The 57,076-nt window shown below is 65.2% G+C and carries 53 protein-coding genes, 1 tRNA gene and 1 riboswitch (1 of these 55 cut by a window edge); of the genes, 23 read left to right on the plus strand and 31 right to left on the minus strand.

Annotation, left to right across the window (positions count from 1 at the left end; translation table 11 throughout):
- The 4 genes from sucD to IWX64_RS04830 form a co-directional block, all read right to left on the minus strand.
- Positions 1-22: the 5' end (the start) of a succinate--CoA ligase subunit alpha gene (gene sucD, locus IWX64_RS04815; RefSeq protein WP_171620499.1), read on the minus strand. The gene continues 881 nt to the left of window position 1, outside the view; the window shows 22 of its 903 coding nt (coding positions 1-22); the start codon lies at positions 20-22; its stop codon lies beyond the left edge, outside the window.
- A 58-nt stretch (positions 23-80) separates the two neighbouring features.
- Positions 81-1,250: an ADP-forming succinate--CoA ligase subunit beta gene (gene sucC / locus IWX64_RS04820; protein WP_196866021.1), complete on the minus strand. Its 1,170-nt coding sequence runs from the start codon at positions 1,248-1,250 to the stop codon at positions 81-83.
- Between the two features lie 143 nt (positions 1,251-1,393).
- A complete protein-coding gene (gene pcrA / locus IWX64_RS04825; RefSeq protein ID WP_196866082.1) occupies positions 1,394-3,877 on the minus strand; it encodes a DNA helicase PcrA in 2,484 nt (827 codons plus the stop codon).
- 136 nt (positions 3,878-4,013) lie between these two features.
- The gene (locus tag IWX64_RS04830) at positions 4,014-5,558 is read right to left on the minus strand and encodes an alanine/glycine:cation symporter family protein (protein ID WP_245345748.1); all 1,545 of its coding nucleotides are present in this window, start codon (positions 5,556-5,558) and stop codon (positions 4,014-4,016) included.
- A 175-nt stretch (positions 5,559-5,733) separates the two neighbouring features.
- Here IWX64_RS04830 and IWX64_RS04835 point away from each other — a divergent pair, with 175 nt between their 5' ends.
- The 3 genes from IWX64_RS04835 (at position 5,734) to IWX64_RS04845 (ending at position 6,944) form a co-directional block, all read left to right on the plus strand.
- Complete coding sequence (locus IWX64_RS04835; RefSeq protein WP_196866023.1) at positions 5,734-6,372, plus strand: hypothetical protein; 639 nt, start codon at positions 5,734-5,736, stop codon at positions 6,370-6,372.
- Between the two features lie 18 nt (positions 6,373-6,390).
- Positions 6,391-6,467: transfer RNA gene (locus IWX64_RS04840), tRNA-Arg, on the plus strand.
- Positions 6,468-6,485: 18 nt separating this feature from the next.
- Positions 6,486-6,944 carry a DUF6314 family protein gene (locus IWX64_RS04845; protein ID WP_196866024.1) on the plus strand — a complete coding sequence of 153 codons (459 nt, stop codon included), beginning with the start codon at positions 6,486-6,488 and terminating at the stop codon, positions 6,942-6,944.
- Between the two features lie 21 nt (positions 6,945-6,965).
- Here the strand turns inward: IWX64_RS04845 and yczR are convergent, their stop codons facing one another.
- Complete coding sequence (gene yczR / locus IWX64_RS04850) at positions 6,966-8,381, minus strand: MocR-like transcription factor YczR (RefSeq protein WP_334683160.1); 1,416 nt, start codon at positions 8,379-8,381, stop codon at positions 6,966-6,968.
- A gap of 61 nt (positions 8,382-8,442) precedes the next feature.
- On the opposite strand from yczR, the gene yczE reads away from it, so the two are divergent.
- Positions 8,443-9,057, plus strand: a complete 615-nt coding sequence (gene yczE, locus IWX64_RS04855) for a membrane protein YczE (RefSeq protein ID WP_196866025.1) — start codon at positions 8,443-8,445, stop codon at positions 9,055-9,057.
- 50 nt (positions 9,058-9,107) lie between these two features.
- On the opposite strand, the gene IWX64_RS04860 is transcribed toward yczE, so the two are convergent.
- The gene (locus IWX64_RS04860) at positions 9,108-10,991 is read right to left on the minus strand and encodes an ABC transporter ATP-binding protein (protein ID WP_196866026.1); all 1,884 of its coding nucleotides are present in this window, start codon (positions 10,989-10,991) and stop codon (positions 9,108-9,110) included.
- A gap of 205 nt (positions 10,992-11,196) precedes the next feature.
- On the opposite strand from IWX64_RS04860, the gene IWX64_RS04865 reads away from it, so the two are divergent.
- The 4 genes from IWX64_RS04865 to IWX64_RS04880 all read left to right on the plus strand — a co-directional run bounded on the left by IWX64_RS04865 (position 11,197) and on the right by IWX64_RS04880 (position 14,376).
- Positions 11,197-12,021, plus strand: coding sequence for an amino acid ABC transporter substrate-binding protein (locus tag IWX64_RS04865; protein ID WP_196866027.1), 825 nt, complete (start codon positions 11,197-11,199; stop codon positions 12,019-12,021).
- 27 nt (positions 12,022-12,048) lie between these two features.
- Complete coding sequence (locus IWX64_RS04870) at positions 12,049-12,708, plus strand: amino acid ABC transporter permease (RefSeq protein ID WP_196866084.1); 660 nt, start codon at positions 12,049-12,051, stop codon at positions 12,706-12,708.
- A complete protein-coding gene (locus IWX64_RS04875; RefSeq protein ID WP_334683161.1) occupies positions 12,695-13,489 on the plus strand; it encodes an amino acid ABC transporter ATP-binding protein in 795 nt (264 codons plus the stop codon). Before IWX64_RS04870 ends, IWX64_RS04875 begins: the two co-directional genes overlap by 14 nt.
- Positions 13,490-13,560: 71 nt before the next feature.
- Positions 13,561-14,376 carry a DUF1684 domain-containing protein gene (locus tag IWX64_RS04880; protein WP_196866028.1) on the plus strand — a complete coding sequence of 272 codons (816 nt, stop codon included), beginning with the start codon at positions 13,561-13,563 and terminating at the stop codon, positions 14,374-14,376.
- A 154-nt stretch (positions 14,377-14,530) separates the two neighbouring features.
- Here IWX64_RS04880 and IWX64_RS04885 read toward each other — a convergent pair whose 3' ends face one another.
- Positions 14,531-15,574, minus strand: a complete 1,044-nt coding sequence (locus IWX64_RS04885; protein ID WP_196866029.1) for an LLM class flavin-dependent oxidoreductase — start codon at positions 15,572-15,574, stop codon at positions 14,531-14,533.
- A 33-nt stretch (positions 15,575-15,607) separates the two neighbouring features.
- Positions 15,608-16,447, minus strand: a complete 840-nt coding sequence (gene fdhD, locus IWX64_RS04890; protein ID WP_196866030.1) for a formate dehydrogenase accessory sulfurtransferase FdhD — start codon at positions 16,445-16,447, stop codon at positions 15,608-15,610.
- A gap of 64 nt (positions 16,448-16,511) precedes the next feature.
- Here fdhD and IWX64_RS04895 point away from each other — a divergent pair, with 64 nt between their 5' ends.
- Positions 16,512-18,833: an FdhF/YdeP family oxidoreductase gene (locus IWX64_RS04895; RefSeq protein WP_196866031.1), complete on the plus strand. Its 2,322-nt coding sequence runs from the start codon at positions 16,512-16,514 to the stop codon at positions 18,831-18,833.
- 108 nt (positions 18,834-18,941) lie between these two features.
- Here the strand turns inward: IWX64_RS04895 and IWX64_RS04900 are convergent, their stop codons facing one another.
- The 6 genes from IWX64_RS04900 to IWX64_RS04925 all read right to left on the minus strand — a co-directional run bounded on the left by IWX64_RS04900 (position 18,942) and on the right by IWX64_RS04925 (position 24,060).
- Positions 18,942-20,252, minus strand: a complete 1,311-nt coding sequence (locus IWX64_RS04900) for a molybdopterin molybdotransferase MoeA (protein WP_196866032.1) — start codon at positions 20,250-20,252, stop codon at positions 18,942-18,944.
- Positions 20,249-20,542, minus strand: a complete 294-nt coding sequence (locus tag IWX64_RS04905; RefSeq protein ID WP_196866033.1) for a DUF6457 domain-containing protein — start codon at positions 20,540-20,542, stop codon at positions 20,249-20,251. Before IWX64_RS04905 ends, IWX64_RS04900 begins: the two co-directional genes overlap by 4 nt.
- Before the next feature lie 15 nt (positions 20,543-20,557).
- The gene (mobA, locus tag IWX64_RS04910; protein WP_196866034.1) at positions 20,558-21,211 is read right to left on the minus strand and encodes a molybdenum cofactor guanylyltransferase; all 654 of its coding nucleotides are present in this window, start codon (positions 21,209-21,211) and stop codon (positions 20,558-20,560) included.
- Entirely contained in the window at positions 21,208-21,708 is a 501-nt protein-coding gene (locus tag IWX64_RS04915) for an HNH endonuclease (protein ID WP_196866035.1), read from the minus strand. Before IWX64_RS04915 ends, mobA begins: the two co-directional genes overlap by 4 nt.
- A gap of 228 nt (positions 21,709-21,936) precedes the next feature.
- A complete protein-coding gene (locus IWX64_RS04920; protein ID WP_196866036.1) occupies positions 21,937-22,917 on the minus strand; it encodes an NlpC/P60 family protein in 981 nt (326 codons plus the stop codon).
- 5 nt (positions 22,918-22,922) lie between these two features.
- Positions 22,923-23,087: riboswitch (cyclic di-AMP (ydaO/yuaA leader) on the minus strand.
- A 265-nt stretch (positions 23,088-23,352) separates the two neighbouring features.
- On the minus strand, positions 23,353-24,060 hold the full coding sequence (locus IWX64_RS04925; RefSeq protein WP_196866037.1) for a metal-dependent transcriptional regulator: 708 nt from the start codon (positions 24,058-24,060) through the stop codon (positions 23,353-23,355).
- 248 nt (positions 24,061-24,308) lie between these two features.
- On the opposite strand from IWX64_RS04925, the gene serC reads away from it, so the two are divergent.
- Positions 24,309-25,439, plus strand: a complete 1,131-nt coding sequence (gene serC / locus IWX64_RS04930; RefSeq protein ID WP_196866038.1) for a phosphoserine transaminase — start codon at positions 24,309-24,311, stop codon at positions 25,437-25,439.
- An 18-nt stretch (positions 25,440-25,457) separates the two neighbouring features.
- On the opposite strand, the gene IWX64_RS04935 is transcribed toward serC, so the two are convergent.
- The 3 genes from IWX64_RS04935 to IWX64_RS04945 are packed head-to-tail and all read right to left on the minus strand — an operon-like array spanning position 25,458 to position 27,791.
- Positions 25,458-26,735 carry an MFS transporter gene (locus tag IWX64_RS04935; RefSeq protein WP_196866039.1) on the minus strand — a complete coding sequence of 426 codons (1,278 nt, stop codon included), beginning with the start codon at positions 26,733-26,735 and terminating at the stop codon, positions 25,458-25,460.
- A 48-nt stretch (positions 26,736-26,783) separates the two neighbouring features.
- Positions 26,784-27,401: a DUF3027 domain-containing protein gene (locus IWX64_RS04940; RefSeq protein WP_196866040.1), complete on the minus strand. Its 618-nt coding sequence runs from the start codon at positions 27,399-27,401 to the stop codon at positions 26,784-26,786.
- Positions 27,402-27,407: 6 nt separating this feature from the next.
- Positions 27,408-27,791: a cold-shock protein gene (locus IWX64_RS04945; RefSeq protein ID WP_196866041.1), complete on the minus strand. Its 384-nt coding sequence runs from the start codon at positions 27,789-27,791 to the stop codon at positions 27,408-27,410.
- A 186-nt stretch (positions 27,792-27,977) separates the two neighbouring features.
- Between IWX64_RS04945 and IWX64_RS04950 the strand changes: the two genes are divergently transcribed.
- The 6 genes from IWX64_RS04950 (at position 27,978) to IWX64_RS04975 (ending at position 35,009) form a co-directional block, all read left to right on the plus strand.
- Positions 27,978-28,241: a hypothetical protein gene (locus IWX64_RS04950; protein WP_196866042.1), complete on the plus strand. Its 264-nt coding sequence runs from the start codon at positions 27,978-27,980 to the stop codon at positions 28,239-28,241.
- Positions 28,242-28,317: 76 nt separating this feature from the next.
- Positions 28,318-30,762, plus strand: a complete 2,445-nt coding sequence (locus IWX64_RS04955; protein WP_196866043.1) for a helicase-associated domain-containing protein — start codon at positions 28,318-28,320, stop codon at positions 30,760-30,762.
- Entirely contained in the window at positions 30,755-32,398 is a 1,644-nt protein-coding gene (locus IWX64_RS04960) for a DNA repair helicase XPB (protein ID WP_196866044.1), read from the plus strand. The genes IWX64_RS04955 and IWX64_RS04960 overlap by 8 nt, the downstream gene beginning before the upstream one ends.
- A 63-nt stretch (positions 32,399-32,461) precedes the next feature.
- Positions 32,462-33,172, plus strand: coding sequence for a response regulator transcription factor (locus IWX64_RS04965; protein ID WP_196866045.1), 711 nt, complete (start codon positions 32,462-32,464; stop codon positions 33,170-33,172).
- Positions 33,173-33,231: 59 nt separating this feature from the next.
- The gene (locus IWX64_RS04970) at positions 33,232-34,632 is read left to right on the plus strand and encodes a sensor histidine kinase (protein ID WP_334683162.1); all 1,401 of its coding nucleotides are present in this window, start codon (positions 33,232-33,234) and stop codon (positions 34,630-34,632) included.
- Between the two features lie 86 nt (positions 34,633-34,718).
- Entirely contained in the window at positions 34,719-35,009 is a 291-nt protein-coding gene (locus tag IWX64_RS04975; RefSeq protein ID WP_196866047.1) for a WXG100 family type VII secretion target, read from the plus strand.
- A gap of 90 nt (positions 35,010-35,099) precedes the next feature.
- On the opposite strand, the gene groL is transcribed toward IWX64_RS04975, so the two are convergent.
- The 4 genes from groL to IWX64_RS04995 all read right to left on the minus strand — a co-directional run bounded on the left by groL (position 35,100) and on the right by IWX64_RS04995 (position 38,505).
- Positions 35,100-36,737, minus strand: a complete 1,638-nt coding sequence (groL, locus tag IWX64_RS04980) for a chaperonin GroEL (RefSeq protein ID WP_196866048.1) — start codon at positions 36,735-36,737, stop codon at positions 35,100-35,102.
- 187 nt (positions 36,738-36,924) lie between these two features.
- A complete protein-coding gene (locus tag IWX64_RS04985) occupies positions 36,925-37,518 on the minus strand; it encodes a GNAT family N-acetyltransferase (protein ID WP_196866049.1) in 594 nt (197 codons plus the stop codon).
- Between the two features lie 17 nt (positions 37,519-37,535).
- Positions 37,536-38,171: a LytR C-terminal domain-containing protein gene (locus IWX64_RS04990; protein WP_196866050.1), complete on the minus strand. Its 636-nt coding sequence runs from the start codon at positions 38,169-38,171 to the stop codon at positions 37,536-37,538.
- Between the two features lie 49 nt (positions 38,172-38,220).
- The gene (locus IWX64_RS04995) at positions 38,221-38,505 is read right to left on the minus strand and encodes a DUF3263 domain-containing protein (protein ID WP_334683166.1); all 285 of its coding nucleotides are present in this window, start codon (positions 38,503-38,505) and stop codon (positions 38,221-38,223) included.
- Positions 38,506-38,649: 144 nt separating this feature from the next.
- Here IWX64_RS04995 and IWX64_RS05000 point away from each other — a divergent pair, with 144 nt between their 5' ends.
- Positions 38,650-39,432, plus strand: a complete 783-nt coding sequence (locus tag IWX64_RS05000; RefSeq protein WP_196866052.1) for a uracil-DNA glycosylase — start codon at positions 38,650-38,652, stop codon at positions 39,430-39,432.
- A gap of 3 nt (positions 39,433-39,435) precedes the next feature.
- Here IWX64_RS05000 and IWX64_RS05005 read toward each other — a convergent pair whose 3' ends face one another.
- Positions 39,436-41,148 carry a threonine/serine ThrE exporter family protein gene (locus tag IWX64_RS05005; RefSeq protein WP_196866053.1) on the minus strand — a complete coding sequence of 571 codons (1,713 nt, stop codon included), beginning with the start codon at positions 41,146-41,148 and terminating at the stop codon, positions 39,436-39,438.
- 46 nt (positions 41,149-41,194) lie between these two features.
- Positions 41,195-42,268, minus strand: a complete 1,074-nt coding sequence (locus IWX64_RS05010; protein ID WP_196866054.1) for a lipid II:glycine glycyltransferase FemX — start codon at positions 42,266-42,268, stop codon at positions 41,195-41,197.
- A 197-nt stretch (positions 42,269-42,465) separates the two neighbouring features.
- Between IWX64_RS05010 and IWX64_RS05015 the strand changes: the two genes are divergently transcribed.
- Together IWX64_RS05015 and IWX64_RS05020 are read left to right on the plus strand one after the other, a co-directional pair.
- Positions 42,466-43,470, plus strand: a complete 1,005-nt coding sequence (locus tag IWX64_RS05015; protein ID WP_196866055.1) for an aldo/keto reductase family protein — start codon at positions 42,466-42,468, stop codon at positions 43,468-43,470.
- Positions 43,467-44,312, plus strand: a complete 846-nt coding sequence (locus IWX64_RS05020; RefSeq protein ID WP_196866056.1) for an NAD-dependent epimerase/dehydratase family protein — start codon at positions 43,467-43,469, stop codon at positions 44,310-44,312. Before IWX64_RS05015 ends, IWX64_RS05020 begins: the two co-directional genes overlap by 4 nt.
- A gap of 66 nt (positions 44,313-44,378) precedes the next feature.
- Here the strand turns inward: IWX64_RS05020 and IWX64_RS05025 are convergent, their stop codons facing one another.
- Complete coding sequence (locus IWX64_RS05025; RefSeq protein ID WP_196866057.1) at positions 44,379-45,209, minus strand: tryptophan-rich sensory protein; 831 nt, start codon at positions 45,207-45,209, stop codon at positions 44,379-44,381.
- Positions 45,210-45,306: 97 nt separating this feature from the next.
- On the opposite strand from IWX64_RS05025, the gene IWX64_RS05030 reads away from it, so the two are divergent.
- The gene (locus IWX64_RS05030; RefSeq protein ID WP_196866058.1) at positions 45,307-45,699 is read left to right on the plus strand and encodes a hypothetical protein; all 393 of its coding nucleotides are present in this window, start codon (positions 45,307-45,309) and stop codon (positions 45,697-45,699) included.
- A 109-nt stretch (positions 45,700-45,808) separates the two neighbouring features.
- Here IWX64_RS05030 and IWX64_RS05035 read toward each other — a convergent pair whose 3' ends face one another.
- The gene (locus IWX64_RS05035) at positions 45,809-46,111 is read right to left on the minus strand and encodes a DUF4193 domain-containing protein (RefSeq protein WP_026553250.1); all 303 of its coding nucleotides are present in this window, start codon (positions 46,109-46,111) and stop codon (positions 45,809-45,811) included.
- 295 nt (positions 46,112-46,406) lie between these two features.
- Between IWX64_RS05035 and IWX64_RS05040 the strand changes: the two genes are divergently transcribed.
- The 3 genes from IWX64_RS05040 (at position 46,407) to IWX64_RS05050 (ending at position 49,750) form a co-directional block, all read left to right on the plus strand.
- Positions 46,407-47,504 (plus strand): alkene reductase, encoded by a 1,098-nt coding sequence (locus tag IWX64_RS05040; protein WP_334683163.1) that lies wholly within the window; start codon positions 46,407-46,409, stop codon positions 47,502-47,504.
- A 98-nt stretch (positions 47,505-47,602) separates the two neighbouring features.
- A complete protein-coding gene (locus tag IWX64_RS05045; RefSeq protein ID WP_196866060.1) occupies positions 47,603-47,941 on the plus strand; it encodes a hypothetical protein in 339 nt (112 codons plus the stop codon).
- Positions 47,942-48,112: 171 nt separating this feature from the next.
- On the plus strand, positions 48,113-49,750 hold the full coding sequence (locus IWX64_RS05050; RefSeq protein WP_312884065.1) for a M23 family metallopeptidase: 1,638 nt from the start codon (positions 48,113-48,115) through the stop codon (positions 49,748-49,750).
- Between the two features lie 318 nt (positions 49,751-50,068).
- Here IWX64_RS05050 and purU read toward each other — a convergent pair whose 3' ends face one another.
- The 6 genes from purU to IWX64_RS05080 all read right to left on the minus strand — a co-directional run bounded on the left by purU (position 50,069) and on the right by IWX64_RS05080 (position 56,271).
- Positions 50,069-50,935 (minus strand): formyltetrahydrofolate deformylase, encoded by an 867-nt coding sequence (gene purU / locus IWX64_RS05055; protein ID WP_196866061.1) that lies wholly within the window; start codon positions 50,933-50,935, stop codon positions 50,069-50,071.
- Between the two features lie 42 nt (positions 50,936-50,977).
- Positions 50,978-53,284 (minus strand): beta-galactosidase, encoded by a 2,307-nt coding sequence (locus tag IWX64_RS05060; protein ID WP_196866062.1) that lies wholly within the window; start codon positions 53,282-53,284, stop codon positions 50,978-50,980.
- 129 nt (positions 53,285-53,413) lie between these two features.
- Entirely contained in the window at positions 53,414-54,619 is a 1,206-nt protein-coding gene (locus IWX64_RS05065) for an FAD-binding oxidoreductase (RefSeq protein WP_196866063.1), read from the minus strand.
- Between the two features lie 86 nt (positions 54,620-54,705).
- Positions 54,706-55,038 carry a cupin domain-containing protein gene (locus IWX64_RS05070; RefSeq protein ID WP_196866064.1) on the minus strand — a complete coding sequence of 111 codons (333 nt, stop codon included), beginning with the start codon at positions 55,036-55,038 and terminating at the stop codon, positions 54,706-54,708.
- Positions 55,035-55,538, minus strand: coding sequence for a universal stress protein (locus tag IWX64_RS05075; RefSeq protein WP_334683164.1), 504 nt, complete (start codon positions 55,536-55,538; stop codon positions 55,035-55,037). Before IWX64_RS05075 ends, IWX64_RS05070 begins: the two co-directional genes overlap by 4 nt.
- Positions 55,539-55,572: 34 nt before the next feature.
- Entirely contained in the window at positions 55,573-56,271 is a 699-nt protein-coding gene (locus IWX64_RS05080) for a hypothetical protein (protein ID WP_196866087.1), read from the minus strand.
- Between the last annotated feature and the right edge of the window lie 805 nt (positions 56,272-57,076).

Genomic DNA, 57,076 nt, shown 5'->3' on the forward strand with positions numbered 1-57,076 from the left:
CTTTGTTGAGAAAAATTGACATACGTTATTCCTTAATCCTTTGGACCCGGCGAAACACTGGCCGGGGAGTGCAGGCTCGATCAGCGGGCGGCGTAAGCCAATTCGGCGGCCTTGTCGGCGCCTTCATCCATGGTGTCGGCGAGGGTGACCATCGGGTGGTTCGCCTCGGCGAGGATGCGGCGGCCTTCTTCGACGTTGTTGCCGTCGAGGCGGACTACCAGGGGCTTGTTTTCCTTGTCGCCCAGGATCTCCAGGGCTTCAACGATGCCGTTGGCGACCGCGTCACACGCGGTGATGCCGCCGAACACGTTGACGAACACGCTCTTGACCTGAGGGTCGTTGAGGATGACGTCGAGACCGGCAGCCATCACAGCGGCCGATGCTCCACCGCCGATGTCCAGGAAGTTCGCGGGGCGCACGTTGCCGTGGGCTTCTCCCGCATAGGCGACGACGTCGAGCGTGGACATCACCAGGCCCGCACCGTTGCCGATGATTCCCACTTCGCCGTCGAGCTTGACGTAGTTGAGGTCGTTTTCCTTGGCCTTGGCTTCGAGGGGATCGGTTGAGTCCTGATCCTCGAGCTCGGCGTGGCCCGCCTGGCGGAACGCAGCGTTCTCGTCAATAGTGACCTTGCCGTCGAGGGCGATGATGTCGCCGCTTCCGGTTTTCACCAGTGGGTTGACCTCAACGAGAGTGGCGTCTTCCTTGACGAAGACGTCCCACAGCTTGATGATCGCGTTGACGACGCCGTCGTGCAGCTCAGGGGCGAACCCTGCCGTCTCGACAATTTCCTTGGCCTTCGCCTGGTCGATCCCCACGGCGGGGTCGACGGCGATGCGTGCGAGCGCTTCGGGGCGCTCAACGGCCAGCTGCTCGATTTCCACGCCGCCTTCAACCGAGCACATGGCCAGGTAGTTGCGGTTGGACCGGTCCAGCAGTACCGAGAAGTAGTACTCCTCGGCGATGTCAGCGCCCTGCGCGATCATCACCTTGTGGACGGTGTGGCCCTTGATGTCCATGCCCAGGATGTCCGAGGCGTACTTGAACGCCTCGTCAGGGGTCTTGGCGACTTTGACGCCGCCCGCTTTGCCGCGGCCTCCAACTTTGACTTGGGCCTTGACGACGACAACGCCGCCGATCTTCTCGGCTGCCGCCTTTGCTTCCTCGGGGGTGTGCGCCACGATGCCGGCGAGCACGGGTACTCCGTGTGCCTCAAAAAGATCGCGCGCCTGATATTCGAACAGATCCACAGGCCAGTGTCCTTCTACGTCGAAGTAGGTTTACACAGGGAACTTTAGTCCCTTGGCGTTCGGCGCCTTTCACAGACTACCGGTTTAGTGACCAAGGGCACACTTTTATGGTTTGTAGAAAAGTAACGCGATGAGCTAAGGAGCTACCCGGTCTTCGTTAGCGGCGCGTACCGCAGCAGGAGGCGTTTCTCGCCGATGTCGAACGACACCTTCGCGACCGTCTTGTCCCCCGCGCCCTCGACGGCCAGGATGGTCCCGTTGCCGAAGCTGGTGTGGTTGACCCTGTCCCCCACCGCGACGGCGAGGACCTCCTTCTGTGGCTGGACGCGCCCGACGACGGTCGCCGAGCGGGTGGGCAGCCCCCGCCCGCTGTCGTCACCGCCGGCTCCGGCCCCCCAGTGCGATCCGCTGAACTTGTTGCCTCCACCGATGGCGCCACCGCCACCCCACAGTGGGCCCGAGGCGCCTTCACGCTTCCATTTGATGAGCTCACCGGGTACCTCACCGACGAACTGCGACGCCGGGTTGTACTGGCTCTGACCCCACATGCTGCGCACCTCGGAACGGGTGATGTACAGGCGCTTCCGGGCCCGGGTCAACCCGACGTAGGCGAGCCGGCGTTCCTCGGCGAGCTCCTTCGGGTCGGTGGCCGAGCGCTGGTGCGGGAAGATGCCCTGCTCCATGCCGGTCAGGAACACCACGGGGAATTCGAGGCCCTTGGCGGTGTGCAGGGTCATCAGGGTGACCACGCCCAGGCGCTTGGCCTCGGCCACGGCCTGCTCCACCTCGGCCGCCGAGCCCTCCGGGGAATCGGGGATCTGGTCGGCGTCCGCCACCAGCGAGACCTGCTCAAGGAAGTCACCGAGCGTCCCCTCGGGGTTCTCCTGCTCATACTCACGCACCACGGCGACAAGTTCGGCGAGGTTCTCCACCCGCGACTCGTCCTGCGGGTCGTTGCTCAACCTCAACTGCGCCAGGTAGCCGGTCTGCTCAAGCACCGCTTCGAGCGCCGCCGACGCGCCCGACCCGTCAGCGACGTCGGCGAGGTCGTCGATCAGTTTCACGAAACCGTTGACAGCGTTCAGCGACCGGGTGGCCAACCCGGGTGCGTCGTCTGCCCGGCGGAGTGCTGCCATGAAGGACATCCGCTCCCGTTCGGCGAGCGCCGCGACGGCGTACTCGGCGCGGTCGCCGATCCCCCGCTTCGGTTCGTTGAGGATCCGGCGAAGGTTGACGACGTCGTCTTGGTTCACCAGCACCCGCAGGTAGGCGAGGGCGTCCTTGATTTCCTTGCGCTCGTAGAACCGGGTGCCGCCCACCACCTTGTAGGGCAGGCCGACACGCATCAGGATTTCCTCGATGGAGCGGGACTGCGCGTTGGTCCGGTAGAAGATCGCGACGTCGCCGGGCCGTAGGTCCTCCTCATCCTGGAGGCGGTCGATCTCCTCGGCGATGAAGCGGGCTTCCTCGTGCTCGTTCTCCCCGACGTACCCGACGATCGGTTCGCCGTCGCCCTCGGCGGTCCACAGTTTCTTCTCGGGGCGGTCCGGATTGCGGGAGATGACCGCGTTGGCGGCGCTGAGGATGGTCTGCGTGGACCGATAGTTCTGCTCCAGCAGGATGGTGCGCGCGTTGGGATAGTCGTTTTCGAACTCGACGATGTTCCGGACGTCGGCGCCGCGGAACGCGTAAATGGACTGGTCGGAGTCGCCGACCACCGTCAGCTCGGCGTTCGGGATCAGCTCGGCGCCGTCGCTGGGGTCCTGGGTGATCCCGACAATCTCGCGCACCAGTGCGTACTGGGCGTGGTTGGTGTCCTGGTATTCGTCCACCAGGACGTGCCGGAACCGGCGGCGGTAGTAGTCAGCCACCCCGGGGAACGCCCTGAACATGTAGACGGTCTGGGCGATCAGGTCGTCGAAGTCCATCGCGTTGGCCTGGCGCATCCGCTGCGCGTAGCCCTTGTAGACCTCGGCGACCGCCTGCTCGAACGGGTCCGAGTAGTTCGCGGAGCTAGCGTAGCTTTCCTCGTCGATCAGCTCGTTCTTCAGCGCCGAGATCTTGTGCTGGATGGCCTTGGGGGTGAACCGTTTGGGGTCCAGGTCCAGGCCCTTCGCCACCAGGGTGACCAGCCTCAGCGTGTCTGCCGAATCGTAGATGGAAAAGTTGGAGTTCAACCCCACCGAGGCAGCCTCGCGCCGCAGGATCCGCACGCAGGAGGAGTGGAAGGTGGAGATCCACATGCGCTTCGCGACATCACCCACCAGGGCTTCGATGCGCTCACGCATCTCGGCGGCTGCCTTGTTGGTGAACGTGATGGCAAGGATGGCGCCGTGGTGCGCACGGCCCATCGCCATCAGGTAGGCGATCCGGTGGCTGAGGACGCGGGTCTTGCCGGAGCCGGCACCGGCCACGATGAGCAGCGGGGATCCGCTGTGGCGCACTGCCTCTTCCTGCTGCGGGTTCAGGCCGACCAGCAGTTCCTGCGCCCGTGCGTCGTCCCGGCGTCCGCCCGCGGTGCCCTGCCCCTCCGCTGACTCGGCTCCGGCAGGGCCGGGCCGGGCCGACGACGTCGACCGCTTTCCTGAGCTTGCGGGTGATGAACCGAGGTGTGGGTCGAAAAGCATATCCATGGTGCCATCAAGTCTAGGCGCTGGCTCCGACGAAACAGGTGCGGCCCTGTGCCCCGCAACGCACGACGCCCGCCGGTTCGAGTGAACCGGCGGGCGTCGTGCGCTTGATGGAGGGACTGGTGGGAACCGCTTAGGGCTTGGCTTCTTCGATATCGTCAGCATCGATACCGAGTTGCAGCAGCGTGCCGCTCTTGCGGTCGGCCAGGTAGGCCTTCATCTCCCGCTTGATAACCGGCAGCAGCAGGTACACGCCGAGCAGGTTCACAAACGCGCAGACGAACAGTGCTGCGTCGGCGAAGTTCAGGACCTGGGTGAAGGTCAGGACCGTGCCGATAACGGTGAAGAAGAGGAACACGCACTTGTAGATGATTTCCGACACCTTGCTGCGGCCGAAGAGGTATTCCCAGGCCTTGAGGCCGTAGTACGACCAGGTGATCAGGGTGGAGAAGGCGAACAGGGCAACGGCGATGGCCAGGACAATCGGGAACCACGAAATAACCGATGCGAAGGCGTCCGAGGTGAGGATCACGCCGTCGGGAGCACCGTCGCCGGCCTGGACTTGGTCGATTCCGGCCTGCAGGCTCGGTGCGCTGGCAATGACAATCGTAAGAGCGGTCATGGTGCAGATGACCACCGTGTCGATGAACGGTTCGAACATCGCGACGAACCCTTCACTGACTGGACGGCGTGTCTTGACTGCGGAGTGGGCGATCGCTGCGGAGCCGAGGCCGGCCTCGTTGGAGAACGCTGCACGCTGGAAACCGACGATCATGACACCGATGAAGCCACCGGCCATACCGGCGGGAGCGAACGCACCCTCGATGATGGAGCCGAACGCTGCGGGTACGTTGCCGATGTTGACGACGATGACGAAGAGGCAGGCGGCGATGTAGACGGCTGCCATGGCTGGGACGAGCCGGCTGGTGGTGGCACCGATGGACTTGATGCCACCGAGGATCACCGCGCCGACAAGCGCGGCGAGGACGAGGCCGAAGATGAGGGCGGCTCCTGCGCTGCCGAGGAAGCCCTCGTCACCGCCGGTCACGTTCTGAACCTGGGCGAAGGTCTGGTTGGCCTGGAACATGTTGCCACCGGCCACACCGAAGATGAGGATGGCGACGGCGAAGATGCCGGTCAGTATCTTTGCGGGGAGACGCCCGAACTTCTCGAAGGCGATGGGGAGGTATTTGAACGGCCCGCCGCTGACGGTGCCATCGGGGTGCACCTCACGGTACTTCACACCGAGGGTACATTCAGCGAATTTGGTGGCCATCCCGAGCAGGCCGGCGAGAATCATCCAGAAGGTTGCGCCAGGCCCACCGAGGGCCATCGCCGCACCCACGCCGGCAATATTGCCGAGCCCTACGGTGCCGGACAGTGCCGAGGTCAAAGCCTGGAAGTGAGGCACTTCCCCCGGGTCGTCCTTGGAGGAGTATCGCCCCCTGACTACTTCGTAGGAGACCTTGAGGTGCCGGAACTGTACAAACCCGAAGTAGATGGTGAAGATGATGCCGGCGGCGATCAACCACGCGACCACCACCGGGAAGCTGATGTCCCCTATGGTGACGGGGAAAAAGACGATGTCCGAAAACACTTTTGTCACGGGTTCGAAGACCGAATCGATCGCATCTTCGACTGCCGCAAGCCATCCGACTTCGTCCGCAACGCTTGACATAGGTAGTGCTTGGTTAATTGACATCTAATAAAATAACCGCAGAATGTGTTGTGTTCGCAATCACACACGCCAATAACAGCAAATTTGACGCCAAAATGTAACGTGGTTCACAGATATTCCTCAGATCTCCCTGTGCAGCTCGCGATCCTCCATGACGGACTGGGATAATCGGATCATGTCAAAGACCCGCGCGCAGATCGCCAGGAAACACGGAGCCGCCGCTGCTGGCGTACCGGGGCCAGCTCCCGCCGCTCCCCGCAGCAACGGGAATATGCTTCTCATTGCCGCGGCCGCCACGGCGGTGCTCTTGTTCGGGTACTACCACCTGCTTGCCCTGGGCCAGATGAGCCAGCTCGCTGACGGGTTGACCATGCCCGACATGATGTTCGGCGGCTACGGTGCGGCGCACATCGCCGACCTACAGGCGGCCATGGACGAGGACGCCCTCGGCCAACTGAGCTACCTGCACAAGACCGCAGGCACCCTGTTCCCGTTGATCTTCGGCATCGCCTGGCTGCTGCTGATCCAGCTGAACGTTGAGCGGCGTTGGCTGCGGTGGCTGCTGTGGTTGCCTCCCCTGCTCTTCGCGGCGGTCGACCTTTGGGAGAACGTCGCGATCGATGCGCTTCTTGCCAACTCAGCCCCCGACGACGGCCAGGTGGCACTGGCCTCCGCGCTCACGGTGGCCCGCTGGGTCCTGCTGGGGCTCTCCTGCATTGGTGGCCTGCTGGCCGTTCTGCTTCCCGCTGCGGTCCGCGGCAAGGTTCCCGGTCGACAGGACGGGCCGGCTGGGCCACCAGCCGAAAGCAGGTAAGCTGGTACCGCTGTACTCGCCTCTGTAGCTCAGTAGGATAGAGCGTCCCTCTCCTAAAGGGAAGGTCGTCGGTTCGATTCCGGCCAGGGGCACCACCGCACGACGGGTTACCCATGAATGAAAGTGAGCCATTCCGGCTCGGCACCGCCACCACACTCCTTGATCACCTCCGGGGGACCTGGTCAGTGGAGCGGACACTACAGGACCACGCCTCGGGGCTGACAGGCGTTTTCACCGGCACCGCCACTTTCGCAGCCGACGACGACGGTCTCCGGCACCGCGAGCGCGGCAGTCTGGCTTGGGCTGGTACTGCTCCCACGATCGCGACCCGCGAGTTGCTGTGGCGGGCAACGGTGTCCGTGCACTCCGCCGAGGTATTCTTTCCGGACGGCCGCTTCTTTCACGGCCTTGACCTCTCCGATGGCCAGGATCAACCGGAGCACCCGTGCTCGCCCGACCACTACCGTGGGTCATTTGTTCTGCAGGATCGCGCTCACTGGCGGTACACGTGGCGGGTCAGCGGACCAGCCAAGGACCTGACGCTGGATACGCACCTGACCCGCGTGACGTAGTTCGTCCCTCGGCGGTTCCGGCTACACGACGTCGGCGAGCAGCCCTGGGTCCGGAGCCAGCCTTCCCTGACCCACCCGGTCCCAGGCGCGCTGCAGCATCCCCACCGCGCTGTCGGTGTCCTCGATCGAGTAGCTGAAGGGCAGCCGCAGAAACCGCTCGAATGCTCCGTCAATCCCGAACCTCGGACCCGCTGCGATCAGCAGCCCCTCCTGCCGCGCCGCCAGGGTGAGCTGCGAGCTGACGCTACGCCCCAGGTTTGCCCACAGCGAGAGGCCACCTGCGGTGGACGGCACCGACCAGGCGGGGATCCTGTCGTGGAGGGCGGCGATCAGGTGGTCCCGACCGACCCGAAGCTGGTCCCGCCGTTCCGCAAGGATCTGGTCGTAGCTGCCCAGCAGCTCCGCAGCGATGAGTTGTTCAAGGATGGGGGTACCCAGATCGGAAGCTGAGCGCGCACGGACGAGCTGCCCGATCATCGGCTCCTCCGCCCTGATCCAGCCGATCCGTAGCCCACCCCAGATGGTCTTGCCCAGCGATCCGATCAACACCGCCGGCCCATAGGCCGCGAGCGGAAGCGGGACGTCCATGGGCTCGATCGCGAGTTCCGCCATGGTTTCATCGGCAATTACGACTGTCCCCTGGCGTTCGGCCGCGGCGAGCACCCGCCGTCGCTGGTCCTCGCCCATGACCCGGCCCGTCGGATTGTGGAAGTCCGGCATCAGGTAGGCGATGGCGGGACTGGTTCGCCGAAATGCCTGCTGCAGGGCGTCGTCGTCCCAGCCATCCTCGGTGGTGACGTTAACCGGCACCAGCCGCCGCCCCGCTGCCCGGATTGCCTCATAGGCATGCGGGTAGCTCGGCGATTCCACGATTGCGCTGTCGCTGCGATCCATCAGGTGACGGGTCAGCAGGGCAATCGCGTGCTGGGCGCCCAACGTGACCAGGATCTGTCCGGGAGCGGTCGGCAGTCCGCGGCTCTGGTAGCGGGCAGCTATCGCAACACGCAGCTGGGGAAGGCCAACCGGGTCGTACCCGGCACCGCCCAGGTACTGCTGCAGATCCTGTGCGGCTCGCACTGCGGCGCCGGCCAGCAGCGGTGAGGCTGGCATCGCGGCCTTGCTGAAGTCGAGCAGTCCGCCACCTCCGGGCTCAACGGGGGCACCCAGCGACCCGGGCAACCGGGCAACGCTGCCTGATCCCCTGACGCTGCTCAGGTAACCGGTGTCCCGCAACCGGGCGTAAGTCGACGACACGGTGGTCCTGCTGACCACCAGCCGGACCGCAAGGTCCCGTTCAGCGGGGAGACGCGCACCCACCGGGATGCGACCATCGAGGATCAGCAGTCGAATGCGGTCGGCCAACGCGGTATAGGCCGATGACCCATTCCGCCACCCCGTCAGGAGCGAGTCCAATTTAGTAGCCGAGATCACCTGCATCAGACCAGTTTAGGCAAATTGGCGCCTTGTGGGAAGGCCAATATCGGTATTGACTTGCACTATGACCCACCTCCTCGCCCGACGCGTGCCCCAGCTACTGATTGGCCTGTTCTGCTACGGCTTCGCCATCGCCATGATGATCCAGGCAGGGATTGGCGTATCGCCGTGGGACGTCCTGGGACAAGGCACTGCCCTGCAGTCCGGTTTGCCGTTCGGCGTGGCCACCAACATGATTGGCCTCCTCGTCCTGCTGCTCTGGATTCCGATCCGGCAGAAGCCCGGGATCGGCACGGTGCTCAACGTCTTGCTCGTGGGCCCCAGTGCCGAGGTGGGGTTGGCTGTCCTGCCCATGCCCACCGAGCTGTGGGCGCAGATCCTCCTCTTCGCTGGCGGTCTCACCCTCTTGGCCCTGGCGACTGGCCTGTACATCGGGGCACGGATGGGTCCCGGTCCTCGCGACGGCCTGATGACCGGCATCCACCGGAAATGGGGCTGGAAGATCTGGAAGGTCCGGACGGTCATTGAACTGACAGTCCTGACCATCGGGTGGCTGCTCGGCGGGACGGTCGGCGTCGGCACCGTGGCCTTCGCCCTCCTCATCGGCCCGATGGTCAACGCTGCCCTGCCCCTGCTGCACATCCCGGAACCGCGCCCCCGCGTCTCCAAAACCCTCTAGGCGCCACAACCCCCGAGAAGTCCGGATACCCCGAAAGGGTTGCCGGACTCCTAAAGACCTGTGGCGACGTTCTTCCTGACGGCGAACTGGGTGCGGTGCAGTTCGGCGTACCGTCCACCGCGCTCCAACAGTTCGTCGTGGGTGCCCCGTTCGGCGATCTGGCCCTCCTCGATCACGAGGATCTGGTCCGCGGAACGGATCGTCGAGAGCCGGTGCGCGATCACGATGGCGGTCCGCCCCTCAAGGGCCTCCGTGAGCGCCGCCTGGACCGCGGCCTCCGAGGTGGAGTCAAGTGCCGCCGTCGCCTCGTCCAGGATGACCACCCGCGGCTGGGCCAGCAGCAGGCGGGCGATGGTCATCCGCTGCCGCTCACCGCCGGAGAGCCGGTACCCCCGCTCCCCCACCATGGTGTCGAGCTGATCGGGCAGTGACCTCAGCAGCGGCTCGAGCCGGGCACGCCGGACGGCGTCCCAGAGCTCCTCGGTGGTTGCCCCGGGCCGGGCCAGTAGCAGGTTCGATTTGATGGTCTCGTGGAAAAGGTGGCCGTCCTGCGTGACCATGCCCATGGTGTGCCGGAGGGATTCGAAGGTCACGTCCCGCACATCGGTCCCGGCGAGGCGGACCGCACCGCTGTCGACGTCGTACAACCGCGACAGCAGTTGGGCGATGGTCGACTTTCCGGCACCCGACGATCCCACCAGGGCGATCGTCTGGCCCGGTTCCACCCGAAAGGACACCCCGTGCAGCACTTCCTCGCCGCCCCGGGTATCCAGGGTGGCGACCTCCTCCAGGGAGGCGAGGGAGACCTTGTCCGCCGAGGGGTAGGCGAACCGGACGTCGTCGAACTCCACTGAGACCGGACCGGCGGGGATGCGGCCCGCGTCGGGCTTCTCCTTGATCAACGGGTCCAGGTCGAGGACCTCGAAGACGCGCTCAAAGCTGACCAGAGCGCTCATGATTTCCACCCGGGCGTTCGCCAGGTTGGTCAGAGGTGCATAGAGGCGGGTGAGGAGCAGCGCGAGCGTGACCACCTCACCCGTGTTCAGCGCACCGTTCAGGGCCAGTGCGCCGCCGAGTCCGTACACCAGCGCGAGGGCGAGCGCGGAGACCAGCATCAGCGCGGTAACGAAGACCCACTGGAGCATCGCCATCCGCACGCCAATGTCGCGGACCCGTGCGGCGCGGACCGCGAATTCCTGCGACTCCTCGTCCGGGCGGCCGAACAGTTTGACCAAAGTGGCGCCGGGAGCGGAGAAGCGCTCGGTCATCTGCGTGCTCATCGCCGAGTTGTGGTCGGCTGCCTCACGGCGCAGGGCGGCGAGGCGGTTGCCCATCCGCCGTGCGGGCAGCAGGAAGATCGGCAGCATGAGGACGGCCAAGACGGTGACCAGGACCGACGTCGTCAGCATGACCACCAGGGTCAGGGCGAGCGCCACAATGTTGCTGACCACCCCGGAGAGGGTGCCGCTGAAAGCCTGCTGCGCACCGATCACATCGTTGTTGAGTCTGCTCACCAGCGCGCCCGTCCGGGTGCGGGTGAAAAAGGCAATCGGCATTTTCTGCACATGATCGAAAACGGTGGTGCGCAGATCCAGAATGACACCCTCTCCGATTTTCGAGGAGAACCAGCGGGTTGCCATGGACACCACGGCGTCGGCAACCGCCACCAGCGCGATGACGACGGCGAGCCACACAACAGTCTCAAGCCCGGTGCCGGCGATGATCTCGTTGACCACTTGACCGGCGAGGACCGGCGTCGCGACCGCGAGGAACGCTGACACCACCGACAGCGCGATGAAGAAGATCAGTTTGGTCCGGTACGGCACAGCAAATCTCAGGATGCGTTTCAGCGTTTCCTTCGAGAACTTGTTGTTGCTGTCCTTGGCGGTGGAAATCCGGTAAAGGGAGTTCCAGGCCGCGCCTTCCATACTCATGTACTGCCTCCATTGCTCAGGTCTTCAGCTTATGCCCGCTCAACCCGTGTCACTGGGCGAGTTGGCCGGATCACAGGGGACTCGGAACTAATTTCGCTGTGGGCTTTGTTGCACTATGTGGCTGTGCACTTTGTGCCCGCACAACCCTGCCCTGTACAACGGCAAGAGACCCCTGAACCATCCCCCAGTAATTAAGGACCCGCAAATGTTGACCCGTCGTCTTTCAATCCTTGGCGCAGCCACCGCTCTCACCCTGGCCCTGGCGGCCTGCGGCGGCGGAGAGTCCACCGGGGAGCCCGCTGACAGCAGCGCCACCGCAGGGCCCACCACGCTGCAAGACATCCAGGATGCCGGAGTCATCACCGTCGGCACCGAGGGGACCTACCGGCCGTTCAGCTTCCATGAGGGCGGCGCGGGCGATCTGACCGGGTTCGACGTCGAGGTCATCACCGCCGTCGCCGAGGAGCTCGGTGTGGAGGCGGAGTTCGAAGAAACCCAGTGGGACGCCATCTTCGCCGGACTCGATGCCGGCCGGTTCGACGTCATCGCGAACCAGGTGTCAATCACCGATGAGCGCCTCGAAACCTATGCCTTCTCCGATCCCTACACGATCAGCACCGGGGTCATCGTCACCACCTCAGACAACACCGAGATCACCTCCTTCGAAGATCTGGAAGGCAAAACCACTGCCCAGTCGCTGACCAGCAACTGGCACGCGCTGGCGCAGGAAAGCGGCGCCGAGATCGAGGCAGTGGAAGGCTGGGCGCAGTCAGTTGCACTCCTGGAGCAGGGACGGGTCGACGCCACGATCAACGACACGCTGACCTACCTGGACTACCAGCAGACCAACCCCACCGATGCGATCAAGATTGCCGCCGAGACCGATGACGAGTCGCAGAGCGCCTTCACCTTCACCCAGGGCAGTGACGACCTGATCGACGCAGTCAACGAGGCTCTTGCTAGCCTGCGCGCAGACGGTACGCTTGCCGAGATCTCGGAGAAGTACTTCGGCTCCGACGTCACCGAATAGCACCCGCCAACTCAACGGAGGATCACCATCGACTGGGAACTGTTCTGGGATTCGCTCTGGCCCCTGGTCCTGGGCGGCCTGACCGGAACCATCCCGCTGTCCCTGGCATCGTTTGTTCTCGGTCTGCTCCTGGCGCTCCTGATTGCGCTGATGAGGCTGAGCCGGAACCGGATCGCGTCGTCAGCGGCACGGGTGTACGTGTCGATCATCAGGGGAACCCCCCTCCTGGTGCAGCTGTTCGTCATCTTCTACGGACTGCCCTCGATCGGTCTGGTGATCGATCCCTGGCCCAGCGCCATCATCGCCTTCTCGCTGAACGTGGCGGGGTATGCGGCGGAAATCATCCGGGCAGCCATCCTGTCGGTACCCAAGGGTCAGTGGGAGGCGGGGCATACCATCGGCATGTCCCGCGCACGGACACTGCGCCGCATCATCCTGCCCCAGGCGGCCCGGGTGTCCGTCCCGCCGCTCTCCAATACCTTCATCAGCCTGGTCAAGGACACCTCGCTGGCGTCCCTGATCCTGGTGACCGAGATGTTCCGGCAGGCCCAGGAAATTGCGGCGTTCAGCCAGCAGTTCATGATGCTGTATCTGGAGGCCGCACTGGTCTACTGGGTGTTCTGCTTCGTGCTCTCCAGCGGGCAGTCCTCTCTGGAGAAAAGGTTGGATCGTTATGTCGCACACTAAGCCCACCCCAGCAGCCGGCAGCCAGTCGGGCGACCTGCTGACCGTGACCGGTCTCAGCAAGGCCTTCGGCGAAAATGTCGTGCTGAAGTCCATTGACCTGGCCATCCGGCCCGGACAGGTGACAGCCCTGATCGGCCCCTCCGGCTCAGGTAAAACCACGGTGCTGCGCTGCCTGAACGGGCTCGAGACGCCCGACGGCGGAACCGTCGCGGTCGCTGGCGGACCGTCAGTGGATTTCGGCGGTAGGGTCAAGGCCCGGGACCTGTCGGAACTGCGGGACCAGAGTGCGATGGTCTTCCAGCACTACAACCTTTTCCCCCATATGACGGTCCTCGAGAATGTGATCGAAGGTCCCATTCAGGTGAAGAAGATGCGCCGCGCTGACGCCATCAGGGACGCGGAGTCGTTGCTCGCCCGGGTGGGCCTGGCGGACAAGAAGGATCAGTACCCGTTCGAGCTCTCCGGCGGCCAGCAGCAGCGGGTGGGCATCGTTCGAGCGCTGGCACTGAAACCCGCGCTGCTGCTCTTCGATGAGCCCACCTCGGCGCTCGACCCGGAACTGGTGGGTGAGGTCCTGGGCGTGATCAAGGAACTCGCCGACGAACAGTGGACCATGATGATCGTCACCCATGAGCTCGCCTTCGCCCGCGAGGTCGCCGACGAGGTGGTGTTCATGGACGGCGGGGTGGTGGTGGAACGCGGTCACCCCGACACGGTGCTGCGCAATCCCCGGCAGGAGCGCACCCAACGGTTCGTCCAACGACTCCTCCACCCGTTCTGACCCGCACTGCTGATAAGCCCATCACCCTCTACTGCCCCAGTGCGCCACGTTCTCAGCCAAGGAGACCGCCCATGACCCAGTTCACCCCCGCTCAGCCGACCGAGATCGAGCAGTGGCGCGGTTTCCGCGAGCGCCGGGACGCCTCCCTCGCCGTCGGGCACGGCTGGCTGACGCTCACCTCCCTGCAGTGGTTACCGGCCGAGCCGTCGGCACTGGAACTGGTTCCCGGCCGCTGGAGCGCCAGCGGCCCCGGCGCCGGGCCTGGAGCCACGCTGACCGCCCGGGCGTCGGACGGAGTGACGCTGGTGAGCACCGGCGAACCTGTCGATGGGACCATCACGCTGTCCCTGGCCGACGGCGGCTCCGAGAACTGGGTGCGCTTTCAGGACACGGTGGTGGAACTCGCGGTCCGCGGCAACCGGTACGTGGTGCGCACCCGTGACAACTCGGCGCCCACCCTGACCGGGTTCGACGGCGTCCCCGCCTACGCCTATGATTCCAGCGCCGTGGTCCAGGCGTCGTACACCGCCTACCCAACGCCACAGGCCGTCCCGATCCGGACGGCCCACCCCGACGTTGACGACCTGGTCCACGCGACCGGGACCGTGTCCTTCACCCTCGGCGGCACCGCCCACACGTTGCGGTCCGAGCAGCAGCCAGACGGGTCCCTGAAGGTGGCGTTCCACGACGAGACGAACGGCCACTCGACCGCCGGCTGGCGGTTCCTCGTCACCGGCCAGGTGTCACCGGATGGCGCTGTCACCCTCGACTTCAACCGGTCGCTGAACTACCCGAGCGCTTTCACTCCCTTCGGCACCTGCCCCATGCCGGTGGAAGGCAACCGGGTGGGCGTCCCAGTGGAGGCCGGCGAGCGCATCCCCGCCTAGCGTCGTCACCCGAATGCCAGTCGCCGTCGTTCCCGTTTGACCGGATTCGGTGAGGAACCTGGACAAATCGGTCCAACATCTCGCTCACCGATGGCGAGGTTGACCCCGTCTGTCCAGGTTGCTCACCGTTACGGCGAATCACCGTAATGACGCATCAGCGCGACGGCGCCACCACGCCCAGTTCGCGGCGCACCAGGGGTAACACCTCGGTGCCGAGGAGTTCGATCGACTCCAGCACCTGCGCCTGCGGCACCGAGGACCAGTCGACCTGCAGGATGTGCCGGTCGTGGCGCATCTGCGAGTGGGCCAGCACAATCTTCTCCGCCACTTCCTCGGCGTTCCCCACGAAGATCGCCCCGGATCGGGCCGCCTGCATGTTGTAGGTGACTTCGCTCGGCATTGGAAAGCCCCGCTCCGACGAAATCCGCTTCATCGTGTCCAGCCAGTGCGGCTTGAAGACGGTCTGCGCGTCTTCCCTCAACACCAGCCCGACGCCGCTCAGCCCCACCTTCAGGGTGGAGGGATCATGGCCAGCCTGGGCAGCCGTCTCGCGATAGAGCTGCGCGTGCTGGGCGAAGTTCCCCACGGCTCCCCCGAGCAAGGCAAAGATCACCGGGGTCCCCAGCCGTGCCGCCCGCACTGACGACGCGGGTGTGCCGCCGGTAGCGATCCAAATGTCCAGGTGCCCTGAGGTGGGCCGCGGCAGGATCAACGCATCATGCAACGCCGGCCGGAACTTCCCGGTCCAGGTGATGCGTTCCGAGGCGTCGAGCTGCAGCAGCAACCGGATCTTCTCCTCGTACAACTCCTCATAGTCTCCGAGTTCCGCCCCGAACAGCGGGTAGGACTCGATGAAGGACCCTCGTCCGGCAGTGAGCTCCGCCCGGCCACCGGACAGGAGGTCGAGGGTGGCAAACTGCTGGTACACCCGGACCGGGTCCTCGGTACTCAGCACGGTGACCGCCGAGCCGATGTGGATGCGGGCGGTCTGCGCCGCGGCGGCCGCGAGCACGGGCACCACCGAGGACACGGCGTAGTCGGGCCGGTGATGCTCACCGATGCCGAAGTAGTCCAGGCCCACCTGGTCGGCGAGCCGGGCGCGCTCCAACAGGTCAAGCATGCGCTGCTGCGGGGAAACCCGCTCCCCCGTCACCGGGTTCGGATGGATGTCTCCGAAGCTGTAGATACCGAGTTCCATGAGCAGGCCCCCCTGGCTGGTAGGTCGGAGGCCCTAGGCCGCGATCCGCTGCGGGTGGGTGTAGCAGTTCAGGGAGGTGCCGCGGCTGAAGCCGACCAGCGTGATCCCGGTTTCCTCGGCCAGATCCGCTGCCAACGACGACGGCGCGCTGACCGCCGAGAGCACGGGGATTCCCGCGAGCTGCGCCTTCTGCACCAGCTCAAACGACGCGCGGCCGGACACCTGCAGGATGGTGCCCTTCAGTGGCAGCATTCCCTCGCGCAGCGCCCAGCCCACTACCTTGTCGACCGCGTTGTGTCGACCCACGTCCTCGCGAAGGCATAACAATTCGCCCTCTCGGGTAAACAGCCCCGCGGCGTGCACGCCACCGGTGCTGTCGAAGAGTTTCTGGGATTCGCGCAGGCGGTCGGGCAGGCCTGCGAGCGCTGGCAGAGCGACCTGGGCGTCGTCGTCGTGCACGTCGAAGCGTGAGGACTTCCGCACCGCATCGATGGACGCGGTCCCGCAGATTCCGCAGGAACTGGAGGTGTAGACGTGGCGTTCCATGGTGGTGTCCGGGAGGACCACGTCGGGCCGGAGCTGTGACTCGACCACGTTGAACGTCTGCTGGCCGGCGTCATCCACACCAGCGCAGTACCGCAGGCTGATCAGCTGCCCGCTCTCCCAGACGATGCCTTCGGACACCAGGAACCCTGCCACCAGGTCGAAGTCGTCCCCGGGGGTGCGCATGGTTACAGAGAAGGACTTTGATCCCAATCTGATCTCCAGGGGTTCCTCACCGGCCAGCACATCCTCGCGCCTGCTGGTGCCGTTGTCCGCTTCGCCTACACGGAATCGGGTGATCTGGCGGCGCTGACTCACGCGCTTCTTCAATTTCCACTCCTGCCATTGTCCTAGGATGAGACTAGTGGACTTCTGACACGAGGATGTGATGGCTATGGCGACTCGAGCGCCGAAAGACGGAATCAACGAAGCCGAAATTAAGGTCGGTAAGCCAAAGAGACAAGCGGTAGGTCTTCCTGCTGTCCTCAACTCCCTGAAAATTTCGCTGGATCAGATGGGTCCAGTGCGCAGCGCGCAGACGCTGTTGGCAGTCAACCAGGTTATGGGTTTCGACTGCATGGGCTGCGCGTGGCCCGAGGGCGACAAACGACACACGGCTGAATTCTGCGAAAACGGCGCGAAGGCTGTCGCTGAAGAGGCGACCCGCCGGATCGTGACGCCGTCGTTCTTCGAGGAGCACTCGGTCGCCGAACTCAATGAGCGCGACGAGTACTGGCTCGGCCAGCAGGGCCGCATCACCCACCCGATGCTCCTGGACGAGGGCGGCACCCATTACCGCCCGGTCACCTGGGACATGGCGTACGACATCATCGTCGAGGAACTGGCAGCGCTCGACAGCCCGGACGAGGCAGTGTTCTACACCTCGGGGCGAACCTCCAACGAGGCAGCGTTCCTGTACCAGCTGATGGTCCGCGGGATCGGCACCAACAACCTGCCGGACTGCTCCAACATGTGCCATGAATCCTCCGGCTCGGCGCTGACCCAGACCATCGGGATCGGCAAGGGTACTGTCTCCCTGGAGGACGTCGACAAGGCGCCGCTGATCCTCGTGGCCGGCCAGAACCCGGGCACCAACCACCCCCGCATGCTGACGTCGTTGGAGAAGGCGAAGAAGAACGGCGGCCAGATCGTCGCCATCAACCCGCTCCCCGAGGCCGGGCTGCTGCGGTTCGAGAACCCGCAGAAGATCTCCGGCATCCTCGGCACCAAGTTCGGCGGCGGCACCCAGCTCGCGGACGACTTCCTGCAGATCCGCCTCGGCGGGGACCAGGCCCTCTTCCAGGGCCTCGGCAAGTATCTGCTGGAGCAGGAAGAGAAGACCGGTCTGGTCTTCGACCACGAGTTCATCAAGGCCCACACGACCGGCCTGGAGGAGTACCTGCAGGAGCTGCGGGACGTCTCCTGGGACGAGATCGTCGAGGCCAGTGGTATCCCGAAGTCGCAGATCACATCGGTGGGCGACCGGATGATCGCTTCCCCCGGCACTGTCGTCTGCTGGGCAATGGGCCTGACCCAGCACAAGCACTCGGTGAAGACCCTGCGCGACGTCGTCAACGTGCTGCTGCTGCAGGGCAACATTGGCAAGCCAGGCGCGGGCGTCTGCCCTGTCCGCGGGCACTCGAACGTGCAGGGTGACCGGACCATGGGGATCTTCGAGCGGATGCCTGACGGCTTCCACGACGCCCTCGATTCCCACTTCAGCTTCGCCTCCCCCCGGAAGCACGGCTTCGACACCGTCGCAGCCATCCGGGCGATGCGCGACGGCGGCGCGAAGGTCTTCATGGCGATGGGCGGCAACTTTGTGCGCGCCACCCCGGACTCTGACGTCACCGACAAGGCGCTGCGCAACACGCGGCTCACGGTGCAGGTGTCCACCAAGATGAACCGCTCGCACCTGATCACCGGCCGCCGTGCTCTGATCCTTCCGGCCCTGGGCCGGACGGACAAGGACACCCAGGCCAGCGGTGACCAGCGGGTCACCGTCGAGGATTCCATGAGCGCCGTGCACGCGTCCCGTGGACGGCTGCGGCCCCCGGGACCGGATGTGCGCTCGGAGATCGCGATCGTGTGCGAGCTCAGCGACCGGCTGTTCGCCCGGCCGCAGAGCCCGTTCCGCGACAACGCCCCCCAGATCGACTGGGTAGCGGCGCAGGCCGACTACTCGGTGGTCCGCAACCACATTGAGGCTGTCATTCCGGGCTTCGAGAACTACAACACCCGGATTGACACCGGTGGGTTTGTGCTCCCGAACGGCCCCCGCGATGGCCGGAAGTTCACCACTCCCTCCGGTAAGGCGGTCTTCACGGGCAACGCGCTCGAGTACCCGAAGATCCCCGAGGGACGGTTGCTGCTGCAGACCCTGCGGTCGCACGACCAGTACAACACCACCATCTATGGCAAGGACGACCGCTACCGCGGTATCCATGGCGGACGACGCGTGGTGATGGTTCATGCGGATGATCTGGCGGCTGCAGGCATTGCCGACGGCGAGATCGTGAACCTGGTGTCGCAGTTCTCCGACGGGGTGGAGCGCCGGGCGGAAAACTTCCGTGCGGTCACCTATCAGACGCCCCGGGGTTGCGCCGCCGCGTACTACCCGGAGACCAATGTCCTGGTGCCACTGGATTCCACTGCCGATGTCAGTGGAACGCCGACATCCAAATCTGTGATCATCAGACTGGAAAAAATCGCGTAACCCGTTCACCCCGTAAACACCAGACGCCCCCGTTCCGAGGAACGGGGGCGTCTGGTGTTTACGGCGTGTTTCGCTACCGAAGCAGAAGTAAGACCTGGCAGAGGTACGTCAGCTGATCCAGGGCAGGCGCAGCGCTTTGAGGCGGTCCCCGGCGACGCAGCCCTCGGCTGGCACCACCATCACCCCGCCGGCCGAGGCCAGCCCACGGAGCATCCCCGAGCGCTGATGCGTTGCGGCGACGGCCCGACCATCCTGCAGTTTGTAGGGCACGAGCCGGCTGCGGCCGGGGAGCTCGTCGAAGTCCTCCCCCACGGTGGTCTCCTCGGTCTCGGGGAACGGTGCGCCCCGCAGCCCGGCGAGGAGGGGACCAACCACGGTGAACATGGCCATCATGGCCGCCAGCGGGTTGCCGGGAAGACCCACCAGGAACCGACCATCCTGCAGCCGCGCCAGCAGGGTCGGGTGACCAGGGCGCATCGCGATGCCATCAATGATGAACTCCGCCTCAAGCGTTTCCAGTGCGCGCCGGATGTGGTCGGCCGAGGAACTGCCAGTCCCACCGGTGGTGATCAGCACATCGCCGGAGGCCCGGGCGAGGGAGAGCTCGTCGAGGGCCTCAGCGCTGATGGCGGCGACGACGTCGTCGAGATCGTCCTTGGCCCGGCCGGAGGTGTCCACGTGTCCACCCATCAGCTGCACCAGCCCAGGCAGTTGCGGGCCGAAGGTGTCGCGCACCTGTCCCGGTTCGGGGAGGCCCGCTTCGATCACCTCATCGCCGGTGAGGAGGAGGGAGACGCGGGGGGCACGCAGCACGGGAAGGTTATCGTACCCACAGACTGCTGCCAGGGCGATCTGGGCGGGGTTGAGCGTCACATTCGCCGGAATGGTCAGGCTACCCTCGGGCGCTTCCTCACCTGCCGGGCGGATGTGCTCCTGGGGTCGGGGCTCGTCGGGCCGGGCGGAATCATTGCGGTCCAGCACGTCCCCGCGCACCATCCCGTGCTCGGTGCGAAGGATTCCGGTCGCGCCGTCGGGAACCACACCGCCCGTGAGGATGAAGGTCGCTTCTCCGGGCGCCAAGGGACCTGCCCCGGAGTCCCGGTGCGGGGCGGGGCGCTGCCACGGGTGTTCTTCCTTGGGTGCGTGACTGACCAGTTGCCAGGGTGGGGCGCCGTTGACCGCCCAGCCGTCCATCGCTGAGGAGGCGTAGTGCGGGATGGCCTGCAGCGCGGTGACCGGTTCCGCCAGTGTCTGGCCGAGCGCCTCGGACAAGGGAACCGTCTGGTGTGCCAGCGGACTGCCGGCGTGGAAGGCGGCCCGTCGGGCCTGCTCCCAGTCAAGGTTACGGCCACCCGGCGGCGCAACCAAGGGGGTCTCGGCCTGGTTCGCGGCGGTCTCCGCTGTCGGTGATTCGCTCACGGGGCGTCCGTCGCTGCAGGGCTTGCCTCTTGGGGCGGGCATTGACGCCGGGCCGCCTCGATGGCCGACTCCATGGCCACCGCCTCGGTGGCCTGCTGGCTGGCCACCGCGAGACCGGCCGCGTAGCCGGCGATGAAGGTGGTCAGGGGTGCTGCGGGGCGCACGATCGAATGGGCTGCATCCCCGGCGAGGGAGAGAATGGCATCGATGTCGATGGTTGTCCCCTCCAGTTCGAAGGCCTCGATAAGTTGGGCGCTCCACTCCTGGAGGATCTGATCCTGCTTTTTCATCGCTGCTCCTGCGGTCTAGGTCGGTGTGGCTGAGACACCGAGGGTTTGGGCGTCAGCCCAGGTGTCGACGTCGGCGGTGCTTCCCGGCGGAACGTCGATTGCTCTCCATTGCACCCTAGCAAGGAGTGCCTTCATCGATAGATTCTGGGCGCCGCCGCTCCGGTGGACCGCCGCCACCGCGTCACGGAGGGAATCCATTCGGTACAGCGCGGCCAGCGGCTGGTCCCGCCCGCCGTCGCGGGCCATGTACGAAGACTCGGCGTCGCCGGCCGCGGCCGCCAGCAGGGCAGGAATGGCCTGGTCGACCCGGGGCATGTCGCAGGCCATGACCAGAAGCCACGGTGCGTCGTCGTCACCCAAGTGGTCGACGGCGGCAGCCAGTGCGGCGGCGGGCCCACCAAAGGGCGGCGACTCTCGGACAAACTCACGGAGCAGCTGTCCGTCGGCGGGCGTTGTGGTTGCGCCGTCCGAGCCAAGTCCACCGGCCAGCGAATGTTCCTCGGGTCCCACTACCACCACCCGGCGCGCGTCTGCTACGGCGAGACAGGTGAGGTCGAGCAAGCTCCGCCCATCGCGTTCCAGGCGGGCCTTCGGTGTGCCTCCCAGGCGGGACGAGCGCCCCCCAGACAGCACAACGGCGTTGAAGACAACGGGTGACTGAGCACTCAAGCGGCGGTCTCCGAGCGGAGGAAAGCGCTCCACTGTGGGGCAGGCTTCTCAATCTCGCGAAGCTGCCAGGGGTTCCCGCGGGGCGGCTGCGGGGTCATCCGGAGCTGCCAGCCGAGCGAGGCGAGGGTTTTGTCGCCCTTGTCGTTGTTGCACCGCAGACAGCAGGCCACCAGGTTCTCCCAGCTCGAGTCCCCGCCGCGGGACCGGGGGAAGACGTGGTCGATGGTGGCGGCGGCTTTGCCGCAATAGGCGCACAGGTGGTTGTCACGCCGCAGGACACCCCGCCGGGTAGCAACAAGGGTGTGCCGGTAGGGAATTTTCACGTACCGGTTCAGCAGGATGACCGAGGGCCGACCGAGGATTTCGTTGGGTCCGATCACCGGTTCCTCCCCCTCCGCGACGACACTTGCCTTGCCCGCGAGCACAAGGACCAGCGCCCGGCGGAAGGTCACTACCGCCAGTGGCTCATATCCAGCATTCAGAACGAGAGTGCGCATGCACATTCCTCTTTGCCGAGAATTGCCCGCGTCCCTGTGGTCCGGGGAAACAGGACTACAACTGACTTATTTTATGTAAGGGTAGTTCGGCTGGCACCCGGTTTGCCAATTCTCACCGCTGGTGGCCGCCCGTGTCGTGCGTGTCGTACCTCTGGAGTGACGGCCCCAGACGCAGAAAGGACCCGGGGATCGAAATCCTCCGGGTCCTTTCTGGTGGTTCGTGGTGGGTTAGCCGCCGACGCGGATGTAGACCGGGCCGGAACCGAGATCGGCGGGGGCGACTACCGTCTGGTTGCCGTTGAATCCACCGTGGACGGCCTTGCCGCCGCCGATGTAGACGGCGATGTGGGCAACGCCAGCGCCACCGTCTGCGTAGTAGATGAGGTCGCCGGGGATGGCCTCGCCGCCGCTGACCGTGCGGCCCAGGGAAAGGTATCCGGCTGGCCAGCCGTGGAAGTTGATGCCTGCGGCTGCAAGGGCGTTGCTCACAAGGCGGGTGCAGTCCTGGGTGACACCGAGCTGGCCCTGGGCTGCGGCAGCAATGGTGGCGGCCACGCCTGAGGATACGGCGGGGGTCTTCTTGGCGGCTGGAGCCTTGGGAGCCGGTGCGGCTGGGGCTGCTGGGGCTGGGGCTGCTGGGGCTGGGGCTGCTGGGGCTGGGGCTGCTGGGGCTGGGGCTGCTGGGGCTGCTGGAGTGACTGCGGCTGCCGGAGCTGCCGGAACGACTACGGCAGGTGCTGCTGGCGCGACTGGTTCTGCTGCGACCGCTGGGGCTACAGTTACCGGCTCGGAGACAGCGGGCTCCGTGGCGACGGGCTCTGCTGCCGGTGCCTCGACGGGGGTTTCTTCGATCTCGGCAACCGTTTCGGCCTGAACCTTGACTGCCGGGGCTTTGACTACCGCGGGGGCTGCGACAGCCTTGACCGCTGTGCGGTTGAAGGCGATCTCGGCGTCTGCCGGAGCTTCGACAACTGCCGGTGCCGCCTGGATTTCCAGAGTGGAGGCGATGGTGGCTCGCTCGTTAGCCTGGGGGGAGAGATCAGCGGCGTTGGCTGATACTCCGCCGGTCAGTACCAGGCCGGTTGCTGCCGCGAGGACTGCGGCCTGACGACCGACCGAACCAGCGTTGGAGGACACGGCATCTGAGATGGCGGTCAAGGGGTTGGTGCGGACGGCACGGTGGCGGCCCAGAGCAGAGTTACATGACACGTTCGATTGCCTCTCCCAATTGCCTGCGAGGTGAGCTGTCGGATTCGGATGGGAGTCACCCGGCCGCGCGGTTCCTTTTCGGAATGGCACGACTTAACCCCAGGATTTCTTGCGAAACCCACTAATGTGGTTCCCCCGCCTCTGCCATGCGAATTGTGCGAACGGATCTCGGGCAGTGGCAGAGCTAGGCGATCTGCTCGAGAGTGACCAACCTAGAAGAATTGGGCACGAGATCGACGGTACATCAGATCAAACCTAATGTCACATTCCGGTCACGGAATGGTATGGAGATGGTTACGGCCATCACATCGGTCCTTCACAGCTACCGGCTTCTAGATGATGAGGTTCACTCGAAAGATATTCGTTCGTTACCCCAAAGGAGGGCAACTTGTCTGGACCATCCGCGGTTCAGAGCCACGCGGCTGCCCTTCGGCGCTAGCCGGCGGCTGGGGAAACAGACACGAACACGTGGGCTGCCACCTCGTGTGGGAGCTCCAGCGCACCCTCGATACCGTCCACTCGGACCGAGACGTAGTCCCCGACCGACTGCACAGAGATGGCAGTTCCGGGACGCAATCCACCCTCGTCCAGTTGGGAAAGCAGCTCCGGGTCCACCTGGATGGGTTCCGCAAGCCGGACCAGGGTAATCACAGATCCGGCCGGGGAAGTGCCGATCACCGATGAAAGGCTGCGCACCCCAACCGAGAACCCTTCGGCGGGCGGGCCGCCCAACGCTTCCAGCCCGGGGATGGGGTTGCCGTAGGGAGACTCGGTCGGCTTGCCGAGCAGCTCGTAGAGGCGTTGCTCAACCCGTTCGCTCATGACGTGCTCCCAGCGGCAGGCTTCCTCGTGGACGTAGGCCCAGTCGAGGCCGATCACATCCGACAGCAGCCGTTCAGCAAGGCGGTGCTTCCGCATTACACCGATCGCGCGGCGCCGTCCCAGGTCAGTGAATTCGAGGTGACGGTCGCCGGACACCACCACCAGTCCGTCGCGCTCCATCCGTCCGATGGTCTGCGAGACGGTGGGGCCTGAATGGCGGAGGCGTTCAGCGATCCGGGCGCGGAGGGCAACAATGTTCTCCTCCTCCAGTTCCAGGATGGTCCGCAGATACATCTCAGTGGTATCGATGAGGTCCGTCATGCGGTTCAGCTCCTAGGCACTGGTGCGGGATGGAACAGCGGGCGGCTTTCGCGGTGCAAGCGCGGCGCCTGATGCCAGCGCCGAACACAAGTTCTACGCCTCCCAAGGTTAACCCATTTCCTGCTGGCCACGGCAATTGGCTGCCCTACGAGGGGCGCGGCGTAGGGCTGTTCATAATTGCGGGGGCTAGGCCGCCGTGCGGCAGAATGTATCCCGACGACGTCCCGCGCCAACCGCTTGGAGAGACCATGAGCATTTCCCCGGACCAAAAGATCCCCGCGGGGCTCCTCCCCGCCGACGGGCGCTTTGGTGCTGGCCCGTCGAAGGTTCGCGACGCCCAGTTGGAGGCGTTGACGCAGGCTGGCCGAACGCTGCTGGGAACCTCCCACCGTCAGGCACCGGTGCGGAACCTTGTCGGTTCCGTCCGCGAGGGCCTCAGCCAGCTGTTTTCTGCGCCGGCCGGCTATGAAGTGGTCCTGGGCGTCGGCGGGTCGACCGCTTTCTGGGACGTAGCGTCCTTCGGGCTGGTGCAGGACAAGGCCCAGCATCTGTCGTTCGGGGAATTCGGTTCCAAGTTCGCGTCCGCGACCAACCGGGCGCCCTTCCTGCAGGCGTCCTCGGTCATCACCTCCCCTCCCGGGACGCGCCCCACCCCCGAGGCTGAGGGGGGCGTCGACGTCTACGCCTGGCCGCAGAACGAAACCTCCACCGGCGTTGCCGCGCCGGTCCACCGGGTGGACGGCGCCGCACCCGACGCGCTGGTCCTCATTGACGCCACCTCGGCGGCCGGTGGCCTCGATGTCGACGTCAGCGCCTCCGATGTCTACTACTTTGCCCCGCAGAAAAACTTCGCGTCCGACGGCGGACTCTGGCTGGGCCTGTTTTCCCCCGCCGCGCTGGAACGCGCTGAGCGAATCGCCGCCACGGACCGTTGGATTCCCGACTTCCTGAGCCTCAAGACCGCCATCGACAATTCGCTGCTGAACCAGACCTACAACACTCCCGCCCTGGCCACCCTGGTCACGCTGAACGCCCAGGTCGAATGGTTGAACCAGAGCGGCGGGCTGGGGTTCGCTGCCGCCCGCACGGCCGACTCGGCGGGCAGGATCTATGAGTGGGCTGAGGCGTCCGACGTCGCCACCCCCTTCGTGGCCCGCCCGGAGGACCGCTCCAACGTCATTACGACCATCGACTTCGACGAATCCATCGACGCCGCACTGGTGGCGAAGGTGCTGCGCGCCAACGGAATTGTCGACGTCGAGCCCTACCGGAAGCTGGGCCGCAACCAACTGCGTATCGCGACGTTCGTCTCGATTGAGCCGGACGACGTGTCGGCGCTGCTGGCGTGCATCGACTTCGTGATCGGGCAGGCTTCGTAACCGGGAGGAACCGTCCTGTCAGGGGTCGGTGGCCGGCTTCCCGAAGTCGGTCTCAATCCGGAACCGTCGCCGCGGGGCGGATTCGTACCGCAGCCTGAGGTGGTGGGCGCGCCAGGCCCAGATCATCCCGGCCATTGCCGCGATAATACCTGCGGCTGCGGCGACGGCGAGGCTCCAGCGTGGCCCGAACGCGTTGGAGACCAGACCGACGATCGGTGCACCAATTGGGGTGCCACCCAGGAAAATAGCGAAGTACAGCGCCATCACCCGACCCCTCATCACCTGCTCGGTGGTGGTCTGGACATAGGCGTTGGCACTGGTCATCAGGGTGAGGGCGAACAGGCCAACCAGGACCAGCGTGATCCCGAAGAGCCAGACGGTGGGGGCCAACGCGGCGGCCCCGCACGCCACCCCGAAGGCGGCCGCCGCGCCGTAGATGTACCTCAGGCGCGGCTTGCTGCGCCGGGCGGAGAGCAGTGCGCCGGCCACCGATCCGACGGCCATCACCGATGACAGCACACCAAACACGCCGGCGCCGCTGTTGAACTCGGTGCGGGCCATCGCCGCGATGTAGATTGCGAAATTCAGCCCGAAGGTCCCGACGATGAAGATCGCGAGCATCACCATCATCAGGTCCGGGCGGTTGCGCACATAGCGGAAACCCTCACGGATCCGGCCCTTGCCGGGCGGTGATTTCTCCAGGACCCGCAGCTCGGAGCGCCTGATGGTCATGAGGACGAAGATCATGGCGCCGAAGGTCAGAGCGTTGATCATGAAGACCCAGCCGGCGCCGACCGCCACCGTCAGCAGTCCCGCCACCGCCGGGCCAACCATCCGGGCACCGTTGAAGGATGCACTGTTCAGGGCCACCGCGTTGGGCAGGTAGTCGTCCCGGACCAGTTCGGAGACGAAGGTCTGGCGAGCCGGGGCATCAACGGCCGAGACGAAACCAAGCGCCAGGGCAAACGCGTACACGTGCCACAGCTCGGCGACCCCGAGGATCACCATCAGACCCAGACCGACCCCGAGTGCAGCCATTGAGAGCTGCGTGAGGATCAGCAGTTTGCGCCGGTCGACGGAGTCGGCGATCAATCCGGCCCAGGGTGCGATGAATAGCTGGGGGCCCAGTTGGAGGGCCATCACGATGCCCATGGCCGCAGCGTCCTGGTCGGTGAGGATGTCGTACACCAGCCAGTCCTGGGCGGTGCGCTGCATCCAGGTCCCGATATTGGAGACCAGCGCGCCGATGAACCAGACCCGGTAGTTGTGGATATGCAGCGAACGGAACATCCCCATCAGGTGACTTCCGCTCGGCGCACTCCACGTCTACCGTGAGTCAACTGGTTATTCGCCTCCGGGTGCCGCGTCGGAGGGTGCTGCGTCGGAGGGTGTTTCGTCGGAGGAGGGTGTTTCGCCGCTGGCAGGCTTTTCCCTGGCGGATACTTCCCGGGAGTTGGGCCCACTGGACGAGGCGTCGGTGGACGAATCTTCGCCGGCGGAACTTTCACCGGGAGTGTCTTCGCCAGCGGTGTCTTGTCCAGCGGAGTCTTCGGGGCGCACCCGTTCGGCCCAAGGAACCCAGGGTGGGGAGAGGAGAGAGGTTTCCGACGGCAGGAGTCCCACCTCGGAAATGGTCGGTTCCTTGCCGCGGGGCACCCGCGCCAGGGTGGCGAACCAGTGCCAGCCGCCGTAGCCGGGCAGGTGTGCGACGAAACGGTGGGTGACCACCCGTTCGGCGTCGGGATAGGAACCCACGTGGTCGCCGACCTGCCCGGGTTCGGCTACCTGCAGCACGCCGTTCCGTGCGAACTCCACGGCGTCGGCCAGCACCGAGTCGGGTTTCGACGGTTTGCGCGGTGCCCTGCGCTTTGGCGGGACGGCGGCGGTCCCGGCAACACCGGGGTCAGCGTCGGGGGACGCGCTGGCGTCCGGGTGGGCGACAATCTCAAGGTCGGAGTCCATGGAGGTCTACGCGTCCAGGTCGTCGGCAACGGCGCGCAGCACCGCTGCCACCTTGCCGGCGTGCGACTTGTCCGGGTATCGGCCGCGGCGCAGCCCGTTGGAGACGTCGTCGAGCAGCCTGATGAGGTCTTCGGTAATGACTGCCATGTCATCGGCGCTCTTGCGGGACGCCTTCGCCACTGATGGCGGCGCCTCAAGGATGCGCGCGGACAGGGCCTGCAGCCCCTTGCGGCCGTCGGCGACGCCGAACTCCAGCTTGGTGCCCACCTTCACCTCGGTCACACCGGCCGGCAGCGCCGAGGCATGGAGGAAGACCTCCTGGCCGTCGTCGGTAGCCAGGAAACCAAAACCCTTTTCAGCGTCAAACCACTTGACCTTGCCAATAGGCACGTCGTTACCTCGTTCTTTAGGTTCTGCGTCGGACGCTGCGATTACCGTGCCGATCCCCTGGTAAGGATTCGGTGCCTAAGGTTCTGCGGCGGGTCAGCGTCTCGTCGGGAAAGTCTCTATCCTCCAGAATATCCCCTACACCGGGGTGCTCTGTGAAGGGGACACACTGTGTACGCTGTTAGCGTTATGTCAAATACTTCCCCCAGCCCCACCCCTGACCACGGTTCCCGCGAACCCGCACCGGGTAAGCCCCGACTGGTGCTGATGGTGGCAGCAGTGCTACTGGCCGCTGTCGGCCTTCTCTGCCTGACGGCTGTGCTGGTCACCGCCTTCCTGCAGGGCGAAGTCTGGCCGGGCTTCATGGCCGGGGCCTACTTCTTTCTTCCGATCGCTTTCGTCCTCATGATGGGCCTGGTGATTTCGGGCGTCCGGGCCCGACGGCGGCTCTAGCCCTTTCAGCCGGCCCCTCGACCGTCAGCCCTTCGAGGGAGGGCCCGCCGCAGGTAGACGGGGTAACGTTGTCATAATGTCCGCTATCCGCGATTTGGCCTCCGATTTGGCTGCACGGAGCGACGCCCAGCTCCGTGACCTTCTCGCAGCGCGCCCGGATCTGATCCTTCCCTCGGTGCCCGACTTCGCGGCGCTTGCTGCCAGGGCATCCACCCGGGTCAGCGTCCAGCGGGCACTGGAAAACCTCACCGAACCCGAACTCGACGTTCTGACGGTCGTGCAGCTGACCACCCACGGCGACATCGGGCAGAGCACCACCGCCGCCTGGTTGCGCACGGAAATCAGCGGGGCCACGGTGAAGGTGCTGGACGGCCTGCTCGCCCACCTGCATGCTCTCGCCCTGGTCCGCCGAACCCCGACACCCGCAGACGCCTCCGATGCGGACCGGAACCGCCGGTTCTACCTGCCGGTGCAATCACTCGGCGAGGCGCTGGGCCCCTACCCCGCCGGGCTCGGTCGCGAGCTGCAGCAGCTGGCCCGGCTCCTGCCCAGTTACGCCCAGCGGCTTCCGGCCGCCGTCGAGCTGCTGCGAGGCCTGGGCCTCGAGATTCCCGCCGCCGGCACCACCGACGACGCCGCGGCGGTCGTGCAGCGCGCAGTATCCTCCCCCGCCAGCTGGGAAGCCCTCCTGGCGACGGCACCTGAGCGGACCGACGAACTCCTCGGCAGGCTTAGCACCTCGGCGGTGGGCACCTCACCGGCCGCCACCGGCGACGATTCCTCGCCTATCCAATGGTTGATCCGGCACGGGCTGCTGGCCCGGCTGGACGCGAGCCACGTGGAACTGCCGCGCGTGGTGGGCCATGCCGCGCGCGGGCATGTGATCGTCGGGCGCCTTCGGCCTGACCCGCCGAGCCCGGATCTGGGTGCCATTCGCACCAGCCTTCGGGATAACGCGGCGCACGGCGCCGTCGCCGAGACCCTCCGCCTGGTCACCGAGCTGGTGGCCGTCGTCGACGAGCATCCCATCACCACCCTGCGGTCCGGCGGAGTGGGGGTCAGGGAGATCCGGCGCGTCGCCGATGCCCTGCGGGTGGACACTGACCAGACCTCCTGGCTGGTGGAGCTCGGCGCCATTGCGGGTCTGTTGAACCTCGACGTGGACACCTCCCGTTGGCGGGTCGAACCGAAGATGCCCTGGCTCACCCAGGACCGGGTGGAGCAATGGCAGCTGCTGGTGGCAGCGTGGCAGGACGCGCAGCGTGCACCGGCCCTCGTCGGATCCCAGCTGACCGCCGGCACCACCATCAACGCACTGGCCGCCGAGGCGGGCCGGCCGGATGCACCCCACATCAGGTCCCGGATGCTGACCGTGCTGGCGGCGCTGAGCACCGCTGCCGGGAGTGAGCCCGGCGCCAGTGGGCGGGCGCCGGTCCTCACCGAGAGCGCGGTGGTCGAGCGGCTCACCTGGAGCCAGCCCCGGTTGCAGCGGCGCTTTGCCCGCCTCGTCCCGGGCATGATGGCCGAGGCAACACGGCTGGGCCTCCTCGGATCCGGCGCGCTCACCGAACTGGGTGCACTGACCGCGGAGGGGAGGCTCGACGACGCCGCCGCCGTCCTGCGCTCGGCCCTTCCCGCGCCGTTGCGGCACTTCATGCTCCAGGCCGACCTGACCGCCGTCGCCCCCGGCTACCTGGAACCGGAGGTCACAGCCGAGCTGGCGCTCCTCTCGACCCCCGAGGGGCAGGGGCCGGCCAGCATCTACCGGTTCTCGGCTGACTCCCTGCGGCGGGCCTTCGACGCCGGACAGGACGCCTCGTCCATTCTGGCGTTCCTGGCCCGACACTCGGCCACTGACGTCCCCCAGCCGCTGAAGTATCTGGTGGATGACACCGCGTCCAGGTACGGCAGGCTTCGAGTGGGGCGGGCCCACAGCTACGTCCGTAGCGACGACGACGCCGCACTGTCGGCGCTCCTCATCGATCCGAGGGCGGCCGCCCTGGGCCTGGTGCAGCTCGCGCCCACGGTGGTCGTGTCGCAGGCATCCGGCCCCGAACTCGCGGCGGTCCTCCGCGACCTCGGTTACGCTCCCGCACTCGAGGGGGCACCCCTGCAGCCCCCAGCCGGGCGGTCCACCTCGGCGGGCGGCTCGGGGTCGCCGTCGTCGTCGCGGGTGACCCTGAACCCGTGGACGCTCTCCACAGAGGACATCGCGCAACAGATCGAGGTGCTGCGCGGTGCCGGCACTTCGCCGGCCAGCGGGATGACCACTGCCGAGAGCGATACCCTGCTGGGGCTGGAAACCCTCCGCAAGGCCATCCGGCTGCGCAGCCCGGTACGGCTCGGCTTTGCCGACAGCCAGGGGAATTCCACCCGCCAGATCCTTGTTCCACTATCGGTGTCCGGCGGCAGGGTGCGGGTCATCGACCCGGACAACGAGGTGGAGAAAGTTGTCTCGATCCATCGGATCATGGACGTTGAATTATTGACACTCGATGAAGGGGCAGCAACCGATGCCTGACGGTCCACTGATTGTCCAGAGCGACAAAACCATCCTGCTTGAGGTGGACCACGAACAGTCCACCGAGGCGCGGCATGCGATTGCTGCCTTCGCCGAGCTGGAGCGTGCCCCGGAACATGTCCACAGCTACCGGCTGACGCCGTTGGGTCTGTGGAACGCGCGGGCAGCCGGCCTGGATGCCGAACACGTGCTCGACACCCTCCTGAAGTACTCCCGGTTCCCGGTGCCGCACGCCTTGCTCGTCGACATCGAGGAGACCATGTCGCGGTACGGCCGGCTGCGGCTGGAGAAGGACGACCAGCACGGGCTGGTCCTACGCACCAACGACTACCCGGTGCTTGAAGAGGTGCTGCATGCCAAGAAGATCCAGCCCCTGCTGGGCCCGCGGATTGACGGCGAGACCGTGGTGGTGCACTCCTCCCAGCGCGGGCAGCTCAAACAGCTGCTTCTGAAGCTGGGCTGGCCAGCCGAGGATTTCGCCGGCTACGTGGACGGCACCCCCCACCCCATCGCCCTGCTGGAAGACGGTTGGACGCTGCGCCCGTACCAGAAGCTGGCGATGGAGAACTTCTGGGCGGGCGGCTCCGGCGTCGTCGTCCTGCCCTGCGGTGCGGGGAAAACGCTGGTGGGCGCGGCGGCGATGGCCACCTCCCAGACCACTACCCTGATCCTGGTGACCAATACGGTATCCGCCCGGCAATGGAAGGATGAGCTGCTGAAGCGCACCTCCCTCACCGAGGACGAGATCGGAGAGTATTCGGGTGCCGTCAAGGAGATCCGTCCGGTCACCATCGCCACCTACCAGGTGCTCACCCTCCGTCGCGGCGGCCTGTACCCGCATCTGGAACTGCTCGATGCCAACGACTGGGGTCTGATCGTCTACGACGAGGTGCATCTGCTGCCCGCCCCCATCTTCCGGATGACCGCCGACCTGCAGGCGCGGCGCCGGCTTGGCCTGACCGCCACCCTGGTGCGCGAGGACGGCAGGGAAGGCGAAGTGTTCTCGCTGATCGGACCCAAACGCTATGACGCGCCGTGGAAGGACATCGAGGCGCAGGGGTACATTGCCCCCGCGGACTGCGTCGAGGTGCGGGTGGACCTGCCACGGGACGAACGGGTGGCCTACGCGATGGCCGAGGACGGCGACAAGTACCGTCTCTGTGCGACGTCGGAAACCAAGACCGGCGTCGTCGAAAAGCTCGTCGCAGCTCATCAGGGCGAGCAGCTGCTGGTGATCGGGCAGTACATCGACCAGCTGGATGAGCTCGGTGAGCGTCTGAATGCACCGGTCATCAAGGGCGACACCTCGGTGAAGGAACGGCAGCGACTCTTCGGTGAATTCCGGAACGGGGAAATCCACACGCTGGTGGTCTCCAAGGTTGCGAACTTCTCCATTGACCTACCCGAGGCGTCGGTTGCCATTCAGGTGTCAGGGTCGTTTGGTTCCCGCCAGGAGGAGGCCCAGCGGCTGGGGCGCCTGTTGCGTCCCAAGGCCGACGGCCGGGCGGCCCGGTTCTACACGGTGGTGGCACGCGACACGATCGACCAGGATTTTGCGGCCAAGCGCCAGCGTTTCCTGGCCGAGCAGGGCTACGCGTACCGGATCATGGATGCGACCGATATTCCTCAGGGCTGACATACGGGAAGCTCCCACTCACCATCCAGAGAACTCTCAGAGTCTGGGAGGATACTGGGAACTGTGAAAAAGACTGGACCCGAAGCGAAACTTCTTGTTGTCGATGACGAGCCGAACATCCGCGAGCTTCTTTCCACCTCGCTGCGGTTCGCCGGTTTCGACGTCGTCGCGGCCGCCAATGGCCGGGAGGCGCTTGCCGCCGCAGAAACCCACAACCCTGATCTGGCGGTCCTGGACGTCATGCTGCCGGACATGGACGGGTTCACTGTGACCCGCAGGCTCCGCGCCGCTGGACGCCACTTCCCGGTGGTGTTCCTCACCGCCCGCGACGACACGGACGACAAGGTCACCGGCCTCACCGTGGGCGGCGACGACTACGTCACGAAACCCTTCAGCCTCGACGAGGTGGTGGCCAGGATCCGCGCCGTCCTTCGCCGCACCCAGCCGATGGACGACGACGACGCGGTGATCCGCGTGGACGACCTCGAGCTCGACGACGACGCCCACGAGGTGCGCCGCGCCGGCGAGGTCATCGACCTCTCCCCCACCGAGTTCAAACTCCTGCGCTACCTGATGATGAACCCCAACCGGGTGCTCTCGAAGGCGCAGATCCTCGACCACGTGTGGGAATACGACTTCAACGGTGATGCGTCGATCGTCGAGTCCTACATCTCCTATCTGCGGCGCAAGATTGACAAGAACCCCGACGCCACGGCATTGATCCAGACCAAGCGGGGCGTCGGGTATCTGCTGCGCACCGCCGACAAGCGGTAGCCCTTCACGTGATCGATCGGTGGAAAGCGGCATCACTGCGCACCCAACTGGTGGCCATCATGACCTTGCTCATGGTGGTCACTGTTGCGATCACCGGAATCGTCACCGTGTCGCTGCTACGCACCAACCTCATCGAGCAGATGGACTCGGACATTCTCGTCAATGCACCCAATGTGGCGCAGAACATCCTCCCCGACGGCTCAGCCGACGGCTCGCTGCTCAGGTTCTACGGGGAGCTGAGGAACGAGGACGGGCAATTGCTCCGCGCGACCGTCTCCCAGGGGTCGACCGATGTTCCGGACATCCCAGTGCTCAATGTCGAGCAGGTACAGGCGCGGGGGCAGGACGGGTTTACTGTCCCGGGAAGCGTCAGTGGCAGCCCGGGATGGCGGGTGGTGCTCTTCGCGCTGCGGAACGAGCAGGGCAGCGTGGCAGTGGCGTCCAGCCTCTCGACGGTCAACCGGTCGTTGGAGGAGGTGGGACAGATCATTTTCGGTGTCGGGCTCGGGGCCACCATGGTCGCCAGCGGCATTGCCTTCATTGCGGTCACCCGACAGTTCCGGCCGCTGGGCCGGGTGGAACGAACGGCCGCCGCCATCGCTGCCGGAGACCTGTCTCGACGCGTCGAGGTGGAGCGGCCCGCCACCGAGGTGGGCCGGCTGTCACGCTCACTGAACGCGATGCTCGCGCATATTGAGGCAGCGTTCTCCGCCCGCACCGAATCCGAACGCAAGATGCGCCGGTTCGTCGCCGATGCGTCGCATGAGCTGCGGACCCCCCTGGTGACCATCCGGGGGTTCTCGGAGCTGTACCGCCACGGCGCCCTGCAGAACGACGACGACGTCGGCGCGGCAATGGGCCGGATCGAAAGCGAAGCGAAGCGGATGGGCGAACTGGTGGAGGATCTGCTGACGCTGGCCCGGATCGACGAACAGCGGCCGCTGAAATCGGAGCCGCTGGACCTGGTCATCCTGGGAAACGACGCTGCCCTTGACGCCCGGGCCATCGCCCCTGACCGGCAGATCACCGTGATCGGCCTCGACGGCGGGCCCGCACAGCCGGCACCAACGGTCGGGGACGAGGCGCGGCTGCGGCAGGTGGTGGCCAACCTGATGACCAATGCGCTCCGCTACACACCCGACGGGACGCCCATCGAGATCGCCGTGGGTGTGGCTCCGGTGATTCATGGTCGGATGGACTCAGTTATTGAGGTGCGCGATCACGGTCCCGGGATCTCGGAGGAAGACGCGGCCCGGGTCTTCGAACGGTTCTACCGCGCCGACTCGTCCAGGTATCGGGAGACCGGTGGTACCGGCCTGGGTCTGGCCATCGTGGCGGCGCTGGTGGCGCAGCATGATGGTTCGGTGCGTCTGGAGGAGACGGTCGGCGGCGGTGCCACCCTGTCCATCAGGCTGCCCTACACGGCCGTCGAAGCAGACTCGTCCTCCACAACGTCCTGAGTTTGGTGGGGTTTGCCCACACTTCACCACCGGCCCATTCGCGGCGCCCTTCCCCGGCCTAGGGTCGAGGGGAAAGGAGGACAACAATGACAAACTTCCAGGTCGACACTGACGCCCTCGTGGCCAAGAACAACGAGGTGCAGGGAACGATCAGCCGACTGCAAGCCGAGGTCAACACCATGCAGGCGGGTTTGCAGGACCTTGAGCAGTTGTGGCGTGGCCAGGCCGCGGCGAACTTCCAGCAGCTGGTCATCCAGTGGCGGGCCACCCAGGCGCGGGTCGAGGAGTCGCTGGCCGAAATCAACCATTCGCTTTCGGTCGCAACCCAGCAGTACGTCGACGCCGAGCTGAGTAACGCACGGATGTTCCAGTACTAGCCGCTTAACGCCGGAAGGACGGCATCCCCTATCGGGGATGCCGTCCTTCCGGTTACAGCCAGGTGAGGTGCGAGACCTCGTGGGTGGGGACTAGAAGCCGCCCATACCGCCCATGCCGCCCATTTCGTCGCCGCCGCCGCCGCCAGCTGGAGCCTTCTCAGGCTTGTCAGCTACAACGGCTTCGGTGGTGAGGAACAGGCCAGCAATGGATGCCGCGTTCTGCAGGGCAGAGCGGGTCACCTTTACGGGGTCGTTGACCCCGGCGGCCAGCAGGTCTTCGTAGACCCCGGTTGCTGCGTTCAGGCCGTGACCTGCAGGCAGTCCGCGGACCTTGTCGACAACAACGCCTGGCTCAAGGCCAGCGTTGAAGGCGATCTGCTTCAGGGGGGCGTCGATGGCAACGCGCACGATGTTCGCGCCGGTTGCCTCGTCGCCTTCGAGCTGCAGCGATGCGAAAGCCTTCGCGCCAGCCTGAATCAGGGCTACGCCGCCACCGGCGACGATTCCTTCTTCGACTGCAGCCTTGGCGTTGCGGACTGCGTCCTCAATGCGGTGCTTGCGTTCCTTGAGCTCAACCTCGGTCGCGGCTCCGGCCTTGATGACTGCAACGCCGCCGGCCAGCTTGGCCAGGCGCTCCTGCAGCTTCTCGCGGTCGTAGTCGGAATCGGAGTTCTCGATCTCGGCGCGGATCTGGCTGACGCGTCCGGCGATCTCGTCGGCGTTGCCTGCACCCTCGACGATGGTGGTCTCGTCCTTGGTGACAACAACCTTGCGTGCGCTGCCCAGGAGGTCCAGGGTGGCGTTCTCAAGCTTGAGGCCAACTTCTTCGGCGATAACCTGGCCACCGGTGAGGATGGCGATGTCGGCCAGCTGGGCCTTGCGGCGGTCGCCGAAGCCTGGAGCCTTGACGGCAACTGACTTGAAGGTGCCACGGATCTTGTTGACCACCAGGGTGGCCAGCGCTTCGCCTTCGATGTCTTCGGCGATGATCAGCAGCGGCTTGCCGGACTGCATGACCTTCTCGAGGACAGCAACCAGGTCCTTGACGTTGGAGATCTTCGAGTTGACGATCAGGATGTACGGATCTTCGAGGACCGTTTCCTGGCGCTCGGCGTCGGTGACGAAGTAGCCGGAGATGTAGCCCTTGTCGAACCGCATGCCCTCGGTGAGCTCAAGCTCCAGGCCGAAGGTGTTGGATTCCTCGACGGTGATGACGCCTTCTTTGCCAACCTTGTCCAGCGCTTCGGCGATGAGATCGCCGATCTGCTGGTCGCCGGCCGAGATGGACGCGGTCGCGGCGATCTCTTCCTTGGTTTCGATTTCCTTGGCGGAGGCGAGGAGCTCACGAGTGACGGCTTCGACAGCCTTCTCGATGCCGCGCTTCAGGCTCAGCGGGTCGGCGCCGGCGGCAACGTTCCGCAGGCCTTCCTTGACCAGTGCCTGTGCCAGCACGGTGGCGGTGGTGGTACCGTCGCCGGCGACGTCGTCAGTCTTCTTGGCGACTTCCTTAACCAGCTCGGCGCCGATCTTCTCGAACGGGTCGTCCAGCTCGATCTCCTTGGCGATGGAAACGCCATCGTTGGTGATCGTGGGAGCGCCCCACTTCTTTTCAAGGACTACGTTGCGGCCGCGTGGGCCCAGCGTTACCTTGACGGCGTCGGCGAGGATGTTGAGTCCTCGCTCGAGGCCGCGGCGTGCCTCTTCATCAAAAGAAATGATCTTGGCCATAGTGGCTTAGGTCCTTTCGGGGACAGTCCTGCTTATCAGCAAACTTATGCTCACCTGCTGCGGTGCCCGCGACGGACGGGCAACATCCGGACGATCTCTTTACGTCCCGACACGGCCCTCACCACAGTGGTGTGCGATTCACTCGCCAGCCGCGGACGGTTAGCAGTCAGCGGCTTAGAGTGCTAACTCAATAATTAGCACTCTGGCTGCTTGAGTGCAAGCGGAGCTCGGCCCATTGAGCACGCGTCACACCGTAGACAACCGAGTCGTACACGGCCCCGCGCACCACCCGGGCGTCACGAAATCTGGCCTCCTCGGTCCACCCGAGTTTCCGCCCAACATTGCACATCGCGAGGTTTCCGGACCAGGTGGAAAAGTCGAGGCGGCGGAAGCCGGTGGCGGCGAAAAGGTAGTCCGCCCACAGGGTGAGTGCCTCGCTTCCGACTCCGCGCCCGCGCTGGGACGGGTCGTAGACGGTGATTCCGGCTCGGGGCCATTCGGTCTCCTCCGACTCCCAGTGCCAGGAAACGGTCCCAACGAGGTGGTCGGTCAGAGCGTCGGCGATCACCATCCGGCGTCGGACCTCGGGGCTTTCTCCCGTCGAAAGCTGCTCCGCAAGACGCGCGAGCGCGGCGTCGGCCTCCTGCGTGGTGAGAGGCGGAAAGTACGGCCCATCCCACTGGTGCCACTCCTGATGGGGGCGAAGCCATTCGCGGTAAGCGGAAAGATCGGCGATGTGCCAGTCGCGTAGCCGGACCTTCGTCCCCTCGAGTGTCAGCATGGATGCGCCGTCGGTCCCTACTGGAAACCGGGCCCGATCACTACCGTGACATCCGGTGAAACCTCGGTGGTCTCGATCAGGGTCGGAATCCCGAGCACACCGCTCAGCTCCTGCGCCGTTTCGAGCTGGGAGGGGTCGTTGTAGAAGATCACCGAGTTCTGCAGGGGCGCTCCACCCCAGTCGGCGATCTCTCCCACGGTCCACCCGTCGGCGGTCACTCGACCGGCGGCCAGCGTGGCCTGTCCCCCGATTCCGCTGGCGTTGTAGACATTCACTGGCTCGCTGCGGTCGATGCCGTCCGGGTCCGCGGTGAGAGTCGGGTCGCTGCCCTCAGTCCCTCCCCCGGCCGGCCCATCGGTGGCGGGGTCGGACGGGGCTGGTTCGGACGAGTCGGCGCCGGCCGCGGGGCTGGGTGATGCGTCGGCGGTCGCGGTCGCCGTGGACTGGCCGGATGTCGGTTCCGCCCCGCTGCCAAAGCCCAGCCGCGGAAGGATGAAGAAGGCGGCGAGCCCGACGGCGAGCGCCAGCACTCCGACCAGGATCTTCAACGCGAGCCCACTGGAGCCCGGCGGCACCAGCCTTTCCCGGTGGACGCCCTGCCGCGAGGCGGATTCAGGGATCTTGTCGAACTCGTCCCGGGGGTATTGGCTCATGTGCTGCGTTGTCCTTGGTTTGGGTGCCCGTTTTGGCTCACGAGAGGCGTTAGATCTCAGCGCCGAGGCGGCGGGCTGAGCGGGCACGCTGACGGGATGTACGTAGTCTACGCAGGCGCTTCACCAGCATGGGGTCGTGGGCGAGGGCCACCTCGGTATCGATCAGGGCGTTGAGGATCTGGTAGTAGTGGGTGGCCGACAGGTCGAACAGTTCCCGGATCGCCTGTTCCTTGGCGCCCGAATACTTCCACCACTGGCGTTCCAGGGCAAGCATCTGCTGCTCCCGGTCGCCCAGATCCCCTGCCCGGGGGTGCTTGTCCGGGGATGCCTGCACCGCGTTATCCGCGCCCGCTGCTTCCGTCACTCTCCACCGCCCCTTAGCAAAATGCAGCCCGCTTTCACGCTGCCCGATTGCTCCCCATGGTAATTGGAAATAACAAGGTTGTCATTTGGGACTGCGGAGCCGCAGGATGGGATGATGTCGGATCATCAGGCTGCCCTCTTCCCGGAACCCGTGGCTGCTGCCACCACGTCCCAGCGCGCATCGTCCGCGGAGGGTCGGGACAGCGAACCGTTTCCGTTCGCCGCGCCCAGTACGGTGGCCGACGTCGTCCACCCCAGCTGGGCAGCAGCCCTGGCCGCGGTGGAACCTCACCTGCACCACCTGGCGCGCGACCTGCAGGCCGAGGTCGACGCCGGTCACCAGATTCTGCCCGAGCCCGGGAACATCCTGCGTGCCTTCAGCTACCCCCTGGAGGAGGTCAAGGTGCTCCTGATCGGCCAGGACCCGTATCCAACGCCCGGTCACGCCGTCGGGCTGTCGTTCTCTGTGTCGGAGCGCACCCGGCCGCTGCCGAGGAGCCTCGCGAACATCTACCGCGAGCTTGCCACTGACACATCGGTGGCGGTCCCCGCCCACGGGGACCTGACCGGCTGGGCCGAGCAGGGAGTGCTGCTGCTGAACCGGGTACTGACGGTGCGCGCTGGCGACGCCGCCTCGCACCGGCGTCTGGGCTGGGAGGCGGTGACCAGTGCAGCCGTCGAGGCGCTGGTGGCGAGGAACGCCCCCCTGGTCGCCGTCTTGTGGGGGCGGGACGCCCAACAGGTGAAGCCGTTGCTCGGCTCCACCCCCACCGTCGAGTCGGTCCACCCCAGTCCGCTCTCGGCGTCACGCGGATTCTTCGGGAGCCGCCCCTTCAGCCGGACCAACGCGCTCCTCGCTGACCAAGGCGCCAGCCCGGTGGACTGGCAGTTGCGCTAGGAGTTACCGTCGCCGGTTGCGGCGTTCGTTGCTGCTGGCACCCTTGGTGAGCGGGCGGGCCAGATTGTCGCCCAGCACCACGCCTCCCGCGACGGCCAGGATAATGGTCAGCGCGTTGAACAGGGAGTTGGTGCCGGTGCCGATCAGTTCGGTCTCGATGGTCAGTCCGTACATCGACCGGAAGACCATCAGCCCCGGGTACAGGAACATGACGGCGGGGACAGCCACCACCAGCTGGGGGGCACCCATCCGCAAGGCCACCACCCGGGCCAGCATCCCAATCATCACGGCTGCGACCGCCGGGGCCAACCGGTAGCCGACGCCGAGGAAGACCACCAGCGAATAGAGCAGGAACCCGGTCACGCCGATCAGTGATGTGGGAATCACCAGCTTCATGTCGGTCTGCTCCGCCACACAGATCATCCCGACGGCGATGAAGACCAGGACCGCGACAACCGGTACCGGGTAGAGGGACCCCACCGACGTGGTCAGTTCCAGCTCCGGAACGCCGATCAGGGCACCGAACACCAGCGCGACAGCGAGACCCGAGATGATTGCGGCGAACACCAGGAACGCGGACAAATATCGCCCAGCCGCTGTAACGGGGAAACCATTGATCGCGTCCTGGGTGGCCGAGACCAGCCGCCCGGTCGGCAGCAGCAGCAAAATCCCGCCCACCACCACGAACGAGGGCCTGATACCGATATCAAGCCACCAGAAGAACATGGCGATGATGGTGACCATCCCGGCGGAAGTGGCCACCGAGAAGAACTCGGGGACGCGCCACTTCCCCAGCTGCCGCAGCATCAGATCCACGCCGATGCAGCTGACGAAACTAATCAGCGATTCCAGCGGGGTGCCGCCGAGGAAGCCAACGATGGCGGCGCCGAAGATGCCGAACGCGGCCGTCACCATCCAGCGCGGGAACGGTTTCGGCCTGTGGGTGATCTCATCGAGCCGCGCCGCGGCTTCGATCCGGGTGGTGCTGCCGCCGACAATATCGGTCACCAGCTGGTGCACCTTCAGGAGTCCGGCGTAGTTGTTGGTCCACGACCGGACGACGCGCAGAACGGTGACGGGCGTCTGGTCCTTGGCCGAATAGTTGAGGATGACCGACTGGTTGGTGATATCCACTTCAATGTTATCCAGCCCAAACGCGGCGGTGACCGCGATGATGCTGGTCTCGACCTCGAGCGCACCGGCGCCGTACCTGAACATCGTCTCGGCGAGGCTCAGTGCGAAGTCAAGGGTCCGCCGGGCGTTGATGTCCGGCCCGGATGCCTGGATGGTGGGATTGGCATAGGGGCTTCCCGCGAGCCGCTCCACGATACTCATTGCCTGGGTGGGCGGGGTCTCCCCTTGGACCAGCCTGCGGAGGACCTTGCGGGCAGCGGCATTGGACCGGTCGGGGCGGACCGAACGCGGGGTGGTCGGCAGTGCGTCGGTGGGTGTCGAGTAGGTCCGGCGATCAGGCTTGGCGGCCGTCGGACGCGGCTTGGCCTTTCCTTTCGCCGACGGGACCCTAGCCGGCTTGCCGGGGCGTCCCACGGACCCCGGCGCGTCGGGGGTTCCCGGCAGCGAGTGAACCGGCCGTGACACGGGTGCCACCACACTGGCGGGCGTCTCCGCGGTGGGGATGATGGGCAGCTGCTCGGCTACCGGCGCCGGGTTGGTGTTGGGGTTGCGGCCATCGTCTGACTCGGTCTTTTCACCCATGGGCAAAACCTTTCATCAGGTAGGCCGCGCGCGGCGGGAACGGTGGTTAGTAGAACGGCTGGTGGTGTCGGCGCCAGTAGATTTGCCGGGCAACTCGTTCCCCGATGGCATTCCACAGTCGATACTTCCATGCGCTGAGCGGTAGGTCATAACAGCCGACAAAGTCCGTCACAGTCTTGGTGAAACTGGTCTTGAACAACCCCAGCCCGTGGTGCGGATGGGAGCTGTCATTGAGCCGGTCGCTGGGCGGCGTGCCGCAGAAATCGTACTCGATGATGCCGAACTCTTCCTTGAGGTCGGTGATCGCCTGCCACTGCACCAAATGGGAATCACCGTACTGGGACCGCTTGGGCCGGGAGCCGCCGTCCTTGTAGGTGCCCTTCAGCCCGTAGTTGATCACAAACGCGCCCACCGACGGTTCGCCGTCCTCATAAACGAAGTACAGGCGGCCCTGACCGGCGTCGGCGAAGTTCTTCCAAAACCGGCTGTAGTACTCATAGGAGCGCAGCTTCGCGGCTGACCGGTCCTCAATGTGGGCCATCAGCGCGTACATGGTGCGGAAGTTCTCGTCGGTGGAATCCATCCGGCGCACCTCAACACCCTCCCGGATGGCGCGCCGCACCGCGTTGCGCCCCCGTGAATGCAGATTGCGCAACAACTGGTTGGGCTCAGGGGTGGTGTCCAGGAGCGCCGTGTGGTCGTTCGGCTGCAGGTCGAAGGTCTTGATCAGGCCCGCCGCCCGGAACTGCCGGTCGACGTCGTCGTTAGCGAAGATGTCCGGCTCCACCTTGACGGCGAACACGTTGTGGCGTCCGGTGCGGACGAGTTCCCGGCAGGCGTCGAGGATTTCGGGCACATGGGCCGGCTCGGCGACATCGGGTCCCTTGATGAGGTACCAGAGAGCACCCAGGACGGGGAGCCGCTTTTCGATCACCAGGTTGTAGGTGGTGTAGTCGGGGCACTCGAAGACCAGGAAACGAGGCGTCCAGCCGTGCTGGGACTTCACCTCGGCGAAGGATGCCGACTGGAGTATGTTTCCGCCGTTGGGGTTCGCCGTCACCAGCGCATCCCAGTTATCCCGCTCCTCGGCCGTGGCTAGACGCGCGGTGAACTTAACCAAAATTCCTCAATCAGTGGTGGTGACACAAAGACAATTCAGTGTAACGGCTGACCCGCTTTGCATCGGTCAGCCGGCGGGCGGCGCCGGGGCCACCGGCCCCGGGCGACAATCGAGGATGGGAAAACTTGTCACCTTAGGCAACCGACACCGCGATGTGATCCTCCTCATTGGGCAGCGGGTGCCCTAGCATCGAAAGCATGGACTATCGATACCTCGGAAACAGCGGACTCAAGATTTCAGAAATCACCTACGGCAACTGGCTGACCCACGGATCGCAGGTGGAGAACGACGTCGCCACCCAGTGCGTGCGGGCCGCCCTGGACATGGGTATCACCAGCTTTGACACCGCCGACGTATATGCGAACACGGCGGCTGAAACCGTGCTCGGTGAAGCGCTGAAGGGCGAGCGGCGGCAGTCGCTGGAAATCTTCACCAAGGTCTGGGGCCCCACCGGGCCCAAGGGGCCCAACGACTGCGGCCTCTCCCGCAAACACATCATGGAGTCGATCAACGGATCCCTGGAACGGTTGCAGACCGATTATGTGGATCTTTACCAGGCGCACCGTTACGACCACGAGACGCCGCTGGAGGAGACCATGCAGGCGTTTGCCGACGTCGTCCGCCAGGGCAAGGCCCTGTACATCGGGGTCAGCGAATGGGACGCGCGGCAGATCCGAGCAGGCCACGAACTGGCCAAGGAGCTCGGCTTCCAGCTCATCTCCAACCAGCCGCAGTACTCGATGCTGTGGCGGGTCATTGAAGGCGAGGTGGTGCCGGTATCCGAGGAACTGGGACTGTCCCAGATTGTGTGGTCCCCGGTGGCCCAGGGTGTGCTGACCGGGAAGTACCAGCCGGGTGGCACACCCGAGCAGGGTTCACGGGCGGCGGACGACAAGGGCGGCTCGAACATGATCAAGCGGTGGATGTCAGATGAGACCCTCACCGGCGTGCAGAAACTTCAGCCGGTCGCCGACGAGGTGGGCCTGACCATGGCCCAACTGGCCGTCGCCTGGGTCCTGCAGAACAAGAATGTGGCAGCCGCCATCATTGGCGCGTCCAAGCCGGAGCAGGTGAAGTCCAACGCCGTCGCCTCGGGCGTGACCCTGGAAGCCGACGTGATGGCGAAGATCGACGCTGCCATTGGCTCGATGGCCGAGACCGACCCCGCCCAGACCGTCTCTCCTGAGCAGCGCCCCGCATGAGGCTCGCCGTAACCGGTGCCAGCGGAAAACTGGGCAAGACGGTGGTGACGGTCCTACGGGCTGCCGGGCACGACGTCATCGGGATGGATGTGCTCGGCGAACGCGGACCCGGTTTCGTGAAGGTCGACCTGACCAACTACGGGCATGTCATTGACGCGTTCTCGGGTGTAGACGACAGGCACCAGGGCTTCGACGCAGTCGTTCATCTGGCCGCCATTCCGGCTCCGGGCATCTACTCGGATGCCGCCACCTTCCACAACAACATGCCGTCCACCTATAACGTGTTCCAGGCGTGCCGGCGGATTGGGATCAAGAAGATCGTCTACGCCTCCAGCGAGACGGTGCTGGGGTTGCCGTTCGATCAGGATCCGCCGTACATCCCCGTCGACGAGGAGTACACGGCACGCCCGGAAAGCACCTACTCCCTGGTGAAGCACCTGGAAGAGCAGATGGCGATCCAGCTGACCCGTTGGGACTCCGAGCTGAGCATCACGGCCCTGAGGTTCTCGAACGTCATGGACCCGGAGGACTACGCGACGTTCCCCTCGTTCGACGAGGACGCCATGGCCCGGAAGTGGAACCTGTGGGGATACATCGACGGCCGCGACGGCGCGCAGGCAGTGCAGCGCGCGTTGGAGAACGCCGGCCCCGGTTTCGACCGGTTCATCATTGCTGCGGCTGACACGGTGATGAGCCGGTCCAGCACTTCACTGGCAGCCGAGGTGTTTCCCGACGTCGAGGTGGTGAAGGACGTGGGCGAGCACGAGACGCTGCTCTCCATTGACCACGCTCGCCGCGTTCTGGGCTTCGATCCGCAGTACAGCTGGCGGGATCACGTGTAGCTGGCCCTTCCGGCACACCCCTCCCGCCGAGCGGTAAGATCACCGCCCGGCGGGAGGGGTGTTGTCTCAGGCCGTGCGCGGCTCAGCTTCGGAACGGCGCCCCGAACGCACCCTGATGGCGATGGTGGCGAGCACGATGACCGCGGCGACGACGGCGGCCGTGATCGACGTGGTCATCGACTCCATCTGGCCGCTGGTGCGTCCGACGGCGATCCAGGTGAGGCCCCAGCCAATTGCCGCGGCTACCGCGAGCCGGCCGTTACCCTTCACCGCCAAGCCGACCCCGACCACCGCAACGACGAGTAGCACGCCAACGGCCCAGAGGTCGGGGCTGAGGCCGAAACCGTCGAACCCCGCTGCGGACAGCGCCGCTGCAATGTTGGCGCACACGGCGACCGACACCCAGCCCAGGTAGAGGCCGAGAGTGCCGTCGACGATCGCTGCCTCCACCCACGAGCCGGCGGGACGCGAACTGTAGCGGACAAACACCACGGTAAGAACTGCCAGCAGCACCAGGATCACCAGCACACTGGCGTTCAACCAGCCGGCCTGGATGCTCAGGATCCAGGCGGCGTTCAACAGCATGGAAGCCGCTACCAGCCAGCCGAACGCCCGTTGACGCGGACTCGCCTTCTGAGCCGGCAGCCACTGCCACACGGTACAAGCGACCAGCCCGAGGTACACAACGCTCCAGATGGAAAAGGCGGCGCTGGCGGGGGCGAGCAGCGTGGCGTCCGAGCCCAGGGCGCCACCGGCGGCCTCCGCGATGGGAGTGCCGCCAAAGACGCCGACGCCGATCATGGATCCGACAACACAGATGATGATGCTCAGCGTGACTGCAATCTGTCGGTATAGGTCGGAGCGGGTAGTCGTCCTGGGTAATATTTCGGAAGTCATGTCTCCATTCAACCTGAGCCACGCTAGGGAAACTATCTCTTTGATCAACTGATCAGTAGGCTGGGTAGTTCACGTGTTTACTCGAAAGGGGCATGTCTTGACTGAGGAAACGAATCGTCCCGAAGAGGACCTGAGCATCACCGACGGAATCGACCCGGCGGGTCCGGAAGAACTGGATCCCGTGACCGAGGGGCAGCCCGACAGCTACCCCGGCGCGGCTGAAGACAACCCCGACCAGTGGCGCAACGACCCGCTGCTGCAGGAGGAGCCGGCCGCGACAGCGACCGAAGAAGACATCATGAGCGAGCAGGCGCTCCGCGACGGCGCTGACGGAGCGCTGGCACCCGATGTCCCGACGCTGGGCGAAGCTGTCGCGGACGTGGATTTCGAGGATCCGGCCGATGAATCGGAGATTGATGCCAGCGACGACAGCGCCCACCTGGGCGGCTTGCCGCTCGATCAGGAAGCGCAGGATCTGCTCGACCAGTAGGACGCACCCGCCCTTCTGGGGCCGCGCCTGACGCCGCTGCGTCGTCGACACCCCGATCGGGGACCACCGACGGCGCAGTGGCTCGTCCGTTAAGACCCCCGATCCGGTGTTAGCCTTCGCACTCCCGGCAGAACAGAAGGTCGCCCTTTTGGCGGGCTACCTGGCTGCGGTGCCGGACCAGGAAGCAGGAGGAGCAGGTGAATTCGTCCTCCTGCGGTGGGATAACCCGGATCAGCAGTTCTTCACCGGACAGGTCGGCCCCGGGAAGGTCAATGCCCTCGGCGGTATCTGCGTCCTCGACATCAACCGAAGCCGACTGGGACTTGCTGCCGCGGTTGGCCTGAAGGGCTTCGAGGGACTCGGCTTCCTTGTCCTCATCGTTGTTGCGCGGTGCGTCGTAATCCGTTGCCATGCCGGTGCCATTCTCTTGAATTCGTTAGTGCCCTCGGGGGCAATGCAGCCACCGAGTCTAACCGGTTTATCCCGGCCAACGTGCCGGGGATATTCTCGCACGATTGCGTGACTAAGACGCCGTATTTCGGGCCTCCCGGAAGGACTCACCCGATGACACCTGTGTAAGGGAAACCGAAGCCCAAATATTCCCCTGAAGCACCGGTTCCGGTCCCCCTTCGGAGATGCTGCGGAATACGCCATCCGTGGGCGTGGTTGCTCACTGCAGAACCTACTTCCAACGGAAAGTGCAGCCTGTGACTCTCTTCACCCCGCTCAGCATTGGTGACATTGAACTGTCCAACCGTCTCGTGATGGCGCCCCTCACCCGGGTCCGGTCGAGCCGGGAGGGCATTCCCGGCCCCATGGTGGTTGAGCACTACCGCCAGCGAGCCTCACTGGGCCTGATCGTCACTGAGGGCACCTACCCCTGTGACTCTGGCCGCGGCTTCCCCGGCCAGCCCGGATTGGTCACCCCGGAACAGGTGGCAGCGTGGCGCCAGGTGACTGATGCGGTGCACGAGGACGGCGGCTTGATTTACGCACAGGTCATGCATGCGGGCCGGGTGACGCACGAGGCCACGACCGGTGGGCACGCCGTCGTCGCACCGAGCGCCGTCGCCATCGACGGCGAAACCCGTACCTACGACGGGAAGCAGCCCTACCCAATCCCCCACGCGTTGACCACCGAGGAGCTGCCCGGCGTCATCGAGGAATTTGTGCAGGCCTCGAAGAACGCGATTGAGGCTGGCATGGACGGGGTGGAGTTGCACGGGGCCAACGGCTACCTGCTGCACCAGTTCATGTTCACCGAGACCAACCAGCGCGAGGACGGCTACGGCGGAAGCCCCGAGAACCGCGCCCGGTTCATGATCGAGGTGGTGCAGGCTGTCGCTGCGGCTATCGGAGCCGAGCGCGTGGGCTTGCGCATCTCCCCCGCACCGAGCGGCCGGGATGTCCTTCCCGCCGACCCGGAGGACATTCTCGCTACCTACGGCGCCGTGGCCGACGCCCTCGCCCCGTTGCACCTCGCCTACCTGAGTGTGCTGCATGAAGACCCTGCCGGTGCCTTGATCCAGGAGATCCGCGGACGCTTCAAGGGGCCCTTCCTCGTGAACAGCGGCTTCGGCGTCATCACCGACCTGGACGAAGCCGAAGACATCCTGGCGTCGAACCTGGGCGACGCCGTCGTCGTCGGCCGTCAGGCCATCGCGAACCCGGACCTGGCACGCCGCTGGCAGGAGGGCCTGCCCCTGAACGAGCCGGACCCGCTGACCTACTACTCACACGGCGCCGAGGGCTACACCGACTATCCGTTCTATCAGGACCCGGAGGCGGCCGCTCCCGTCTCCTAGCATCCAGGCTGGTTGGAAGGCGCGGGGAACAAACAAACACCCAAGCAGGCCCATCACCATGCAAGCTATCAGCGCGCAGTCGAGGATAGAATCGCCCGGTGAAACAACGTCTTGCCGTCCTTACCCTCATCCCTGCCGCCTTCGTGCTCTCGAGTTGCGCCCAGCTTGAAGAAAGCGCCTCGGGAATAGCCAGCGACGCTGCATCACAGTTTGCTGAGGCCACCGCAGACGAACTCCGTGGCCAGGCCTGCCGCCTCGTCGAGGACGGAACAGTCAGCCTGGCGGATCAGCAGTTCCTTTCAGAAATGGTCGAATCAGCCGCAACAGCCGGGTTGCCGGCCGAGTTCACGGAGCCGTTGAGTGAGATCGCGGCTGCTGGCGACGACGTCCCCAGGGACTCGGTCGAGTCCCTGCAGAACTCCTGCGCAAAAACTTAGCAAGTCCGTTGCCCCAACCCGTTGCGCATCGGTGCGGCTTGCGTCACGCTGAGTGAGTACATATGAAGTTCCCCGTACAGGGGTGAGGTGGTGGGGGCCAGATCGCTTTCCGCTTGACGGGTTTTTACTTGCCAATCAGCTCACTCAGCGGGGATATGCCTGGAGCTGAACGTGACACCTGCCCGACCGATCGCCGACCCGAAGATGCTGGGACTGAGAAAGTCCGCAACGCGGACCACACTCGCAGTTTGCATCGCTGTCGCGGCGGTGTGTGGCTCCGGCTACCAGAGCTCGTTCAGCGGCGCCCCCGGCCAGCTGGTGGCCTCGGCGGCGGACCGCGCGTCAGCGTCTTCGACTCTCCCCACCGGGTGGGTCGGCCGGGATCTCCTGGCACTCCCGGTCCCCGCAGCACAAAACTTCCTCACTCCGGTAGATCCCTTCAGGGGGTTCCCGTCAGCGACCGGAAAGGCAGCCGACGAGCCGGACGAGTTCACGGTCACCAGCGTCCAGTCCGATGACCCGGCCCGCCCCGCACCCGGTACCCTGATGGCTCCCCTCGCGCTCCTCAGCCCGAGCTCCCCGTTCGGCGAGCGCATCAACCCCATCACCGGCGAGGCGGGCGAATTCCACTATGGACTCGATTTCGCGGCCCCGTGCGGTACACCCGTCCACGCCGCCGACGCCGGCACCGTCCGCGCCGTCGGCTGGCACCCCTGGGGTGGCGGCAACCGGGTGGAGATCGACCACGGCAACGGTCTGATCACCACCTACAACCACCTGGAAGGCATCTCCGTGAAGGCTGGCGACACCGTTGCCGTCAGCCAGGTGGTTGCGGCCATCGGGTCGACCGGCTCGTCGACCGGCTGCCACCTGCACTTCGAGACCATCCGCGACGGCTCCCATGTGGACCCGGAAGGCTGGACGCTCACCCCGCTAGGCCAGGCAACAAGTTTCCAGACACCCGCGATGACGTCCTACGAGCCCGGCGAGTCGGGGGCCAGCGGACCCGTCCCGTGGGTGATCGCCATGCCACACGAGGTTTCCCACAACCATGCTGCCAACCAGGGATCCGGCAACTTTGGTGCAGGGCTGGTTATCGGCGCTGCACCCTCCCCGGGCACACCGTCGGCGAGTACCCCTGTACCCCGGACGGACACGCCCGCGCCCGCCGCCACCTCGAAGCCGACACGACCGTCGTCCGCTCCAAGCGCTGATCCATCAGCCAAACCCGGACCAGCGAAACCAGTAAAGGCTCAGCCTGCCCCTTCGGCCTCGCCACCAGAGCCCACTCTAAAGCCCTCACCCAGCACCCCGGATCCGGCCGAAGCTGGTAAACCCGACCCGACCACCAAGCCCACACCAATCCCCAAGCCGTCGCCGTCGCCATCACCCGCACCAACCTCCGAGCCTTCGCCCGCACCAACCCCCGAGCCTTCGCCCACACCGGACCCCGAGCCCACTCCGGACCCCGACCCCGAACCGACCTGTGACCCCGAGCCGGCACCGGACCCAGAAGGTGCAGGGGGCCTCGAAGCTGGTGGCGAGTCCAATCTGGAGCCCGCCCTTGTACCAATCCCATCCCCGCAGCCAACCCCGGCGCCAGAACCAGTCGTGGAAGCAAACCCCGAAGATGGTGCCCCCGAGGGGGAAGAGCCCATTGACCCCGCCTCGGGATGCGAGGCCGAGGATGAATCTGGCCAGTCACCGCACCCCGAGGAAACAGCGACGGACTCCGCCGCAGCTGGCGCAGCAGATGCAACCGAGGGTCCCAGCAACCCGGCCCCGGAGTCGGCTCCAGCAGCACCCTGACCCGCAAGGCTTGGAACCACGACAAGCGAGTAATTACCTACCTCGCCGGTGGTGTTGAGTCGAGTACCCTCTACTCGTGACGCAGCACCGGCGTCCCCGTACTCTCGGCTCATGACAAACACGGATCATAGGTGCCAATGTTGCGGCGAACTCGTTCAAGCAGTGTTCTGCGAGGACTGCTGCCTCGCAGAGGCCGCCTAAACAGTTCACCCCCTCTTTCCCGCTGCATTGACTCAACGATGAGCCGCAGCGGAAAGCCAGTTAGCTCTGCCGCGTGCAGACCGTCTGGAGCGAAAGCCCTCCCGCCAGGACGGCCAGCTACTTCAAGACCACTGTCCTGTTTCCGTGGAGGAAGACACGCCCCTCGCAGTGCCAGCGGACTGCGTTGGACAGGGCCTTCCGCTCCGTGTCCCGCCCCGCGGTCACCAGATCGTCAGCGCTGTAGGTGTGATCCACTTCGACCACCTGCTGGGAGATGATCGGGCCCTCGTCCAGCTCTGCGTTGACGTAGTGTGCGGTGGCACCAACAGTCTTCACACCCCGCGCATGAGCCTGGTGGTAGGGCTTCGCACCCTTGAAGCTGGGCAGGAAAGAGTGGTGGATGTTGATGGCGCGGCCATTGAGACGGCGGGTCAGCTCATCGCTCAGCACCTGCATGTAGCGCGCCAACACCACCAGTTCGACGTCGAGCTGGTCCACGAGCTCCATGAGGCGTTCTTCCGCGGCCGGTTTGGTGTCGGCGGTGACGGGTACGTGGAAGAACGGGATGTTGTGCCACTCGACCAGGTCCTGGTGGTCCGGATGGTTGGACATCACTGCAACGATGTCGATCGGGAGTTCACCCATCCGTGACCGGTAGAGCAGGTCGTTCAGGCAATGCCCAAACTTCGAGACCATGATCAGGACCCTGCGCCTGGTGCCCAGGGGCTCCAGTCGCCACGTCAGGTCGAGCTCCTCGGCGATCGGGCTGAACGCGGCCTGCATCGATTCGGTCAGTCCGTCGACGTCGGGCCCGGCCACGTGAACACGCATGAAGAAGTGTCCCGACTGCCGGTCCCCGAACTGCTTGAGTTCAACAATGTCCCGCTCCTGCTCCAGGAGGAAGCCGGAAACCGCGTGGACAATCCCCGGGCGTTCCGGACAGTGAAGTGCCAGGATGTGTTCAACCTCGTTGTTCGGTTCCATTGTTCGTTCAGCACTTTCGTTGCGTTGACATTGCGCTTGGGTTCATCGCGTTATCCAGGTTCGTCGCGCGCTCACGGCTGCGACGCTGTGGCGCACAGCCCTAGCTGAATATACAGCTGCGCTGATGAGGCCCTGCTCCTGCGGGTCAGCCGGAAGCTTCGTTCGGGCTGAGGGGTCGAGCCACACCTGGGCGTCAGGGTGCAGGGGCAAGACACGGAGGATCAGCTCGCGGGGGGCTTCCTCAGCTGGCCCCAGATCGACCGTCCACGAAGTGCCGTCCCAGAACCGGTCGGCAATCACCCGCCCGTCGGCTTCGAGCACCGCGACATCGCCCACCCAGTCGATCTCCAGTTCCAGTGCGGACTCCGCGATAGCCTCCGAAGGGAGCTGAAGCCGATAGGCGGTACCCTCGTTCACCAGCATCTCGTGACCCGGCGCGCTGGCCCTCCCCTGATGTGAGCCGTACCCGGGTGCTGGCGGTTTGGCTGTCTGGAGTTGTTCGGCCGTAACCGGCCGCCGTCCGGGGTGAGACCGGACCGTCGGTTCAGTCGGCGTCAGGGAGACGAATGCGAGCGAGTCGGTATCGAAGATCTGCGGCGGAGGTCCTGGCGTCCGCACCCAGGTGACGACGTCGTCGTCGGCGGCATCCAGTTCGTCTGCGGAGAGGTAGAGGGTGCCGTCCACCACCCACGCCAGATCCGCGGTTGCGGATGGAAGGACGACGACGGCGTCGTCACCTACCGCGTGGACGAACACCTGGTCATTCGGTGGGCGGAGCACCGTCCCATCCTCCAAAGCGACAGCCACCGAGGCCCCTGGTTCCGCCGTCAACACCGCCACGGTGCCCCCGACCGGCCGGTCAAGGAGCGTGTGGAGGCTGGCCGTCGCCCACTGGATGGTCAGTTTCCCCACTTCGAGCCTGAACGGCCACCGTGCAACAGTTCCAGGGAAGATGGTGATCGGCTGGTCGGGGAAGCTCAGCGATTCCTTGCCGAGCTGCAGGTCGAACGTGGCCCCGGGCAGTGGGCTGAGTGGGTCGTGCGGCTGGTGACAGTTGATGAAGACAAACCCGCTGGTGCCATCGCTGCGGACCGCCCACCGGAGCACCTCCTTGTCCTGCACTCCCCCCGGCATTCGGTCCGGCAGGGAGGAAGGCATCGTCGCCAACCGGCTTCCGACCGCTGCGAGGAACGCATGCTGCCGTCGCAGCATGGCGTGGGTTTCGTTGAGTCGGCCCGAGGCGCCGACCGGGGCGTGGAAGTCGTAGTCGAACTCCGGCATGTCATTGGGGTAGCCGGTGGATTGTGATTCCTGGAGTCCGGGACCCGGGTTGGTTCCCCCGACGTACATGTAGTATCCCTGCCAGGCCGACCCGTTGCCGATCTTTGCGTTGGCGACGGCAGCGATATCGGCGCCGGAGAGCAGTGGACGGCGGTGATAGGCCGTGGCCATTCCGCCGCCAAGCTCACAGGTCACCGGCGGGAACTGGGGCGAGACGGTCCCGCGGCTGTCTGGCCGCTGGCCACCGTTCATCAGGAGGATGTCCGCGCCGATTCCGGGATCGTCCCACACATGGGAGAAGAAGTAGTGTTCACGGAACGTCGGGTCCCAGTCGGCGTCGGCGTCAACCCAGAATCCGTCCGCGTACCCTCCGTACATGGGCAGCACCTCGTCCGGCGGCAGTTCCGCGCTGCCCCAGCCCGTCGCCATCCACAGCGGGGCGGACATCCCACAGTCGCGTGCCATCCGCTTCAGGGTGAGGATGTGCTGGGGCTGGTCATAGATCTCAATTTCCAGCTGGATCCCGATGATGCGCGAGGTGTCACCGAAACGCCCGGGAAGCTGCGCCGCGATCGCCGTGAACCACCCGCGGACCAGCTCCAGGTACGGTGGGTCATCCGTCCGATGCTGGACCGGCGCATGCTGGACCCAGTCGGGGAACCCACCGTTGCGGACCTCGCCGTGGCACCACGGTCCGATCCGGAGCACCACGTCCAGATCGTGGGCGGCGCACAGCTCGACAAACGCTGCGAGGTCGAGGTGGCCGGCGAAGTCCGGCGGCTGCTCCCTCTGCGGTTGGTGGTGGATCCAGAACACATAGGTGGCGACGGTGGTGATGCCACCGGCCCGCATTGCCTGCAGTCGGCGGGCCCAGTCCCGGTGTGGAACACGGCTGAAGTGAAACTCGCCCGACACCGGGATGTAGGGGGCGCCGTCGCGTTCCAGATAGCGGGTGGTCAGGCCAATCCGGGTGTGTTGATCGTGAAGGTTCGCCATCGTCGGCCTCGTCAGCGCGGCTGTCCAGGGCCGATGGGTCAGGGACAGTGGGGACGTCGTTGGCGGGTTCACCCTGACACCCTATCCCGGAGCGCGTCCGTGGGGACGGACCTCAGCCCGGGCGGTGAGGTCCGTCCCAACAGGGGCCAGTGCCCTTTTTATACCCCTAGATCAGCCAGAGGAACTGCTGCGCGATCGGGATTACTGGAAGTCGGCGAGCCAAAGGTCGGGGCCGAAGACCTCGTACTGGATGTCTTTCGCGGGGATACCGCGCAGGATGAGTGAACTGCGCACCGATTGCATGAAGGCCAGGGGTCCGCACAGGTAGTACTCGGCGTCGTCGGGCAGCGCCAGGGTGCTCAGATCCATAAAGCCTGCGAGTTCGCCCGGCGGGGTCTCGTCTTGTGACGGTTCAAGCAACCAGGTGGTGAGCGACGCGTCAGCAAGGCCCGCCAGGTCCGCGCTCACCTGGTCCTTCAGGGCAAAGGAAGCGTTTGAATTGTCTGCGTGCAGCAGAGTCACGCTGCGGGTGGACTCGGACTGGGCGAGGTGGGAGATCATCCCTGCCATCGGTGTGATGCCGATCCCCGCGCTGGCGAATACCACCGGCCTGCCGCCGGCAGCGAGCACCACGTCGCCGAAAGGGGCCGAGAGCACCACCTCATCCCCCACCTCGACGCTCGAGCACAACAGGTTGGACACCTCACCGTCGGGGGTGGGAAGGCCATGAACCCGTTTGACGGAGAACTGCCGGTGCAGACCGTCATCAGCCTGGGTGAGGCTGTACTGCCGCGGCTGGTGGATGCCGTCGGGCATCAGGGCCTTCAACGTTACGTATTGGCCGGGCAACGACGGTTTCACCTCACGGGCGTCGATGCGCTCCACGACAAAAGTGACGACGTCGTCGGTTTCCTGAATCTTCTCGGTGACCCGCCAGGTGCGCCAGACGGATTCCGGTGTCAGGTTTACGGCGGCGTACATGGTGCGTTCCTGGTTGATCAGCATGTTGGCCATCAGCCAGTACACCTCGTCCCAGGCAGCTGCCACCACCGCTGTCACAGCATCTCCAAGAACGTCGACGATTGCCCACATGAGATGTTCGTGCACCACCTGGTACTGATCTGCTTGAAGCCCCAGTGAGACATGCTTGTGGGAAATCCGCGACATCAGGTGATCCGGCATTTCGTCGGGCTGATTCACCAGCATGCCGGCGAAGGCAGCAACGGATCCAGCCAGCGCCTGCTGCTGTCGTCCATCCGCCTGGTTTCCGCGGTTGAAGAGCCCGTCCAGCAACTCCGGCCGGTCCTCGAACATGTGGACATAGAACCGCTTAGCGATTTCGCCGATATTCTCGCCAACAACCGGAAGCGTCGCTGCGATGACCGGCCGGGATGTATCAGAAAGCATTTGGGTCCTTAGTTTGGTGGTGACGAGAGTCTTGATGTGGTGGCGAGCGCCCGAGAGCGTCCGCGGTCCCCTGCTGGGAGCACTTTTTACTGGTGTTTGGCGACGGTCAGGAGCACTACCGAGTCTTCAATTGCCTCCAGGGCGTGCCGTGAATCGGGAACAACAAGGAGATCGCCGGGTAACCCGTTCCAGGTATCCTGCCCAGCGGTCAATTCCACGCGACCGTGGAGCACTTGCACGGTCGCTTCACCCGGATTCTCGTGTTCGCTCAGTCGGCTGCCGCCCCGGAGCGCGATCACGGTTTGGCGCATGACCTTCTCAGGCCCACCGACTATGGTGTGCGCGCTGCGGCCACTCGGTGCGTGCACAGCGATCTCCAGTTGATGGCTCTGCAGCGCGGTCAGGGACGTTTTACTCAATTGACTTGACCAGCGGAGGCTCCCACGCCGGGCAGGGTGCCGGAGCCAGCTGTTGCTGTCTCCAGGCCACCATGTGAGACGAGGACGGGGCAATGGGCCCGCTCGGCGACCGTTGAACTCACCGATCCCAGCAGCAGGCCTGCAAATCCACCGTGTCCCCGTGAGCCGACGACCACCATCGAGGCACGCTCGCTCTCGTCAATGAGCACTTTCGCAGCGTTTCCTTGACGAATACGGCGGTCAACCACGGCGGGAATTCCTTCGGGGAACGCATCAATCAGCGCCTGGTCGAGTGCCTTCCCCGCTACTTCCTCATAGTTCCAATCCAGGGGCGTGTACACGCTGAGGGCAACGGGGTGGTGCCAGGCTGCAACGGCATGAACCACGTCGCCCGCGAGCGGAACCAGACTCATCGCCAGCTGCAGGGCGGCAACGGACGACGGTGACCCATCCACGCCGACCACAATGGCACGTTGGTGGGCGTCGGATGGTGTTTCCAATGGGTGATCCTTTTTTCTTGGGGATGCTGCTCCTTCAATGGTGTTCCCCGCGGGCGTGGAGCGGTAGGGCCGAAGTGCCCCCTTGTGGTTTGGCGTGAAGCACGGCATGCAGGCAGCAAAGGCGGAGGAAATCCGGAGCCGGGGCAGCCAGGGGCTCCGCTAAAAGCTTGTTGGACGGTGGCAACGAATCACTCGAACCCGAGGGCTCAGGAGCATGACTCTTCGCCATGGTCATCTTGACCCGGGTATCAGTGACGTTGATGTTGGGCTGCTGTTCGTAGCGCACGTCTATCCCGGAGGCCGTTCCCTGGCGAACCTCGGCGGGGATGGACACGGCTACCACGATGTTGACCTGCTCTCCAGGATCAATGACGTACCCCTCAGCAGGTAGGGCCTGATCCAATCGGGCCCGAATCTCCGGGTCTTTGGTCAGTGTCGAGCTCGCGCCGATGGCGGTGCCCGGACCAGGTTCCATGGGAATGATGTAGGCGTCCTCGATCAGGATGTCCCTGGCATCCAGCAGGGTCACAGCCATGATGGTTACCGGCTGGTCGCCGTTGTTGTTGATTACTTCACCGACGACGGCCGTTCCCTCACTGGGTGGGACATCCAAAAAGCATATTTCATCAAGGCCTTCATCCGTGAGGATGCTGGAGTGCCCCGGGCTGAGGGAACAACCAGCCCCGGCGATCAGGAAGCCCAAGGCCAGAGAGGTGGCTGCGCTCTGTCGCATCGAATACATCAGATTCCCTCCAACATTTGTTGAGAGGCTTCAGTATTTCCGCCGACCCAGATTGATCGACGTCGATTTTGGCCCCCGGCCCAGACGCGCCGTTTCACGAAGCTAAGCAGTCCGGAACGGTTGGCACAAGAGGCGCAGCGGAGAAATTGGTGGAGCCTCCTGCCGGATTCGAACCGGCGACCCCCTGTTTACAAGACAGCGCGGGTCAGGCGACTAGGGCCGAAAACATGGTTCCTGTCGTGTGGATCATGCAGACATCGGCATCAATTGCATAGGTTGCAGAGAACTTGGTCACGATGTTGGTCACGGGATAGCTATGAGCCAAACCACGAGGTTCTCCGACACTTCCGGTTCTAACACCACCAATGAGCTTCATACAGATCATGCGAATCCAGCCGCGCCACGCAGCGAAGCGGAAGTGGTGCGCCTGGATTCATCCCTCAACACGCCATCGGTCGACGGGCTTGTTATATGTCCTATAACCAGCCGGAAGAGGGAAACCACAGCCTCTATCTCCCCTCCCGCGTTCGGGGGAGGATTTCCAGGCGCAGACGCCGTAACCGCCGCTGCGAATCTCCTTCCCATGCGTACGGCTTGGTCCGGGGGTGAAAATGATGCTAAGCGCTGGCGGATATCTGTCGCACCCGGAGTCATTCAGGTGTCACACACAGATCTTAATCGTCGAGAAAAGCTGGACCATTCTTCCAACCATCGGGGCATAGGCGTGGGTGATGAGACAAGAGCATCGCCCAATAAAAGGGAAATTATGGAGTGGAGCCGTCAGTCTCGATCTAGC

The sequence above is a fragment of the Arthrobacter sp. CAN_A212 genome (assembly GCF_015752345.1).
GTDB lineage: Bacteria > Actinomycetota > Actinomycetes > Actinomycetales > Micrococcaceae > Arthrobacter_D.

Bases quoted from the DNA above. Each gene is read 5' to 3' on its own strand.
- pcrA (WP_196866082.1), bottom strand. From the start codon at position 3,877: ATGCTTTTCGACCCACACCTCGGTTCATCACCCGCAAGCTCAGGAAAG.
- IWX64_RS04830 (WP_245345748.1), bottom strand. From the start codon at position 5,558: ATGTCAAGCGTTGCGGACGAAGTCGGATGGCTTGCGGCAGTCGAAGAT.
- IWX64_RS04835 (WP_196866023.1), top strand. From the start codon at position 5,734: ATGTCAAAGACCCGCGCGCAGATCGCCAGGAAACACGGAGCCGCCGCT.
- IWX64_RS04845 (WP_196866024.1), top strand. From the start codon at position 6,486: ATGAATGAAAGTGAGCCATTCCGGCTCGGCACCGCCACCACACTCCTT.
- yczR (WP_334683160.1), bottom strand. From the start codon at position 8,381: ATGCAGGTGATCTCGGCTACTAAATTGGACTCGCTCCTGACGGGGTGG.
- yczE (WP_196866025.1), top strand. From the start codon at position 8,443: ATGACCCACCTCCTCGCCCGACGCGTGCCCCAGCTACTGATTGGCCTG.
- IWX64_RS04860 (WP_196866026.1), bottom strand. From the start codon at position 10,991: ATGAGTATGGAAGGCGCGGCCTGGAACTCCCTTTACCGGATTTCCACC.
- IWX64_RS04865 (WP_196866027.1), top strand. From the start codon at position 11,197: ATGTTGACCCGTCGTCTTTCAATCCTTGGCGCAGCCACCGCTCTCACC.
- IWX64_RS04875 (WP_334683161.1), top strand. From the start codon at position 12,695: ATGTCGCACACTAAGCCCACCCCAGCAGCCGGCAGCCAGTCGGGCGAC.
- IWX64_RS04880 (WP_196866028.1), top strand. From the start codon at position 13,561: ATGACCCAGTTCACCCCCGCTCAGCCGACCGAGATCGAGCAGTGGCGC.
- IWX64_RS04885 (WP_196866029.1), bottom strand. From the start codon at position 15,574: ATGGAACTCGGTATCTACAGCTTCGGAGACATCCATCCGAACCCGGTG.
- IWX64_RS04895 (WP_196866031.1), top strand. From the start codon at position 16,512: ATGGCGACTCGAGCGCCGAAAGACGGAATCAACGAAGCCGAAATTAAG.
- IWX64_RS04905 (WP_196866033.1), bottom strand. From the start codon at position 20,542: ATGAAAAAGCAGGATCAGATCCTCCAGGAGTGGAGCGCCCAACTTATC.
- IWX64_RS04915 (WP_196866035.1), bottom strand. From the start codon at position 21,708: ATGCGCACTCTCGTTCTGAATGCTGGATATGAGCCACTGGCGGTAGTG.
- IWX64_RS04925 (WP_196866037.1), bottom strand. From the start codon at position 24,060: ATGACGGACCTCATCGATACCACTGAGATGTATCTGCGGACCATCCTG.
- serC (WP_196866038.1), top strand. From the start codon at position 24,309: ATGAGCATTTCCCCGGACCAAAAGATCCCCGCGGGGCTCCTCCCCGCC.
- IWX64_RS04935 (WP_196866039.1), bottom strand. From the start codon at position 26,735: ATGGGGATGTTCCGTTCGCTGCATATCCACAACTACCGGGTCTGGTTC.
- IWX64_RS04940 (WP_196866040.1), bottom strand. From the start codon at position 27,401: ATGGACTCCGACCTTGAGATTGTCGCCCACCCGGACGCCAGCGCGTCC.
- IWX64_RS04950 (WP_196866042.1), top strand. From the start codon at position 27,978: ATGTCAAATACTTCCCCCAGCCCCACCCCTGACCACGGTTCCCGCGAA.
- IWX64_RS04955 (WP_196866043.1), top strand. From the start codon at position 28,318: ATGTCCGCTATCCGCGATTTGGCCTCCGATTTGGCTGCACGGAGCGAC.
- IWX64_RS04960 (WP_196866044.1), top strand. From the start codon at position 30,755: ATGCCTGACGGTCCACTGATTGTCCAGAGCGACAAAACCATCCTGCTT.
- IWX64_RS04970 (WP_334683162.1), top strand. From the start codon at position 33,232: ATGACCTTGCTCATGGTGGTCACTGTTGCGATCACCGGAATCGTCACC.
- IWX64_RS04975 (WP_196866047.1), top strand. From the start codon at position 34,719: ATGACAAACTTCCAGGTCGACACTGACGCCCTCGTGGCCAAGAACAAC.
- groL (WP_196866048.1), bottom strand. From the start codon at position 36,737: ATGGCCAAGATCATTTCTTTTGATGAAGAGGCACGCCGCGGCCTCGAG.
- IWX64_RS04985 (WP_196866049.1), bottom strand. From the start codon at position 37,518: ATGCTGACACTCGAGGGGACGAAGGTCCGGCTACGCGACTGGCACATC.
- IWX64_RS04990 (WP_196866050.1), bottom strand. From the start codon at position 38,171: ATGAGCCAATACCCCCGGGACGAGTTCGACAAGATCCCTGAATCCGCC.
- IWX64_RS05000 (WP_196866052.1), top strand. From the start codon at position 38,650: ATGTCGGATCATCAGGCTGCCCTCTTCCCGGAACCCGTGGCTGCTGCC.
- IWX64_RS05005 (WP_196866053.1), bottom strand. From the start codon at position 41,148: ATGGGTGAAAAGACCGAGTCAGACGATGGCCGCAACCCCAACACCAAC.
- IWX64_RS05015 (WP_196866055.1), top strand. From the start codon at position 42,466: ATGGACTATCGATACCTCGGAAACAGCGGACTCAAGATTTCAGAAATC.
- IWX64_RS05020 (WP_196866056.1), top strand. From the start codon at position 43,467: ATGAGGCTCGCCGTAACCGGTGCCAGCGGAAAACTGGGCAAGACGGTG.
- IWX64_RS05025 (WP_196866057.1), bottom strand. From the start codon at position 45,209: ATGACTTCCGAAATATTACCCAGGACGACTACCCGCTCCGACCTATAC.
- IWX64_RS05035 (WP_026553250.1), bottom strand. From the start codon at position 46,111: ATGGCAACGGATTACGACGCACCGCGCAACAACGATGAGGACAAGGAA.
- purU (WP_196866061.1), bottom strand. From the start codon at position 50,935: ATGGAACCGAACAACGAGGTTGAACACATCCTGGCACTTCACTGTCCG.
- IWX64_RS05065 (WP_196866063.1), bottom strand. From the start codon at position 54,619: ATGCTTTCTGATACATCCCGGCCGGTCATCGCAGCGACGCTTCCGGTT.
- IWX64_RS05080 (WP_196866087.1), bottom strand. From the start codon at position 56,271: ATGCGACAGAGCGCAGCCACCTCTCTGGCCTTGGGCTTCCTGATCGCC.